At 45.6% G+C, this 57,364-nt stretch carries 63 protein-coding genes and 1 riboswitch (2 of these 64 only partly in view); of the genes, 59 read left to right on the plus strand and 4 right to left on the minus strand.

The features are described from left to right. The 8 genes from AC1DOV_RS17805 to AC1DOV_RS17840 all read left to right on the plus strand — a co-directional run. Positions 1 to 406, plus strand: the 3' portion of a protein-coding gene (locus tag AC1DOV_RS17805; RefSeq protein WP_339205432.1) for a metallophosphoesterase family protein. It extends 308 nt beyond the left edge of the window; the window shows 406 of its 714 coding nt (coding positions 309–714); its start codon lies beyond the left edge, outside the window; it ends in the stop codon at positions 404 to 406. 3 nt (positions 407 to 409) lie between these two features. Then, on the plus strand, positions 410 to 862 hold the full coding sequence (locus AC1DOV_RS17810; protein WP_430056814.1) for a VanZ family protein: 453 nt from the start codon (positions 410 to 412) through the stop codon (positions 860 to 862). A 74-nt stretch (positions 863 to 936) separates the two neighbouring features. Beyond that, positions 937 to 1,998, plus strand: a complete 1,062-nt coding sequence (gene hisC, locus AC1DOV_RS17815; RefSeq protein WP_477550640.1) for a histidinol-phosphate transaminase — start codon at positions 937 to 939, stop codon at positions 1,996 to 1,998. Then, the gene (locus AC1DOV_RS17820; protein ID WP_430056819.1) at positions 1,998 to 2,435 is read left to right on the plus strand and encodes a hypothetical protein; all 438 of its coding nucleotides are present in this window, start codon (positions 1,998 to 2,000) and stop codon (positions 2,433 to 2,435) included. Before hisC ends, AC1DOV_RS17820 begins: the two co-directional genes overlap by 1 nt. 158 nt (positions 2,436 to 2,593) lie before the next feature. Further along, positions 2,594 to 3,199 (plus strand): TetR/AcrR family transcriptional regulator, encoded by a 606-nt coding sequence (locus tag AC1DOV_RS17825; protein ID WP_477550641.1) that lies wholly within the window; start codon positions 2,594 to 2,596, stop codon positions 3,197 to 3,199. After that, positions 3,151 to 3,588, plus strand: coding sequence for a DMT family transporter (locus tag AC1DOV_RS17830; protein ID WP_477512682.1), 438 nt, complete (start codon positions 3,151 to 3,153; stop codon positions 3,586 to 3,588). The genes AC1DOV_RS17825 and AC1DOV_RS17830 overlap by 49 nt, the downstream gene beginning before the upstream one ends. 1 nt (position 3,589) lies before the next feature. Beyond that, positions 3,590 to 3,913 (plus strand): DMT family transporter, encoded by a 324-nt coding sequence (locus tag AC1DOV_RS17835; protein WP_076266284.1) that lies wholly within the window; start codon positions 3,590 to 3,592, stop codon positions 3,911 to 3,913. A 129-nt stretch (positions 3,914 to 4,042) separates the two neighbouring features. Further along, positions 4,043 to 4,720: a serine/threonine protein kinase gene (locus AC1DOV_RS17840; protein ID WP_477512681.1), complete on the plus strand. Its 678-nt coding sequence runs from the start codon at positions 4,043 to 4,045 to the stop codon at positions 4,718 to 4,720. 66 nt (positions 4,721 to 4,786) lie between these two features. Here the strand turns inward: AC1DOV_RS17840 and AC1DOV_RS17845 are convergent, their stop codons facing one another. Continuing rightward, complete coding sequence (locus AC1DOV_RS17845; RefSeq protein ID WP_441874673.1) at positions 4,787 to 4,996, minus strand: hypothetical protein; 210 nt, start codon at positions 4,994 to 4,996, stop codon at positions 4,787 to 4,789. Between the two features lie 303 nt (positions 4,997 to 5,299). Here AC1DOV_RS17845 and AC1DOV_RS17850 point away from each other — a divergent pair, with 303 nt between their 5' ends. The 7 genes from AC1DOV_RS17850 to AC1DOV_RS17880 all read left to right on the plus strand — a co-directional run bounded on the left by AC1DOV_RS17850 (position 5,300) and on the right by AC1DOV_RS17880 (position 11,730). Further along, complete coding sequence (locus AC1DOV_RS17850) at positions 5,300 to 5,719, plus strand: RrF2 family transcriptional regulator (RefSeq protein ID WP_076266281.1); 420 nt, start codon at positions 5,300 to 5,302, stop codon at positions 5,717 to 5,719. 73 nt (positions 5,720 to 5,792) lie between these two features. Continuing rightward, entirely contained in the window at positions 5,793 to 6,104 is a 312-nt protein-coding gene (trxA, locus tag AC1DOV_RS17855; RefSeq protein ID WP_054025488.1) for a thioredoxin, read from the plus strand. Between the two features lie 284 nt (positions 6,105 to 6,388). Beyond that, a complete protein-coding gene (locus tag AC1DOV_RS17860; RefSeq protein ID WP_339205426.1) occupies positions 6,389 to 7,171 on the plus strand; it encodes a glycosyltransferase family 2 protein in 783 nt (260 codons plus the stop codon). A gap of 51 nt (positions 7,172 to 7,222) precedes the next feature. Continuing rightward, on the plus strand, positions 7,223 to 7,567 hold the full coding sequence (locus tag AC1DOV_RS17865) for a DUF2304 domain-containing protein (RefSeq protein ID WP_054025487.1): 345 nt from the start codon (positions 7,223 to 7,225) through the stop codon (positions 7,565 to 7,567). After that, positions 7,567 to 7,911 (plus strand): EamA family transporter, encoded by a 345-nt coding sequence (locus AC1DOV_RS17870; protein ID WP_339205425.1) that lies wholly within the window; start codon positions 7,567 to 7,569, stop codon positions 7,909 to 7,911. Before AC1DOV_RS17865 ends, AC1DOV_RS17870 begins: the two co-directional genes overlap by 1 nt. Before the next feature lie 32 nt (positions 7,912 to 7,943). Continuing rightward, the gene (locus tag AC1DOV_RS17875; RefSeq protein WP_477550642.1) at positions 7,944 to 9,206 is read left to right on the plus strand and encodes a phospholipid carrier-dependent glycosyltransferase; all 1,263 of its coding nucleotides are present in this window, start codon (positions 7,944 to 7,946) and stop codon (positions 9,204 to 9,206) included. A 139-nt stretch (positions 9,207 to 9,345) separates the two neighbouring features. Continuing rightward, complete coding sequence (locus tag AC1DOV_RS17880) at positions 9,346 to 11,730, plus strand: S-layer homology domain-containing protein (protein ID WP_477550643.1); 2,385 nt, start codon at positions 9,346 to 9,348, stop codon at positions 11,728 to 11,730. Positions 11,731 to 11,823: 93 nt separating this feature from the next. Here the strand turns inward: AC1DOV_RS17880 and AC1DOV_RS17885 are convergent, their stop codons facing one another. Further along, complete coding sequence (locus AC1DOV_RS17885) at positions 11,824 to 11,967, minus strand: hypothetical protein (protein WP_477550644.1); 144 nt, start codon at positions 11,965 to 11,967, stop codon at positions 11,824 to 11,826. Between the two features lie 351 nt (positions 11,968 to 12,318). Between AC1DOV_RS17885 and ychF the strand changes: the two genes are divergently transcribed. From ychF to prmC, 3 genes are all read left to right on the plus strand, one after another. Beyond that, complete coding sequence (gene ychF, locus AC1DOV_RS17890) at positions 12,319 to 13,419, plus strand: redox-regulated ATPase YchF (RefSeq protein WP_076266277.1); 1,101 nt, start codon at positions 12,319 to 12,321, stop codon at positions 13,417 to 13,419. Positions 13,420 to 13,658: 239 nt separating this feature from the next. Beyond that, positions 13,659 to 14,729 (plus strand): peptide chain release factor 1, encoded by a 1,071-nt coding sequence (gene prfA / locus AC1DOV_RS17895; protein ID WP_076266276.1) that lies wholly within the window; start codon positions 13,659 to 13,661, stop codon positions 14,727 to 14,729. 239 nt (positions 14,730 to 14,968) lie between these two features. Continuing rightward, positions 14,969 to 15,919: a peptide chain release factor N(5)-glutamine methyltransferase gene (prmC, locus tag AC1DOV_RS17900; protein WP_477550645.1), complete on the plus strand. Its 951-nt coding sequence runs from the start codon at positions 14,969 to 14,971 to the stop codon at positions 15,917 to 15,919. Between the two features lie 261 nt (positions 15,920 to 16,180). Here prmC and AC1DOV_RS17905 read toward each other — a convergent pair whose 3' ends face one another. Then, the gene (locus tag AC1DOV_RS17905) at positions 16,181 to 16,618 is read right to left on the minus strand and encodes a carboxymuconolactone decarboxylase family protein (protein WP_339205421.1); all 438 of its coding nucleotides are present in this window, start codon (positions 16,616 to 16,618) and stop codon (positions 16,181 to 16,183) included. A gap of 167 nt (positions 16,619 to 16,785) precedes the next feature. Next, positions 16,786 to 17,658 (minus strand): RNA polymerase sigma-70 factor, encoded by an 873-nt coding sequence (locus AC1DOV_RS17910; protein ID WP_477550646.1) that lies wholly within the window; start codon positions 17,656 to 17,658, stop codon positions 16,786 to 16,788. Between the two features lie 184 nt (positions 17,659 to 17,842). Here AC1DOV_RS17910 and spoIIR point away from each other — a divergent pair, with 184 nt between their 5' ends. From spoIIR to AC1DOV_RS18115, 41 genes are all read left to right on the plus strand, one after another. Beyond that, positions 17,843 to 18,607, plus strand: a complete 765-nt coding sequence (gene spoIIR, locus AC1DOV_RS17915) for a stage II sporulation protein R (protein ID WP_441910158.1) — start codon at positions 17,843 to 17,845, stop codon at positions 18,605 to 18,607. A gap of 124 nt (positions 18,608 to 18,731) precedes the next feature. Then, positions 18,732 to 19,793: an L-threonylcarbamoyladenylate synthase gene (locus AC1DOV_RS17920; protein ID WP_477550647.1), complete on the plus strand. Its 1,062-nt coding sequence runs from the start codon at positions 18,732 to 18,734 to the stop codon at positions 19,791 to 19,793. A 123-nt stretch (positions 19,794 to 19,916) separates the two neighbouring features. Beyond that, the gene (locus tag AC1DOV_RS17925; protein ID WP_076266270.1) at positions 19,917 to 20,477 is read left to right on the plus strand and encodes a manganese efflux pump MntP; all 561 of its coding nucleotides are present in this window, start codon (positions 19,917 to 19,919) and stop codon (positions 20,475 to 20,477) included. Positions 20,478 to 20,619: 142 nt separating this feature from the next. After that, complete coding sequence (locus tag AC1DOV_RS17930; RefSeq protein ID WP_076266269.1) at positions 20,620 to 21,198, plus strand: low molecular weight protein arginine phosphatase; 579 nt, start codon at positions 20,620 to 20,622, stop codon at positions 21,196 to 21,198. An 83-nt stretch (positions 21,199 to 21,281) separates the two neighbouring features. Beyond that, positions 21,282 to 21,362: riboswitch (ZMP/ZTP riboswitch) on the plus strand. 98 nt (positions 21,363 to 21,460) lie between these two features. Then, positions 21,461 to 21,919 carry a ribose 5-phosphate isomerase B gene (gene rpiB, locus AC1DOV_RS17935; protein WP_076266268.1) on the plus strand — a complete coding sequence of 153 codons (459 nt, stop codon included), beginning with the start codon at positions 21,461 to 21,463 and terminating at the stop codon, positions 21,917 to 21,919. A gap of 16 nt (positions 21,920 to 21,935) precedes the next feature. Further along, on the plus strand, positions 21,936 to 22,541 hold the full coding sequence (locus tag AC1DOV_RS17940) for a TIGR01440 family protein (protein WP_477550648.1): 606 nt from the start codon (positions 21,936 to 21,938) through the stop codon (positions 22,539 to 22,541). A gap of 98 nt (positions 22,542 to 22,639) precedes the next feature. Continuing rightward, complete coding sequence (locus tag AC1DOV_RS17945; RefSeq protein ID WP_339205415.1) at positions 22,640 to 23,887, plus strand: serine hydroxymethyltransferase; 1,248 nt, start codon at positions 22,640 to 22,642, stop codon at positions 23,885 to 23,887. A 721-nt stretch (positions 23,888 to 24,608) separates the two neighbouring features. After that, positions 24,609 to 26,291, plus strand: a complete 1,683-nt coding sequence (locus AC1DOV_RS17950; RefSeq protein WP_076266266.1) for a peptide ABC transporter substrate-binding protein — start codon at positions 24,609 to 24,611, stop codon at positions 26,289 to 26,291. Positions 26,292 to 26,425: 134 nt separating this feature from the next. Beyond that, a complete protein-coding gene (locus AC1DOV_RS17955; RefSeq protein ID WP_076266265.1) occupies positions 26,426 to 27,361 on the plus strand; it encodes an ABC transporter permease in 936 nt (311 codons plus the stop codon). Further along, the gene (locus AC1DOV_RS17960) at positions 27,358 to 28,281 is read left to right on the plus strand and encodes an ABC transporter permease (protein WP_477550649.1); all 924 of its coding nucleotides are present in this window, start codon (positions 27,358 to 27,360) and stop codon (positions 28,279 to 28,281) included. The genes AC1DOV_RS17955 and AC1DOV_RS17960 overlap by 4 nt, the downstream gene beginning before the upstream one ends. A gap of 13 nt (positions 28,282 to 28,294) precedes the next feature. After that, on the plus strand, positions 28,295 to 29,293 hold the full coding sequence (locus AC1DOV_RS17965; protein ID WP_339209780.1) for an ABC transporter ATP-binding protein: 999 nt from the start codon (positions 28,295 to 28,297) through the stop codon (positions 29,291 to 29,293). Further along, complete coding sequence (locus AC1DOV_RS17970) at positions 29,290 to 30,252, plus strand: ABC transporter ATP-binding protein (RefSeq protein ID WP_076266262.1); 963 nt, start codon at positions 29,290 to 29,292, stop codon at positions 30,250 to 30,252. Before AC1DOV_RS17965 ends, AC1DOV_RS17970 begins: the two co-directional genes overlap by 4 nt. A 579-nt stretch (positions 30,253 to 30,831) precedes the next feature. Then, a complete protein-coding gene (locus AC1DOV_RS17975) occupies positions 30,832 to 31,929 on the plus strand; it encodes a glycine-rich domain-containing protein (RefSeq protein ID WP_477527456.1) in 1,098 nt (365 codons plus the stop codon). Positions 31,930 to 32,097: 168 nt separating this feature from the next. Beyond that, entirely contained in the window at positions 32,098 to 32,727 is a 630-nt protein-coding gene (gene upp, locus AC1DOV_RS17980; RefSeq protein ID WP_076266260.1) for a uracil phosphoribosyltransferase, read from the plus strand. A 38-nt stretch (positions 32,728 to 32,765) separates the two neighbouring features. Continuing rightward, positions 32,766 to 33,914 carry a non-hydrolyzing UDP-N-acetylglucosamine 2-epimerase gene (gene wecB, locus AC1DOV_RS17985; RefSeq protein WP_054025466.1) on the plus strand — a complete coding sequence of 383 codons (1,149 nt, stop codon included), beginning with the start codon at positions 32,766 to 32,768 and terminating at the stop codon, positions 33,912 to 33,914. Positions 33,915 to 34,104: 190 nt separating this feature from the next. Next, positions 34,105 to 34,338, plus strand: coding sequence for an AtpZ/AtpI family protein (locus tag AC1DOV_RS17990; RefSeq protein WP_076266259.1), 234 nt, complete (start codon positions 34,105 to 34,107; stop codon positions 34,336 to 34,338). Further along, complete coding sequence (locus AC1DOV_RS17995) at positions 34,331 to 34,711, plus strand: ATP synthase subunit I (protein WP_477550650.1); 381 nt, start codon at positions 34,331 to 34,333, stop codon at positions 34,709 to 34,711. Before AC1DOV_RS17990 ends, AC1DOV_RS17995 begins: the two co-directional genes overlap by 8 nt. Positions 34,712 to 34,720: 9 nt before the next feature. Continuing rightward, positions 34,721 to 35,476, plus strand: a complete 756-nt coding sequence (atpB, locus tag AC1DOV_RS18000; protein ID WP_477550651.1) for a F0F1 ATP synthase subunit A — start codon at positions 34,721 to 34,723, stop codon at positions 35,474 to 35,476. A 76-nt stretch (positions 35,477 to 35,552) separates the two neighbouring features. After that, positions 35,553 to 35,768, plus strand: a complete 216-nt coding sequence (atpE, locus tag AC1DOV_RS18005) for a F0F1 ATP synthase subunit C (protein WP_054025462.1) — start codon at positions 35,553 to 35,555, stop codon at positions 35,766 to 35,768. A gap of 85 nt (positions 35,769 to 35,853) precedes the next feature. Continuing rightward, positions 35,854 to 36,336: a F0F1 ATP synthase subunit B gene (atpF, locus tag AC1DOV_RS18010; protein WP_054025461.1), complete on the plus strand. Its 483-nt coding sequence runs from the start codon at positions 35,854 to 35,856 to the stop codon at positions 36,334 to 36,336. Further along, positions 36,333 to 36,872, plus strand: a complete 540-nt coding sequence (locus AC1DOV_RS18015) for a F0F1 ATP synthase subunit delta (RefSeq protein WP_477550652.1) — start codon at positions 36,333 to 36,335, stop codon at positions 36,870 to 36,872. The genes atpF and AC1DOV_RS18015 overlap by 4 nt, the downstream gene beginning before the upstream one ends. A 25-nt stretch (positions 36,873 to 36,897) precedes the next feature. Further along, a complete protein-coding gene (atpA, locus tag AC1DOV_RS18020; protein WP_076266254.1) occupies positions 36,898 to 38,412 on the plus strand; it encodes a F0F1 ATP synthase subunit alpha in 1,515 nt (504 codons plus the stop codon). A 143-nt stretch (positions 38,413 to 38,555) separates the two neighbouring features. Continuing rightward, positions 38,556 to 39,416, plus strand: coding sequence for an ATP synthase F1 subunit gamma (gene atpG, locus AC1DOV_RS18025; RefSeq protein WP_054025458.1), 861 nt, complete (start codon positions 38,556 to 38,558; stop codon positions 39,414 to 39,416). Between the two features lie 78 nt (positions 39,417 to 39,494). Next, positions 39,495 to 40,898 (plus strand): F0F1 ATP synthase subunit beta, encoded by a 1,404-nt coding sequence (atpD, locus tag AC1DOV_RS18030; RefSeq protein ID WP_076266252.1) that lies wholly within the window; start codon positions 39,495 to 39,497, stop codon positions 40,896 to 40,898. Positions 40,899 to 40,922: 24 nt separating this feature from the next. Continuing rightward, positions 40,923 to 41,321, plus strand: coding sequence for a F0F1 ATP synthase subunit epsilon (locus AC1DOV_RS18035; RefSeq protein WP_477550653.1), 399 nt, complete (start codon positions 40,923 to 40,925; stop codon positions 41,319 to 41,321). A gap of 303 nt (positions 41,322 to 41,624) precedes the next feature. Continuing rightward, positions 41,625 to 43,847 carry a methyl-accepting chemotaxis protein gene (locus tag AC1DOV_RS18040; RefSeq protein WP_477550654.1) on the plus strand — a complete coding sequence of 741 codons (2,223 nt, stop codon included), beginning with the start codon at positions 41,625 to 41,627 and terminating at the stop codon, positions 43,845 to 43,847. 158 nt (positions 43,848 to 44,005) lie between these two features. Beyond that, the gene (locus tag AC1DOV_RS18045) at positions 44,006 to 45,619 is read left to right on the plus strand and encodes a spore germination protein (RefSeq protein WP_477550655.1); all 1,614 of its coding nucleotides are present in this window, start codon (positions 44,006 to 44,008) and stop codon (positions 45,617 to 45,619) included. Continuing rightward, positions 45,616 to 46,872, plus strand: a complete 1,257-nt coding sequence (locus tag AC1DOV_RS18050; protein WP_441874690.1) for a Ger(x)C family spore germination protein — start codon at positions 45,616 to 45,618, stop codon at positions 46,870 to 46,872. The genes AC1DOV_RS18045 and AC1DOV_RS18050 overlap by 4 nt, the downstream gene beginning before the upstream one ends. A 9-nt stretch (positions 46,873 to 46,881) precedes the next feature. Beyond that, positions 46,882 to 47,124, plus strand: coding sequence for a hypothetical protein (locus tag AC1DOV_RS18055; protein WP_441874691.1), 243 nt, complete (start codon positions 46,882 to 46,884; stop codon positions 47,122 to 47,124). A gap of 5 nt (positions 47,125 to 47,129) precedes the next feature. Then, positions 47,130 to 48,365 (plus strand): GerAB/ArcD/ProY family transporter, encoded by a 1,236-nt coding sequence (locus AC1DOV_RS18060; protein WP_477550656.1) that lies wholly within the window; start codon positions 47,130 to 47,132, stop codon positions 48,363 to 48,365. A 136-nt stretch (positions 48,366 to 48,501) separates the two neighbouring features. Next, a complete protein-coding gene (locus AC1DOV_RS18065) occupies positions 48,502 to 48,816 on the plus strand; it encodes an NADH-quinone oxidoreductase subunit A (RefSeq protein ID WP_256710814.1) in 315 nt (104 codons plus the stop codon). After that, complete coding sequence (locus tag AC1DOV_RS18070; protein ID WP_076266244.1) at positions 48,801 to 49,319, plus strand: NuoB/complex I 20 kDa subunit family protein; 519 nt, start codon at positions 48,801 to 48,803, stop codon at positions 49,317 to 49,319. Before AC1DOV_RS18065 ends, AC1DOV_RS18070 begins: the two co-directional genes overlap by 16 nt. Continuing rightward, positions 49,316 to 49,957 carry an NADH-quinone oxidoreductase subunit C gene (locus tag AC1DOV_RS18075; RefSeq protein WP_477550657.1) on the plus strand — a complete coding sequence of 214 codons (642 nt, stop codon included), beginning with the start codon at positions 49,316 to 49,318 and terminating at the stop codon, positions 49,955 to 49,957. The genes AC1DOV_RS18070 and AC1DOV_RS18075 overlap by 4 nt, the downstream gene beginning before the upstream one ends. 7 nt (positions 49,958 to 49,964) lie before the next feature. Further along, the gene (locus AC1DOV_RS18080) at positions 49,965 to 51,065 is read left to right on the plus strand and encodes an NADH-quinone oxidoreductase subunit D (protein WP_076266242.1); all 1,101 of its coding nucleotides are present in this window, start codon (positions 49,965 to 49,967) and stop codon (positions 51,063 to 51,065) included. After that, positions 51,065 to 52,081, plus strand: coding sequence for an NADH-quinone oxidoreductase subunit NuoH (gene nuoH / locus AC1DOV_RS18085; protein WP_441874694.1), 1,017 nt, complete (start codon positions 51,065 to 51,067; stop codon positions 52,079 to 52,081). The genes AC1DOV_RS18080 and nuoH overlap by 1 nt, the downstream gene beginning before the upstream one ends. A 16-nt stretch (positions 52,082 to 52,097) precedes the next feature. Continuing rightward, positions 52,098 to 52,547, plus strand: a complete 450-nt coding sequence (gene nuoI / locus AC1DOV_RS18090) for an NADH-quinone oxidoreductase subunit NuoI (RefSeq protein ID WP_054025448.1) — start codon at positions 52,098 to 52,100, stop codon at positions 52,545 to 52,547. Then, a complete protein-coding gene (locus AC1DOV_RS18095; RefSeq protein WP_076266240.1) occupies positions 52,548 to 53,063 on the plus strand; it encodes an NADH-quinone oxidoreductase subunit J in 516 nt (171 codons plus the stop codon). Between the two features lie 4 nt (positions 53,064 to 53,067). Then, positions 53,068 to 53,370, plus strand: coding sequence for an NADH-quinone oxidoreductase subunit NuoK (gene nuoK, locus AC1DOV_RS18100; protein WP_339205398.1), 303 nt, complete (start codon positions 53,068 to 53,070; stop codon positions 53,368 to 53,370). A gap of 8 nt (positions 53,371 to 53,378) precedes the next feature. After that, positions 53,379 to 55,250 carry an NADH-quinone oxidoreductase subunit L gene (gene nuoL / locus AC1DOV_RS18105; protein WP_477550658.1) on the plus strand — a complete coding sequence of 624 codons (1,872 nt, stop codon included), beginning with the start codon at positions 53,379 to 53,381 and terminating at the stop codon, positions 55,248 to 55,250. Continuing rightward, positions 55,247 to 56,878 carry a complex I subunit 4 family protein gene (locus tag AC1DOV_RS18110; RefSeq protein ID WP_477550659.1) on the plus strand — a complete coding sequence of 544 codons (1,632 nt, stop codon included), beginning with the start codon at positions 55,247 to 55,249 and terminating at the stop codon, positions 56,876 to 56,878. Before nuoL ends, AC1DOV_RS18110 begins: the two co-directional genes overlap by 4 nt. Positions 56,879 to 56,881: 3 nt before the next feature. Further along, positions 56,882 to 57,364, plus strand: the 5' portion of a protein-coding gene (locus AC1DOV_RS18115; RefSeq protein ID WP_477550660.1) for an NADH-quinone oxidoreductase subunit N. 1,071 nt of this gene lie beyond the right edge of the window; 483 of the gene's 1,554 nt are visible here — the first part of the coding sequence; the start codon lies at positions 56,882 to 56,884; the stop codon falls past the right edge of the window.

The following is a 57,364-nucleotide window of genomic DNA, read 5'->3' on the forward strand; positions in this document are numbered from 1 at the left end:
TAAGCAAGGTCCGATTGAGTATGTTATCGATCAAGCCAAAATAGCTGTTCAGGAGCGTTACGCGCATCATATGACTTTTCTGGACAACCTGCCCTATTATCATGAGGATGAACACTTTATATATGTACATGCGGGTCTTAATCCGAATTACTTGAATTGGAAAGAGCAGCCTGCCAGAGATTTTCTTTACATAAAACAACCATTCCTTGAGAGGCCGACCAATGTAAACAAAACGGTTATTTTCGGCCATACAAAAACCATCGATATTCATGGAAAACCAGATGTTTGGTTTGGCGCAGGGAAGATTGGCGTTGACGGAGGATGTGCAACAGGACATCAGCTTAACGGACTAGCGATTACAGGAGCGGCAGAGTTTAACGTGTATTCTGTCCCTTGGAGATTGTAGGGAATGCGCGGGTATTCGAAAGCCATATTCAAAAGCTCTCTGCTGAATATGTTGATTACCGTAATTGCTTTGTTCTACACCTTGATCATGTGCTGGCTTTTATTTCATCGTGGCCGTTATTTTGGCGAGGGGTATAACTATAATCTGGTACCGCTTTATACGATAAAAAAATATATCATCCATTATGATCATTTCAATCCTGACATTTGGTTCAAAAACTTATTCGGAAACATTGTCTTATTCATACCGATTGGCATATTCCTGCCCTTATTAAATAAGAAGTACTTGAAAGTATTTAGACTGACAATGGTCACGATTATGTTGATTACAGCCGTTGAGCTTACTCAAATGTTGACGCGGGTGGGCAGCTTCGACATTGACGATATTATTCTTAATACGTTTGGCGCGCTGCTTGGACTGCTGATGACTAGGCTTGTCGTTCGTCGGACTCTGTAAGTAACAAATCCTTTAATGTTAAAATAATTGAAAAGAAGCGATAGAAATATCGATTACGAAAGGAAGAAACGTCATTGAGTAAATTTTGGAGTCCGCTCACTGCTTCACTGGTGCCGTATGTTCCAGGCGAGCAGCCTAAGGATAAGACGTATATTAAACTGAATACGAATGAGAATCCGTACCCGCCATCTCCGAAGGTAATTGATGCGATCAAAGGAGCAGCTAATGCTGATCTGCGGCTATATCCTGATCCTACTTGCGAGGGGCTCGTGAAAGCAGCTGCCTCCTATTACGGATTGCGAGCAGAGCAAGTGTTTGCGGGCAACGGTTCTGATGAAATTTTAGCTTTTGCTTTCGCAGCTTTTTTTGATCCGGCTAAGACGGTACTGTTCCCTGATATTACTTACAGCTTCTATAAGGTGTATGCGAAGTTATATGGCTTGCAAACAGAGCTTATCGCATTGGACGAGCAATTTAACGTTCAAGTCGAAGCTTTCCATTCGGACAATGGTGGTATCATCATACCAAACCCAAATGCGCCAACGGCTCAATTGCTTCCGCTCGATGATATTCGTACATTGCTTGCAAGCAATCCCGATCAGGTTGTTATCATCGACGAGGCTTACATTGACTTCGGCGGACAATCAGCAGTGGAGCTTATTCACGACTATCCGAATTTGCTTGTCGTTCAAACACTCTCGAAATCCCGTTCGCTCGCTGGCCTTCGCGTTGGTTTTGCTTTTGGCAGCGAGGAGTTGATTGATGGATTGAATCGAATCAAAAATTCATTTAATTCCTATACGATGGATCGGCTTGCTTTGGCAGGCGCCATTGCTGCTCTTGAGGATGACGCTTATTTCCGAGATACGACGGAGAAGGTCATTGCTACACGAGAACGTGTAACGGAGCAGGTGAAGGAGCTCGGCTTTGCTGCAACAGACTCGAAGGCAAACTTCGTCTTCATTTCGCATAAAACGATAGCAGCTAAGGACATTTTTGTGCAGCTGCGCGATAAGGGCGTGCTGGTCCGGTATTTCGATCAACCTCGGATTAATGAATATTTGCGGGTGAGCATCGGAACGGATGAAGAAATGGATGCCTTTATTCGGGCACTCCAAGAAATCGTAGGCGAGTAATGGAAGAGGTTACGAAGGAGCAATTGTTGTTTCGGCGGTCGATGCGGTTGGTACTAGTTTTAAGTGCCATCTATGCTGCAGTGAGCAATGTGTTTCTATATACAGCTTATTATTATAGTGGGATTGTGGAGCAGAGCTACATCATTTGCATGATTATGATTATTGCGTTCGCTTTGCCGATCGTAAAGTTTTTTCGAAATCAGCATTGGTACTTTCCGATCTTCATATTTTTGTTCTGGATCCCGTTTAGCGTGCTTCTCGCATTTATACTAAGCCAAGTGCTTCCTCTTTCGGACAATACGGTCGATTTTGGACTGCTGCTTGTTTACTGCCTTATTTTGAACGTTATCGTTACGCTGCTTGGCATTACACTCGGCATGATCTTTAATGGAGGATCTACCCTTTGGAAGAAATATAGCCAAGCCTCAAAGCAATAACAATAAAGCCATGTATGATCTCCAATGAAGGGGGAGCATGCATGGCTTTATTTGATGATAGTTATTTTCATCTTGACTAAATGATTATTTCACTTTAAAATTTGTGAAAAACTAACGTTCGTTAGGCAGGGGAACGAAAGCGGATCGGAGGGAATGACATGAGTGCTGAATTAACAACGTCGGAACGAATAAAGCTGGCGGCGCTGACGATGTTTGCAGAATCAGGCTATGAGGGGGCATCCTTGTCAGAAATTGCTAAGGCAGTGGGCATTAAGACGCCGTCCATATATGCACATTATAAATCGAAAGAACAACTGTTCTTGCAGCTCATTCAGGAAATGATTGTTGAAGAGCATAATCAGTTTATAGAGCTTCTTCAAGATATGGATCAGGCGCCGATTAAGGAGCAAGTACATCGACTGTTTACTTTTTTTACCGATCTCACTCATTTAACGACAGGTCAAGCTTTCTTGAAGAAAACGATGCTTGTACCGCCGCGCCATTTGCGCGATCAGCTCAATCAAGATTTATTGCGCTATGAGTATGAACTGAACAAGGGAATTATTAGCGTGCTGGAAAAGGGAGCGTCACAAGGGTTGTTTAACCTGGAAGAGACGGAACGGTTAATTGCTACCTTTTATGTATGTGTAGATGGCATCCTTGTTGAGAATCAAATATATGGAAAAGAGCTGCTTGAGAAAAGGAAGCAAATGGTGTGGCAATCATTATGGCAGATTTGGACGATGACAGCGAGAGAGGATTGAAAAAAATGCAATGGGTCTTTTTATTATTAGCGGGGTTTCTTGAGGTAGGCTGGACGTTTGGCCTCAAATATTCGGAGGGCTTTACAGTGCTTGTTCCAAGCATAATAACAGTGGTGCTGCTTGTCCTAAGCTTTATGCTGTTTGCCCGCGCAATGCGTACGATTGAGATTGGCGTTGCCTATGCTATGTTTACGGGAATTGGAACAGTAGGCACTGTTCTCGCAGGCATTATTATACTGAATGAGCCGGCTGATTTTTGGCGTTTGTTCTTTATCGCATTGCTTGTAGGGGGCATAGTTGGACTTAAGCTTGTGTCAAATGACAAGCCAGCTCCTGACAAAGCACCAAAGGCTGTAACCAACATAGAACAAGATAAGGTGGGTTCATAAAATGGCATGGGTATTTTTAATCATATCAGGCTTCGGTGAGGTCGCCGGCGTTACTTTCATGAAGCTCTCTGATGGCTTTAAACGCTGGAAGGGAACGGTAGGGGCGATTGGCGCTGGTTTCGTGAGCTTTTTCTTCTTATCTAAAGCGTTACAGACGATTCCAATTAGTACGGCATATGGGATATGGACCGGAATCGGCTCGATAGGCAGCGTAGTGCTGGGTATGGTCATTTTTGGAGAGTCGAGAAATTGGCGCAAGATGTTGTTTCTCTCTATGATTATCTCAGGCGTTATCGGACTGAAAGTAGTAAGTGGAGGCCATTAGGATCAAGTTTGAAGCGAGACCGTGCAAAAGGGCTGTAAAGCTTTTTGGTGCGGTCTTTATTTTTGCAGCTGCTGGTCTTACAATGAAAGGAAAGCATGTATGTAGATAGGGAGAAGAGGAGTACTTACTATGGAGGAGAAGCAGCTGAATACGTTTATTGCTCTTATGGAGCAGTCATTGCTCTCGGAGCTTGTGCTTGATAGCGTTGACCCCACAAATCCAATCCGGGTAGCGGAGACGCCGCGAGGTTGGAGACTGCTTGGGGCGGGCAATTACGCAGGCGTATTTACACATCAGGATTATTCGGATATAGCTGTGAAGGTTTATGCGCCAGGCCGCGACGGCTGGGAGAGTGAATGCGAGGTTTACCGGCGAATTGGCACGCATCCTGCCTTTTCAACTTGTTATCATGCCGGAGAACATAAAGGCCATTATTATTTGATTTTAAAGCGATTAAAGGGAAAGACCTTATATCAGTGCATCATTGATGGAGCAGCAATACCAAAAAAGGCGATAGAAGATATTGATCTAGCGCTGGAGTATGCAAGATCCCGTGGTTTGTTCCCGCATGATGTGCATGGAAAAAATGTAATGATTAAGGATGGAAGAGGCATCGTGCTTGATATTTCAGATTTTTTGAAGGAAGAGCCGTGCACGATGTGGGATGATTTGAAGAAAGCCTACAATCGTATTTACATGCCTTTTCTATCCAAAAAACCGATTCCGGTTCCCGAATGGGTGCTGAACGGCGTCCGTAAGGGCTATCGTTTTATGAGGAATTCATCCGTAGTGGGACGCTCGTCCTAGGGAAGCAGCACAAGCAGCGGCTGCCCTGCAAGGGTGCCGCTGCTTGGCAAAGCTTTGCCGCACATCTTAATGTTCCTCGTCAAACGCGTCCAGCAGCGTCTTGGCGAGATCGGCATCCTTTTTAAGCACATGAATCCGTTTCAAGGAATTGCCCTCAATGGTGATTTTGGTTTTCAAACCATTTGTTTTGAAATGAGCTTCCAATCGGTCTATGAGCTCCGATCTAGAACCCCCTTCCGTACGAATGACTATCCATCGATTCCAAAATAACGCCATTATGCGTCACCTCCTTAAAGTTTTACAATGTAAAACTAGTGTAGGAAGCCATGTGCCCATTGGATTTGAATGTCTTCTTATACGTTCAAATCAATTAAGGATGCACCTTTCATATTTATTCAGCAGAAGCCTTCAAACATGACAGAAAACCCAAAAAAACATTTGCCGTTAATCCAAAATCTGTTGGGGAATAACGTGATTGCTCCTGCCGTATCCTAAGAAAGCGAGATGGCGACCTGACCTATTGACAAACTTAACTGTAACGGATAAAATTACAGTATAAAGCAGGGAGGCCCTTAAACAGTGAACAGCGAATTTACGATTGCCGTACACAGTCTCGTTTACTTGGCTTATTTACCGGAAAGAATGGCTAGCAGTGATATGATCGCCGAGAATGTCGGCACACATTCTGCTCGTGTTCGCAAGGTAATGGGTGGTTTGCGCCGCAGTGGATATGTAGATACCCGTGAAGGCTCAGGAGGCGGCTATAGGCTGACGATTGACCCTAATGTGGTAACACTTGCCGATATCTATCGCGTGATGGCACAAGGCTCGCTAATTCCGAGCTGGTGCTCGGGCAACCCAGAGATGGATTGTGTTGTTGGGTCGAATATGAATCAAGTGATGTTCGGCATATTTTGTACAGCGGAGAAGCAGTTGGAAAGTCATTTTAGCGCGATTACGATTCAGGATGTGTTGAAGCAAATTCACGCATGCGGTTAGCAAATGATGTTTCATTTAACGGTGAGACGGGTATTCCCTTTATCATACACATTGTTTGGAGAGGATGATTGAAATGGCAGTAGCATTGACGAAAGAAAACTTTAACGAGTCCATTCAAAACGGCGTTTCTCTTGTAGATTTTTGGGCACCTTGGTGTGGACCTTGCAAAATGCAGCTACCAATCGTTGAGGAGCTTTCCGCTGAGCTGGAAGGCCAAGCAGTAATTGCTAAAATTAACGTTGATGAGCAGCCAGAACTTGCTTCACAATTCGGCGTTATGAGTATCCCAACATTGATTTTGTTCAAAGACGGTCAACCCGTTGACAAAATGGTTGGCGTACAATCCAAAGATGCTTTGAAAGCAAAAATTTCCGGCCAAATGTAAGCAACATTTTGTAATAAATAACCGTCTTAATATCGTCTGGTATCAGTGAGCAACTGGTGTCAGGCGATATTTTTTTTCTGGAAACTCTTATTTTCAGTAAGATAATATTGGTATAAAAGGTACTAAGTGTGAATGTAAAATTCGACCTAATTAAGCAAATGTTAAGGAAATAATAAGCGTTTATACCAACCTTATCTGTTGCTTTATACTAATTTAGTTAGTAGAATTAAAAATAATTGTACGCAGCAGCGTGCCCTAACTTTGATTTATGGAGTGGTGATGTAGTGAACGCAGTCAGTACGAAAAAGGACAAAACGGTTACCGGAGAGTCCCTGCGGCAAGGTATGACATCTTCAAAAATTTTGATCATTATTCCGGCTTATAATGAAGAGCATAGCATAAGCCATGTGATACATGATGTGAAGACACATTGCCCATCTGCTCATATTCTAGTCATTAATGATGGCTCCAAAGACCGTACACGTGAAGTAGCTGAAGCGAATGGTGCTTCTGTTATTACACTTCCGACCAATTTGGGCATCGGCGGAGCTATGCAGACGGGATATCGTTATGCCCACCGCTATGACTATGATGTTGCCGTTCAAGTGGATGGCGACGGTCAGCATAAGGCGGAGCAGCTTCATTTGATTTTGGACCCCGTGCTTAGCGGGAAAGCGGATTTGGCGATTGGTTCACGTTTTATTGAACAAACCGGCTTCTTGTCCTCTGCAACGCGCAGAGTCGGTATCAAGATTTTATCTACTATTGTTACTGCAATGACACGCAAGCGTGTGCTGGACGTTACCTCAGGGTTCCGCGCTGCAAATAAACGTGCGATTGCTGTATTCCAAAGCGATTATGCGACAGACTATCCAGAAGTGGATTCCATCGTGCTCATTCATCGCAGCGGATTGCGTACAAGCGAAGTAGCTGTCGTAATGGAAGCACGTACAGGCGGTACGTCATCAATAAATGCGATGCGTTCGGTTTATTATATGGTTAAGGTAACATTGTCGCTATTCATTCGCAGCTTGAAAGCAACGAAGCCAGTCGAGGTTCAATCTTAGAAAAATGCTTACGATGAGAGTTTGCTCTGCAAACTTTAAGGAGGATACACCATGCAAGCCTTGTGGATTATCACAAGTGTGGTTTTTTTGTTCGTGCTGATTATGTTGATTAACCGGAGATTGCTCCGTGAGCAGTATTCAATGCTCTGGCTGTTGTTTGGTGTAGTGATGCTGATATTGTCCGTACGCGTCCAGATTATTGATACGCTGGCCCACGCGATTGGTATCGCTTATGCGCCGGCATTGCTTTTTCTAGTCGGAATTTTATTTTGTATTATGCTTATTTTGCATCTTACAGTCATTGTATCCAAATTGTCGGAGAAGGTTATTCGTCTTACACAAGAGCTTGGAATTTTACATCACGAGCTGCATGAGCGCAAAAGGTCGGATTCATAATGGCATATATCATATTGTTTCTTAATATTTTGCTGCTTGTTTCTGGCCAGTTATTGTGGAAAACAGGAATGAACAAAATGGATACGGCGAAAGGCGACACATGGGTATCGTTATTGTGGTCGCCTCATATATGGTCAGGACTTGTTTTGTACGGAATTGCTACCGTTCTTTGGTTGTACGTACTCAAGAAGCTGCCGCTTAGCCTTGCCTATCCGCTGCAAAGCTTGGCTTATGTAATAGCGCTGGTTGCAGCTGTATTTATATTTAACGAATCGGTACCGCTGCAGCGCTGGATAGGCGCAGCTATTATTTTGGCGGGTGTAATTGTACTCGCTTGGAAATAAGCCGCTTTCAACATTGGGGAGGATCAATTTACGTGGTGGAATGGGTTAGGAAAAACAAAGCATGGACGATAGCGATCGTTCTTATTTTTATGCTTGCCTTGTGGCTGAGGGTTGATTTTCTTACATCGGTCAAACATAACATTTCACATGATTCGAAGTATTACGATGAGATGGTGCACCGGTTGCTTGATGAAGGCATTTACGCCTACAAGGAAGAGGTTCCAAATGCAAGGGTAACACCGGGTTATCCACTGTTCATGACGGGTATGTATCTGGTGGCTGATCAAATCGGCGTAGAGCCGTTCCCTCTTATTCGCTGGGTACAGGTGTTAATTAGCATGGCTACACTCATTATCATTTATATGATTGCGATGCAGGCAACAAGAAACAAATGGGTGGCAATTGTTGCGTTTTTTATTAGTGCAATTTATCATCCCTTCATTTGGGCAAATGGAGCAGTTCTCACAGAAACGCTCGCATTATTTCTCTTAATGGCCTATCTGTCTATGCAGTTATATGCCTTTCGTACCGAACGAAAGCGTGATGCTGCGTTTGCGGGTATCTTGTTAGGCCTGACAGTACTTGTTAGGGCGGAATTTTTACCGATTTTTGTTCCTTTGTACGGAGTGTTTTTGCTGCAGAAATGGTTCAAGAAGAAATCGGGTGTGCAGACCGAGGTTATATCCAAATGGGCTATTTTCAAAAAAGTTTTATTAATGGGTGTTATTACTGGACTATGCTTATCGGCTACGATGCTTCCTTGGTGGATAAGAAATGTCGTTTCATTAAATGAATTTGTATTGACTGCTTCTCAGTCCAATCCGTTCAAAGCGGGTACTTATCCGAATAAAGATTATACTGACAAGATTGTTGATCCAACGGGATTGACGCAGGATGAGGTTGCATGGGCGCGCATCAAGGCCGGCTTCACGCAGCAAACCTGGAAATATGTAAAATGGTATACGGTAGGAAAGCTTAAATATACTTATACGCATATGTTCTTCGGCTCAGGTCATTCTCCTATGTACCATGCCTATCCGAAGGTAGCATACTTACATGTACTGATTATATACAGCACGATTATTCCTCTGCTTGCGCTTATATGGAGATGGAGACATCCTGCAGCCATGCTGGCGGTGGTCATCTTCGTCATGACGATGATTAGGCTTGTGTTCGTACCGGAATATCGATATAACTTTACCGTTATGCCCCTGTTTATTATATTGTTCTCTTGGCTCGGTATTTATATTTTGCAAAAAATATGGGCATATATTGAACGTAGAAAAACGGCGTAGCAGTTTTAACTGTATATTGTAAAAGACTGCCTAAAGGACAAGCGCCTTGGGCAGTCTTTTTTCGCTTATTGTGCAACTTCCGCAATGTATGGCGCGTCTAATTTATGAATAAATTGGAAAAGCATTGGAGGGTGAAGCAGTGAGGATCAATCATCGAAAGAGGCTTGCGGTAGTGCTATCAACAGCGATGCTTATGAGTATGTTGCCAGCAACGGCATTTGCTGAAAGCTCAAACAAGCCAGCAGTGACGAATGCAGCAGCAAATGCCGTGCCATCGTCGGAAGGAGACATCATGAAAGAAGGATTTGCAGCTCCAGTTGATGTAGCAATAACGAAAGAGAAAGCGGAAGCGCTAGCGAGGCAGTATGTAAGCATTCCGAAGGAGTATGTCCTCCAAGGGGCTAGTCTTAATATGGAAGTGATGGCTAGCGGCAAACGCAATGCTTGGGGACTGGATTTCGTGAAAAAGGTGAACGGCAAGCACTTGGGAAGCATCTACGTTCGTATTCATGCGGATAAAGGTCAGCTTCTTGAGTTCAACTCTTATACCGATAACCCATCTGCCAAACCAACGTATCCGCTTAAGGTTGAACGTGATGCCGCTCAGCAGATTGCGCTCCAATTCATAGATAAAATCGCAGCTGATTATAAAGGACAAATTCAGTACAATCCTGACTATGGTGTTCAACTGCGTCCACCGCTAACGGGTGAGGTTGTGCATTCCATTCGTTATGATCGGTTGGTGAATGACATACCCTATGTAGATAACTACATAGAGCTTGAAGTGGATAGTGAGGGGCATGTCCGAAGATTTTCCTTGCAGTGGGATGATACAATTATTTTCCCGAAAGTAGATGCAAAGCTGTCTGCAGCAGAGGCAAATGAAAAGCTGCGAGCAGCAGCAGCTCCACTGTTAGCTTATATAGTGCCTTACAATATGCAGGGGAAAAGGAAACCTTTGCTTAGTTATGAGCTTCAGCCTATATCGATCGATGCGGTGACTGGCCAGCTAAAGGATCAGTCGAGAGACAGTTATTTTAGAGCGGGAACGATATCGGAAACACCTATATCCGAGAAACCTTTAGGCGAAAAGCCGAAGGCGGGGGCAGTTACCGAGAAGCAAGCGATAGATGCGGTAAAAGCTGCTTTTGCGCTGCCGGCAGGGGTGGAGCTGAATGGTTCCAACTACAGTGAAAATAGCAATGAGAGCACAGGTGAAACCGAAGCTTATTGGCAGCTGAATTGGATAGTGAAAAAGGATGGCAAGGAAGTGGGCTCAGCTTCAGCTTCCGTTAACGGTCGCACTGGAGAGGTTCGCCATTTCAATACGTATATGTATAACGAACAAAGTCAATCAGGCGGGACAGAGGTGACGCTAGAGCAAGCGACTACAGCAGCGGTAGAGGCAATTAAGAAACGTCTGCCATGGCTAACGGATGAACTATATCTGGTCAAACCTGATCCGAAGCAATATGAGGGGATTGTCGCAGGGCAGCCTAGTCAATACTATTTCAATTTTGTACACAAAATCTATGGCGCAGTGGTTGAATATGACAACATTAACTTGTCGATTCATTCAAGCACTGGGGAAGTTGTAAATTACGATGCTAATTTGTCGAACTTTGAATATCCAGCTGAGGCTCCTGCTTTGATTAAGAAGGAGCAGGCAGTTGACAACTGGCTGAATTATTACCGAACACAGCTTACGTATCGGCTTGTGCAAAGCTTCACATGGAACGGGCAGCCTATTCCAATTGAAAAATATAAGTTAATGATTGCTTCTGGAGAAATGAGAGGCGACGAAGTGGATAGAAAGACAGAGGCAGAACTAGTATACCAATTAGTGCCTAAGCTTATGGATGAGTCGGTGTTCCTTGATGCAGTAACGGGAGGTTGGCGAAATCGGGAAACAGGTGATGTCACACAGCTCGAGAAGCCGAAGGCTAAGGATATTGATGGACACTTTGCACAGCGTCAGCTTGAACTAATGGTTGCATACAAAGCGCTTGATGTGAAAGATGGTCTTGTGCGTCCTAATGAGGCGGTTACACGCGGAGAGCTGATTAAAATGCTGGTATTAGCGCGCAGCAGCGGAGTATCGCCGCTCTCGATGTCCTTCAGTAATCAGCTTGGTGGTAAAGCCTCATTTAATGATGTAGCTGCGGATTCCAGCTATTTCGTTTATGTTGAAAGTGCATTGGAACAAAATTTGATAGATGTTGGGGATGGCTCCTTTAACCCTAGCGGTAAAGTATCCCGTGATGAGATGGCGGAGCTGATCGTGCGAGCACTTGGTTATAACGCGCTTGCGAATTATGATCATATTTTTAAAGCCTCGTTTAAAGACTCTGATCAGATCCAGAATAAGGGGCAGGCAGCCATTGTTGTAGGTCTCAAAATTATGAGCTTATCGGATGGCAAGTTTTTGCCTAAGAAACAAGTGACGCGAGGCGAAGCATCGGTAGCGTTTTTCCGTTACCTTCAATCGCGCGCAGAGCTGCAAGAAGCGCCGCTTCGGATGTAATGTATTCTTAATACAAGAAACCTGGATTCTACAAGTGGATGATACGCTTGCAGAACCCAGGTTTTTTATAGATAAGGGCTTGGAAGTTATCCTTTAATCCGTTTTCTTCTTTTTCGAGGTAAAATTTGTTACTGATTTCGCATCCTCAATGGTATCGTTTACGAATGCCATATCTTGATTTTTGGCTTTCATATTCGTCGTTCCTTTGTAATTGCCCTTATGAGTCTGATTTTCCATAAGCTTGCCTCCTCAAATTTTAGGTGCTTGTGCGCACAGCTTAAGCCAGCGCCAACATAGTATTTCCGCAGCGCGGCTTATCATTCTCAGAAGTGACTATCTTGCGGCGAGGCACAAATACAATACCGTTTAGGGGTATAAAACGGGTTAAAAACAAACGGCTGTTCAAATGCAGGGTTTTATAGGTTTTCACAACTTACAATGCTTTTATCGTTCAGAAAACCGTCTTCATTTGCCAAGGAAGCCATCAAATGCCGTTTAGGCTTGACGGATGGCACTTTCAAAGTAGGTGACGCTGGGGTATAATAGCTGGAGTTGTTTACTTTCGGGAAAATAGGGGTGTCTTATAGCATGGCATTGAAAGCAGGAATAGTAGGTTTGCCCAACGTCGGCAAATCAACATTGTTTAACGCAATTACACAAGCAGGAGCAGAATCTGCCAATTATCCTTTTTGTACAATAGATCCTAACGTTGGTGTTGTTGAAGTACCGGATGAGCGTTTGGACAAGCTGGTTGAGCTTGTTGTTCCTAAGAGCATCGTGCCTACAGCGTTTGAGTTTGTAGATATTGCCGGATTGGTTGCTGGTGCAAGCAAAGGCGAAGGCTTGGGAAATAAATTTTTGGCGCATATCCGTGAGGTAGACGCCATTGTTCATGTGGTTCGCTGCTTCCAAGATGACAACATTACGCATGTATCTGGCAAGGTAGATCCAATTAGCGATATTCAAACGATTAATTTGGAGCTTATTTTGGCGGATATTGATTCGGTTGATAAAAAGATTGAACGCTCCCGTAAAAACCTTAAGGGCGGAGACAAAAAAGTTGCTCAGGAAATCGAAGTGCTTGAACGCATCAAGGAAGCATTGTACAACGATAAGCCTGCTCGCAGCCTAGAGCTGAGCGATGATGAGAAGCTGCTTGTTCGTGATTTGCATTTGCTGACAATGAAGACGGTTTTGTATGCCGCTAACGTGAGTGAAGACGAAGTTTCAAATTCAGACGGCAATGAGTACGTACAAAAAGTACGCGAATTTGCAGCTGCTGAAGGTGCTGAAGTTGTGCCAATCAGCGCGAAGGTTGAAGCTGAGATTGCTGAGCTTGAAGGCGAAGACAAAGAAATGTTCCTTGAGGAGCTTGGCATGTCGGAGTCGGGCTTGAACCGTTTGATCAGCGCAGCTTACAAACTGCTTGGCCTATACACTTACTTCACAGCAGGTGTACAAGAGGTTCGCGCATGGACGATTCGCAGTGGAACAAAAGCGCCGCAGGCGGCTGGCGTTATTCATACCGATTTCGAACGTGGATTCATTCGTGCTGAGGTTGTTTCCTTTACAGATCTTGCGGCTGCGGGTTCGATGGTAGCGGCTCGTGAGAAGGGGCAAGTTCGTCTTGAGGGCAAAGAATATGTCGTTCGTGACGGCGATGTTATCCATTTCCGTTTTAACGTGTAAATATTAGGGGAACAATAGAGCCCTGTAAGTGCAGCTTTGCGCTTACAGGGTTTTGTTGCAATCAGGATTCATGCTGGATGCTCAGTAACCAATGGCGGTTGCCTGGCATATGAAGATTGAAGCGGTTCGTAAAAATGGGCATGATTAGCTGGCTGTAAATCGAAACCAGCAGTCGATAGAAACTCGATGATATGGTATAATGAACATTATCCTAATGGAATAAACAGAGGTGAATGATCGTGTTTGACCGTTTACAAGCACTCGCAGACCGGTATGAGAAGCTGAGTGAGCTATTGTGTGATCCAGATGTATCCAGTGATCCCAAGCGGCTTAGAGAGCTTTCCAAGGAGCAGTCGGATTTACAAGAGGCATATGATGCCTTTACGGAATATAAACAAGTTACCGAGCAGCTGGACGACGCTAAGCTGATGCAAGCTGAGAAACTCGATGACGAAATGCGTGAAATGGTTAAAATGGAAATCGACGAATTGAGCAAACGTCAAGCTGAGCTTGATGAGCAAATTCGTATCGTTCTATTGCCGAAGGACCCTAATGATGACAAGAACGTTATTGTCGAAATTCGTGGTGCGGCTGGCGGAGACGAAGCAGCATTGTTCGCATATGAGTTATATCGTATGTATACAAAGTTTGCTGATGCACAAGGCTGGCGTGTAGAGCTAATGGATTTCAGCGAGAACGACGTTGGCGGATTTAAAGAGGTAATCTTTATGATTACGGGCAAAGGCGCGTACAGCAAGATGAAATTCGAAAGCGGCGCTCATCGCGTACAAAGGATTCCAGTAACGGAATCAGGCGGCCGTATTCATACATCAACATCTACGGTAGCTGTTATGCCTGAGGTTGAGGATGTGGAGATTGAAATTTTCGACAAGGATATTCGCGTGGATACTTTCTGCTCCAGTGGAGCGGGCGGTCAATCCGTTAATACGACGAAATCCGCGGTACGTGTATTGCACGTTCCAACCGGCATTATGGCGACTTGCCAAGATGGCAAATCACAGAATGAGAACAAAGCGAAGGCACTTGCCGTGCTTCGTGCACGTATCTCTGATGTTCGCCGTCAAGAGGAAGAAGCAAAGTATGCGGGCGAGCGTAAGAGCAAGGTTGGAACGGGAGATCGCAGCGAACGTATTCGCACATACAATTTCCCGCAAAGCCGTGTAACGGATCACCGTATCGGATTAACGCTTCATAAGCTGGATTCAGTGATGAACGGCGATTTGACAGAGGTTATTTCCTCCCTGACGATTGCAGAGCAAGCTGATCTTATGGAACGTGAAATGGCTTAACAAATTTGCGCTGGGTCGCTGGTTGCTTACAATAAGCAATCAGCGGTCTGGCGTTTTGTTCGGTTTGGGGTAGCGAAGGCAAAGCATGTGGTCGTGTGGAGCACATAAATAGATCGGGCATGGCAGTGAATTATAGTCGAATGTGCTGCTAGCTGTGAGGCAGTAATGGCAAAAGATTGGCTATAGTTGCTGCATGAAGGAGAAGGAAGTTACTTTAAAGTGGGAAGGGCGATGCAGGTATGAGCAAGCATTCGGAGGAGCAATGGTTTGTTGCGCCATTAACATTGCGGCAAGCTTGCATGCAAGCGACAGCGATTTTGCAATCGGAAGCGGTGGAAGAGCCGCGCAACAATGCAGAGCTTCTGCTCATGCATTTGCTGAATATGGATCGAGCAGCATTGCTGCGTGATGGCAGTGAGTTATTTCCTGCAGAGCGGTTAGCAGAATGGGAAGGCCTCATACGTCGTAAGGCTGCTGGGGAGCCTGTTCAATATATTATAGGTGAGCAATGGTTTTATGGGCGGCCATTTACAGTCTCGCCTGCCGTGCTCATTCCGCGTCCGGAAACAGAGCTGCTCGTTGAGGCTGTGCTTGAAGCAGCTGATCTTATTTGGCCCCCTGCGCTGATTGCAGGGGATATGCAGCCGCCGACGATTGTCGACGTCGGCACAGGCAGCGGCGCCATTGCCGTGACGCTAGCTTCGCAGCGTCACGCATGGCGCGTATGCGCGTCCGATCTATCGCTGGACGCGCTGGCAGTCGCCCGCACGAACGCGATCCGCCATGAAGCGGCGGATCGGTTGACATTCGTGCAGGGCGACCTGCTCATGCCATTTGTACATGGGCATGAGCAGGGTGAACTGCAGCACGGCGAGCTTCGCATCGACGTGCTTGTATCCAATCCGCCGTATATACCGGCGGCGGATATGTTAGAGCTGCAGCGCGAAGTTCGCGACTATGAGCCGCATCTCGCGCTGGAAGGCGGGCCGGACGGGTTGATCCCGTACCGGCGCATGCTGGAGCAGCTTCCGCTGCTCGCGCAGATGCCTCGCATCGTCGCATTCGAGCTCGGCATGGGCCAGCCTCGCATCGTTGCCGACATGATGCGCGAAATGTCCCAATGGGACGACATTCGAATCATCAGTGACTACGCTGGAATCGAGCGCCATGTCATTGCAACGAGGAGTTAACTTCGCTTGCAGCAAAAGAGGCTTCCCCAAAAGTAGATTTATCTACTTCGGGAAAGCCTCTATTTCATTTAAAGCAGCCATTTTCAAGCAGCAGCCTGACTGGGCTCAGCAAAATAAATCTATTTTCTGGATTTATTTTCGCTCGAACACATCATTTACCGCTTTTTTGTAGCTCATGAGCAAACATAAGCCTACATTCTAGATCCATTTCCGCTGTAACCCATCACTTAGCGCTTTTCCCTCAATGTTATCAGCTCACACTTATTCCGGCATCATACCGGTGCTTATCGCAAGACGGTTCCACCCGTTGATCGTAATAATAGCCATAATAATCTCGCCGACTTGTTTGCTCTCGAAATACCGGGCAACTTCTTCATATACCGCATCGGGCACATGCTCCTTCGTAATGACTGTGACAGCCTCTGTCAAAGCGAGTACCGCTCGCTCCTCCTTCGTAAAGTAAGGCGTATCGCGCCAAGCGCTCAATGCGTAAATTCGCTGCTCAGTCTCGCCCAAGCTTCTTGCGTCTTTCGTGTGCATATTAATGCAGAAAGCACAGCCATTTATTTGCGATGCGCGAATTTTAATCAATTCTAGCAGCTGCTTGTCGATGCTCGTAGTGCCTAGGTATTTCTCCAATCCGCTCATTGCCTGATATGCAGCAGGTATTTCTTTAGCTATTTGGACTCTTTCTGTCATGTTCCTCATTCTCCTCTATGTTCTAATTATTTGCTTTCATCCTCTAAGACAAAACACAGTTATCGGTTGTGACAGAAGGTTAAAAAAATTTTTATTTAGTCGTCTTTGTTTAGTCATACTTTAGTCATGCTGTGTTCGAAATTGGCGGTTCGTAAATTTTCAAATGGTCATTCGATCCGAACATGCTTCAGCTTATCAGGGTTCAACAGGACATAAATCCGCTCAACCTTCTGCCCTTCCTCATCGAGCCGAAAGCTGATCACACTTCTTGGCATACCGGCTTGGTTAACGATGACACCAGCTTGTCCGTTCACGTCAGCGAATTGATGGCCATCTCCCAAGAAGGTCTTGGGAATGACACCCTTCAAAAAGGCGATGACTCTTTCTCTGCTAATAATAGCGAAAATAGCTGCACGTACCTTGCCTCCTCCATCGGAAACAAGAATCGCTTCTTCGGATAAAAGAGAAATCAGTTTCTCGAAATTTCCGGAGGAAGCTGCTTCCATGAAGGCAACAGCGAGGGTCTCGGCTTTATCCGTGTTCATGGGAAGCATCGATCTATCTTCCTGAAGCTTCTCTTTGGCTCGGCTGTATATTTTACGACAGTTTGCTGTCGTTTTATGTAAGCATGAACCAATATCCTCATAATCGTACTGAAGCGATTCTCTTAAAATAAACACAGCCCGTTCAACGGCTGTAAGCTGCTCAAGCATGACAAGCAGCGCGTAGGAAATCTCTTCATGCTCCGCATAAATTTCAGCAGGGTCTTGTTTTACGGTGCTGACGTCTGGTTCGGGCAGCCACTGTCCAACATATACTTCTTTTCTTTTGCGAGCGGATTGGCTGAGATTGATCGAGCGGTTAGTGAGCATTCGAACGAGATAGGCCTTCTCATTTTTAATTTCACTAGGGTCCAAAAGGCTGTAGTCTGCAAACACATCCTGGACCAAATCCTCGGCCTCGCTGAATGTGCCAAGCATCCGATAAGCAATGGAATGGAGCAGCGGTCGATACGCTGCATAAGTATTTTGGAAATCCATTCTTCATCCATCCTTCTCATTTATTGAAAATAGTATAACTTGCTAGAAGAGCGTCTGCGATAAGATAAATAATAGATAGATTGATAGGTTTATATATTAAGCATAACGGACATAATGACGGATAGATACGTTCCGGAACGCAAGCAGACGCACTGACGGGTGCGACGAGAGGAGCTTGTGTTATATGTCCAGCCATTATTCTATTCATTCCTATTCCAATATTTCTAAATCCGCTCATTCTAATTCGGGTAAGGCTAATAAATTTGTTTATCGCAAATCATATGGTTTTATTATTTTTGCACTTATCATTTTAATTATGAGCTGGGAAGCTCAGCAAATGGATGCTGCGGTTGCAGGCGGAGAAATTCCGCAGGAAGCCATTCGCCTTCGTATTTTAGCCAATTCCGATAATCCTGCTGATCAAGTCGTGAAACGTCTTGTCCGGGATGAAATCGTTAAAGCGATGAATAGCTGGGTGACGGGACCTCAGACGATTGAGGAAGCACGTCAGACGATTCTCGCCAATATGCCTGAAATTGAACGCATTACAGCAGAAGTGCTAAAGAGCCGCGGCTTTGAATATGGCTCATCCGCAGAGCTTGGAATGGTACCGTTCCCGACAAAAATGTACGGCAATCAAGTTTACCCTGCTGGCGACTATGAAGCCCTTCGTATTACACTTGGTGAAGGCGGCGGACAAAATTGGTGGTGTGTATTGTTCCCGCCGTTATGTTTTATCGATGCTGTAAGCGGTGAAGCATCAGCAGCAGCTGGAACAGAGACAGAGCAAGCATCAGTTGTGAAATCGAATAGTGCAGCGGCTAAGACAGCTTCCTTAGCAGCAGCTCCAGCAGATACTCCTTCCCAAGGCGAAGCGCCGGAAGCAAAATTTTTTATTTGGGAAATGATCGAATCTTTTATCAATTGGATTAAATCATTGTTTTCATAAGAAACGACAGCTGCACCTTTGAATGTAAAGGTGCAGTTGTCGTTTCTGCTTGTTTGCGGGTGCTTATGCTATAATAACGAATGAATGAACAATTTCAATTAAGAGCAAGGATTGAAGGATAGAGATGACTAAAACAAATGTATGGCGCGTAAAGCAGGCTCATGATTCTCAGCTGCGCGAACAATTATCGGAAGCTGCCAGCCAATTAAGAGAAGGCGGTATTATTGCTTTCCCTACGGAGACGGTTTATGGGCTTGGATCGGATGCTCGCAGCTCGGCGGCGGTTGAGCGGATATTCACCGCAAAGGGACGTCCATCGGACAACCCTCTCATTGTGCATATTGCGGGTCGCAAGCAGTTAGATGAGCTGGTGCTGCCGTATTCGGAGCTGGCTTCATCGTTGATGGAACAGTTTTGGCCAGGGCCACTTACCATTGTACTGCCCGTTCGTGAGGATGCGTTATCGCCGCTCGTAACGGCTGGACTGTCTACCGTTGGTATTCGAATACCGGATCATAGAACAGCGCTTGCGCTGCTTGAGATCGCAGATTGTCCAATTGCTGCACCAAGCGCCAATCGTTCTGGAAGGCCAAGCCCAACACTTGCTGAGCATGTGCTGGAGGATCTGGATGGGCGGATCGATGGTCTTGTTGATGACGGTGCAACAGGCGTCGGCCTGGAATCTACTGTAATTGAGCTTGCTGGCGAGCATGGCATTCGTATTTTGCGGCCAGGCGGCATTACGCGCGAAGCGCTTCAAGAAGCGGCACCCCATGCGTTGATTGATAGTGCCTCGATAGAAGAACCGGAGTCGGCTCCGCGATCACCAGGCATGAAATATACTCATTATGCGCCACAAGGGGAGCTTGAGCTTGTGCAAGGACATTTTGAAGCTGTCGCAGCTTACATTCAAGATCAAGTAGAAGCTGCAAAGATGCGCGGCGAGGTAACTGGCGTACTTGCTTTCGAAGAGAGATTGAATCGCTACGATGCAGATCATGTTTTCTCATTAGGCAGCGAGGCGGAGCTTGGCACAGCAGCGCATCAGCTTTATGCCGCATTGCGTGATTTTGACGGGGCAGGCGCTCAGCGTATTTGGGCAGAGGGCTGCACGGAGCATGGGATCGGCGCAGCGCTTATGAATCGGTTGGCCAAAGCGGCTGGAAACCGAATTATTCGTGTATAGAAAGTGTTCTAAGGGGAACGATCATTTTTGAAACTGAATTAGCTTGAAACCGCACTAGTATGTTTGTCCTCATGTCCGCATATGTTTGGTAAAGACTACAAGCGGACATGGGGGAGATAGGCTGTGATTGAAGCACAATTACAAGCTGGACAGTTTTTGACGCTGCTTATTATTGCGGTGGCACTCAGTCTAGACGCATTTTCTCTTGGGCTCGGCATAGGGCTCAAAGGCATAAGGCTGCGAGATATTTTGAAGCTGGGCATTGTAACTGCGTTGTTTCATATGATCATGCCGCTGGCAGGTATTTTTACAGGTCAATACGTGGGCTCCTTGCTTGGAGATGTAGCCACGACTGCGGCAGGCATTTTGCTAGTGCTGCTCGGCGGACATATGATTTATAGCTCGCTGCGCGGCGAGGCGGTTCAATCTTTTGACCATAAATCTTTTTGGGGCTTGCTCGTGCTTTCGCTTAGCGTCAGTATCGACTCGTTCTCAGTAGGCATTACGCTTGGGATGTTCGCTGCAAACATGTTGATGACGGTTTTACTTATCGGTCTGCTCGGCGGGCTGATGTCGATATGTGGTTTAATGCTGGGGCGTAAAGTCAGCGGTCAGCTTGGCGAATATGGCGAGGCCATAGGCGGAGGAATTTTGTTCGTGTTCGGCATCTTGTTTATCTTTTAGAATATAAGTAAGAAAGCAGAACAATATTGCAGTCTTATTTTAAATTTCAAGTCAAAGCTGCTTTAGCATCTAAGGAACGCTGCAGGTGTTTTCGCTTAATCGTTGAACAGCTTGGAATAACGTGCAAAAAGGAGTTGGCAGTGTGAAACGTATTTTATTTGTATGTACAGGCAATACATGCCGCTCACCGATGGCAGAGGCTATGCTTCGCCGAATGGCTGCTCTGAGAGGGATCACCGTAGCCGTTCGCTCCGCAGGCATATCTACTATTGATGGACTGCCTGTGTCAGCTCATGCTGTGGAGACTCTTAGGCAGCGGGACATCGAGCATAAGAGCACGTCGCTGGCGCTGACGAGCGAGGCGGTTGGTTGGGCTGATATTATTTTGACAATGACGGTCAATCATAAGCGCGGTTTGCTGCAATGGCATCCCGAAGCGGTCGACAAAATCTATACGTTAAAGGAATATGCAAATCAAGACGCTCAAGTGCTCGCGGATATTGAGGAGCTGGAGCAGCTCTATACAGAGCTTCATATGAAGCAGGCGCTTGGCCAACAGCTGACGACTGGCGAGAGAAGACGATTGCTTGAGCTGGAGCGTCGCATACCGAGCTTTGACATCGTTGATCCTTTTGGAGGCTCGCTTGCTATATACAGCAGCAGTGCTAATGAAATAGAGGACGCGCTCGTCAAGCTGCTGGACAAGCTTGCCAAAAGATAAGTATTTAGGGTTGCAGAAGCCATTTTTGCTTCCATTCGATTGATTTTTGCAGCTGTATAAGATATAATAAAATGACAATATACGGTTTCCGATGTAACTGGCGACGGAAGTGGGTAACCACGGTGGAGCATCGGAATATACGGCCGGTCGCCTGGGCAAAGAGCAGCATGCTAATAAGCATGTCTTGCTCTTTTTTCGTCTTTTTGGGCAAAAATAGGTATACTAGCACTGTGATGTTTCATTTCTAAGGAGGTCTTTTGCGTTGAAAATTGCTATTGGTGCTGACCATGCAGGTTATCGTTTGAAGGATGAAGTTGTACCGTTTCTTCAATCGCTTGGTCATGAAATTGAAGATCTTGGTTGCAACTGTGACCAATCCGTCGATTATCCGGACTATGCATTGCCCGTATGCGACCTTGTTACGAGCGGCAAAGCAGAGCGCGGTATACTCATTTGTGGAACAGGTATCGGCATGTCGATTGCGGCTAATAAAGTACGCGGCATCCGCTGTGCGCTTGTGAATGATATGTTCTCAGCCAAAGCCACTCGGGAGCATAATGATACTAATGTTTTGGCGCTTGGGGAACGAGTGATCGGTCCTGGAGTGGCACTCGAAATTATTCGCATATGGCTTGAAACGCCGTTCTCAAATGGAGAACGTCATGTCGGTCGTGTTAGTAAAGTGAAACAAATTGAAGAACAGTACAGCAGCCAGTCCTAATTAGGGGGCATTCGCAATGAACGTAGACGAAAACGTACAGCTAGGAAGCATTGCAGAACAGGTTGAGCAAATTGTTCGGGAACTGGCAGCGGCAGGCAAGCTTGGTATGAGTCAGCTGCTAGTAATCGGTGTAAGTACTAGTGAGGTGCTTGGTCATCGCATCGGGACTTCGGGCACCATTGAAACGGCTGCACAAATTTACGCAGGCGTTGAAACGGTTCGCAGCGAAGTTGGCTTTATTCCCGTTTATCAATGCTGTGAGCATCTGAATCGCGCGCTTGTCATTGATCAAGCTTCCGCAGAACGATTGGGGCTTGATATTGTAGGTGCAGTGCCAGTGCCTAAAGCGGGCGGTTCCATGGCAGCCTATGCCTATCGTCAGCTGAAGGAGCCTTGTTTGGTGGAAACGGTGCAGGCGCATGCGGGCATCGATATTGGTGATACGTTTATCGGTATGCATTTGAAGCGGGTGGCTGTTCCCGTTCGTCCGACGATTCGTGAAATTGGCGGAGCGCATGTCACGATGGCTATCACAAGGCCAAAGTTAATAGGCGGCTCCCGAGCAGTATACGAGCTTAGCGAGAATCTAACGGTAGAGCAATCTGCTGGAACTTGCGAATAGTTGATTTATAGCCATAATTTTTTGATTTTCAGCGTCTAAAGGACACCGAAGACGTTTTTGCTTGATAAAGGGTATCTAATTTGAGGAGGAATTTAATCATGGAAAATTTGCGCAAACAAGACCCAGAAGTATTGAAAGCTCTAGGACTAGAACTTACTCGTCAACGTGACAATATCGAGCTTATCGCATCCGAGAACATCGTTAGCGAAGCGGTATTGGAAGCTATGGGAAGCGTTTTGACGAACAAATATGCAGAAGGTTACCCAAGCAAACGTTTCTATGGCGGTTGTGAGCATGTTGACATCGTTGAGGATATTGCCCGCAACCGTGCAAAAGAGCTTTTTGGCGCTGAGCACGCGAACGTGCAACCACACTCCGGCGCACAAGCGAACATGGCTGTTTACCTTGCAGCTTTGCAGCCTGGCGACACTGTGCTTGGTATGAATCTAGCACATGGCGGACATTTGACACACGGCAGCCCTGTTAATGCATCTGGATTGCTTTATAACTTTGTTGCATATGGTGTACAAGAAGATTCCTTCACTATTGATTATGAAGAAGTTCGCAAGCTTGCTTTCAAGCACCGTCCTCGTTTGATCGTTGCAGGCGCTAGTGCATATCCGCGCACAATCGATTTCGAGAAGCTTGGCAAAATTGCTAATGATGTAGGCGCATTGTTTATGGTTGATATGGCTCACATCGCTGGTTTGGTTGCTGCAGGCCTTCACCCGAGCCCAGTGCCTCATGCGCATTTTGTAACAACTACAACGCACAAAACCCTTCGCGGACCTCGCGGCGGTATGATCCTTTGTCGCCAACCTTGGGCTGCTGCGATTGATAAAGCAGTTTTCCCAGGCTCGCAAGGCGGTCCTTTGATGCACATTATCGCTGCTAAAGCAGTAGCTTTCGGCGAGGCGCTTCAACCTGAATTCAAGCAATACGCAACCCAAGTTGTTAAGAACGCTAAAGTTCTTTCGGAAGAGCTTGTTGCAAAAGGCTTTAATATCGTATCTGGCGGAACAGACAATCACTTGATGCTGCTCGACACACGCAATCTGAACATTACAGGAAAAGTAGCAGAACATGTGCTTGATGAAGTAGGCATTACGGTTAACAAAAATGCCATTCCGTTTGATCCAACAAGCCCGTTTGTAACATCCGGTATTCGTATTGGTACACCTGCAGCGACAGCTCGCGGCATGGAAGAGAACGCAATGAAGGTTATTGCTGAGGTTATTGCACTTGTGCTTAACAGCCCTCAAGATCAAGAGGTGCTCTCCAAAGCGCGCGGCATGGTTCGTGATCTTACGGCACAATATCCACTTTACCCTGGTATGACTTACTAATCATAAATATATTATTAATAAAAAAAGACCTATTTGTGCATATGCATGAATAGGTCTTTTTTTGATTATATGCCGTACATAAATAATATATCTAAAAAAAATAATACAGTTAGAAGCTGAGTGGAATAAATGAGCAAACGTCAATGTTGAAATGAAAAAACGTTCATTTTGCACGATCGAAAAATAATAATTAAATATAATGGTCGTTATTATTTATGTTATAGTATAAATACCGAAAAAACACGTTATATATTTGTGGAATATATATGTAATTTAAAATAAAATGGAAATATAAAGGATTTTCAATTTAATCTGTATTTTTAAGTATTAGTGCTATTTTTGTAAATTAATGACTGTAAAAATATTAAACTGAAATATTATTAAAATAATTAACTGAATAAACGCTGTACAGCATTAACGCAACAGAATAATTAATTGAATAAACGCGTTAATGTGTTAAAGAACAGTGTATAAAAGTAATTATAAACAAAAATTTACAGCTTACATATTCTTGATAAATAATTAACATGGTTGTATAGTGAAATTTATTATTATATTTAAACTCATTGTTTAAATGGGGAAAATGTTTAGCATTGCTCAAGAGGATACGTATATTTGCATTGGACAAGCTAGAAGAAGATGCAAACGTTTGTGTACAAAGCGAGTAAGTTGGACGATTTTGCCTTGTTGAACTGAGCAGAAAAAAAACGGGAGGATTACAATGAGAACAAGAAAGTCTGCTTTATCATTTATTGCTGCTTTACTCATTCTTGCTATTGTCGCTGTTGGTTGTACGCCTAAAGAAGAAACAGGCAACAACGGTGCTACGAACGGCGCAACAAACGGCGCTACAAATGGAGGAGCATCCGAAGCGAAAGTTTTCAGAATGAACATTCACTCTGAGCCTTCGACACTTGACCCGGCACTTATGGAAGACAACGTATCAGGTACACTTGCAACTGGTATCTACGAGGGTCTAACTCGTAAAAACGAGAATGGTGAATCCATTCCTGCAACAGCTGAAAGCTGGGTAAAATCAGAAGACGGCAAAACCTACACATTTAAAATCCGCAAAGACGCAAAATGGAGTAACGGCGACCCTGTTACTGCAAATGACTACGAATTCTCTTGGAAGCGCGCGCTTGATCCAGCTGTAGGTTCAACTTACGCGTACCAATTCTACTACATCGTTGGCGCACAAGATTATAACGAAGGCAAAACGACAAACACAGACGCTGTGGGTATCAAAGCTCTTGATGCTCAAACGCTTGAAGTTAAACTCGTTTCACCTACACCATACTTCTTGAGCCTTACATCATTCTATGTTTACAACCCTGTTCATCCTTCTGTGAAGGACAACGAGGCTTGGGCTGCTGATGCTAAAACAATCATCGGTAACGGTCCTTTCAAAATGAGCGAATGGCAGCACAATACTTCCATTAAGCTTGTTCCTAACGAAAACTACTACGATAAAGCACAAGTGAAATTTGCAGGCGTTGACTTCACAATGATCGCTGAATCTGCAACTGAACTTGCTAACTACGAAACAGGCAAACTTGATTACACTGGTAAACCAACTGGTGAAATCCCAGCTGAGCAAATTCCGGTTCTAAAAGAATCTAAAAAAGACGAGATCGTTACTAAAGGTATCGCAAGCTCGTACTACTACCAATTCAACACAGAAGAAGTTCCTTTCAACAACGTAAAAGTACGTAAAGCACTTGCAATGGCGATTGATCGTCAAGCAATCGTTGAGAGCGTAACAATGGCCGGCGAAGTTCCTTCGTTTGGTTTTGTACCACCAGGCATCATCGGTTTGAAAGAAGATTACCGTAACGAAGTGAAAGATGATTTCTTCACTGAAAATGTTGACGAAGCAAAAACATTGCTTGCTGAAGGTCTAGCTGAGCTTAAGCTTGCTAAGTTCCCTAAAGTAACATTGACGTTCAACACAAGCGACGGCCATAAGAAAATTGCTGAAGCAATCGTTGAAATGTGGCGTCAAAACCTTGGTATCGAAGTTGGTATCGAGAACCAAGAGTTTGCTGTTCTATTGAAAAACCGTACTGCAATGAACTATCAAATCGCTCGCGCGGGTTGGGGAGCTGACTACAACGATCCAATGACTTACTTGGATATGTTCGTAACTGGCGGCGGTCAAAATAATACAGGTTTTGCTTCACCTGAATACGACGCTTTGATCAAAAAAGCGAATGCAAGTGGAGATCAAGCTGAACGTATTGCGGCTATGACTGAGGCAGAAAAAATTCTTATGGAATACATGCCGATCATGCCAATTTACTACTACAGCAACGTTTACATGCTTAAACCTGGATTCAAGAACATCTTCTTGGACTACAAAGGGGACATCGACTACACAAGAGGTTTCTACGAAGCGAAATAGTCGTCCTTCCAGCACCTGAAGCTAGGGATATATGCGGGGTGTCCGCATATATCCCTTTCTTGTTGACAGATTCAGGCTTTATCACTTTTTAGCATTACTTCTTGTTTATATTCTGTAAGGAGGTGTCCATTGCGTTGATAAAATATGTATCCAAGAAGTTTCTGTCCATGTTTGTCTCGTTGTTTGTTCTTGCGTCCGCTACGTTCTTTCTTATGAAAATTATCCCGGGCGATCCCTTCATTAGGGAGAAGGCTATTCCCGAGAAAATAAGGGAGCACCTCTTGCAAATGTACGGCCTTGATCAGCCGGTATGGAAACAATACTTGATGTATTTGAACAATTTGCTTCATGGCGACTTAGGGATGTCAATGAAGCAGCAATATATGTCCGTTACTCGTATTATTAAAGAAAGCTTTATTTACTCTGCGCAAATCGGCCTTTTTGCTGTTATTGTGTCGCTAGCATTAGGTTTGATTCTGGGCATCGTTGCAGCTCTTAATCATCGTAAATTTTTGGATAGCTTCACGATTGTTATTGCAGTGCTTGGGGTATCGATTCCCAACTTTTTGGCAGCATCAATTTTACAATTCGTCCTAGGCAGCAAGCTGCGTTGGCTCAATGTATCGGGACTTAACGATCCTACAGATTTTATTATGCCTGTTCTTGCGCTTTCGTTTCTTCCAGCTGCATTTATCGCGCGTCTGACGCGCTCAACGATGCTAGAAGTACTATCCGCTGATTACATTAAGACCGCTCGTGCTAAAGGTCTCAGCGGCCGCATTATTTTGGTTCGTCATGCTCTACGCAATGCTATTTTACCAGTAGTAACTTATATCGGACCGATGACCGCTAACATTATTACCGGTTCTGTTGTTGTCGAACAAATTTTTGGTATAGGTGGAATTGGGAAATATTTTGTACAAAGTATTACTAACCGCGACTATACGCTCATAATGGGGCTTACTTTATTTTATGGAATTATCCTGATGGTTGCGCGTTTCTTGACTGACGTTGCTTATGGCTTTGTCGATCCGCGTATCAAGCTAACAAGAGGAGGCGGAAAAGGATGAAGGATAAGACCTTTACGCCGGATCAATTCGCGAAGCTGAACAAAGATGAGAAGCACACGGAAGTAGTTGTTCGTGAGAGCATCTCGGCATGGAAAGATGCTTGGCTGCGTCTGCGTTCCAACAAAATAGCGATGTTCAGTTTAATTGTGCTGCTTATCGTCTCCCTTATGGCGATTTTTGGCCCGATCATATCAGAGCAGGATTTTCAAACGAATCACTTGAAGGAAAAGAACCTGAATCCTAACGCTACCTATTGGTTTGGTACAGACGATCTCGGGCGGGATCTCTTCACCCGTACTTGGATGGGGGCAGGGATATCTCTGCAGGTTGGTATATATGCTGCACTCGCAGACTTGGTTCTTGGTGTAATTATCGGTGGAATTATGGGTTACTTCGGCGGTCGTGTCGATGAGATATTGAACCGTTTTTGTGAAGTTCTATACTCCATTCCAAGCATGCTTATTATCATTCTTTTGATTGTCATATTAGAGCCGAGCATGTTCACGATCGTGCTTGCGCTTAGTATAACCGGTTGGATCAGTATGGCTTGGATTGTGCGCGGCCAGATCATGCAGCTCAAAAATCAAGAATACGTTATGGCTGCTCAAGCGCTCGGCGCAAGCACTCCACGTATTCTATTCAGACATCTTATTCCTAACGCAATGGGTCCGATTATCGTAACGTTGACGCTTACTGTTCCAAGTGCGATCTTCGCAGAGGCATTCCTCAGCTTCTTGGGACTAGGTGTTCAATCCCCTGCTGCGTCTTTGGGTACGATGATAAATGATGCAATTAAAGCATGGACACTGTATCCGTGGAGAATGATTTTCCCAGCAGCAGTTATAAGCGTTACGATGCTTTGCTTTAATATTTTTGGCGATGGTCTGAGAGATGCGCTTGATCCGAAAATGAAGAAGTAGGAGGTGGTCAATGATGGAGAAATTACTTGAAGTAAAAGACCTTCGTGTTAATTTCAAAGTTCGAGGCGGTATCGTTAAAGCGGTTCGCGGTGTGAATTTTCACGTCAACAAAGGCGAGGCAGTAGCCATCGTTGGGGAGTCCGGTTGCGGCAAAAGTGTAACTGCACAATCGCTCATGCGTTTGATTCCATCGCCTCCGGCCGATACTAAAGGATCGATTATGTTTAAAGGCCAAGAAATTTTGAAAATGTCCAATAATCAAATGGAGGACATTCGTGGTAAAGAGATGGGGATGATCTTTCAGGATCCAATGACCTCTCTTAACCCTACGCTAACGATTGGCCGTCAAATTACAGAGGGACTAATCAAGCATCAAGGAATAAGCGGTGCAAAAGCGACTGCACGCGCGATTGAGATGCTTGATCTTGTAGGTATTCCGAACCCTGCTTCACGAGTTAATCAGTATCCGCATCAGTTCTCTGGGGGCATGCGTCAACGGGCGATGATTGCTATCGCGCTTGCATGCAATCCATCGCTTCTTATTGCGGATGAGCCAACAACGGCGCTAGACGTTACAATTCAAGCGCAAATTATGCGAGTCATGAAGGACTTGCAGCAAAAGCTTGGCACTTCTATTATTCTTATTACGCATGATTTAGGCGTTGTAGCAGATATGTGTGATCGCGTTATCGTTATGTATGCAGGCAAGGTTGTGGAAACCGGTACGAAATGGGAGATTTTCAAAAACCCTAAGCATCCTTATACAAGAGGCTTGCTGCGCTCCCTTCCTCGTCTTGACCAGAAGAAGGAAGAGCCGTTGGTACCGATTTACGGTATGCCGCCGGATTTGATTAAGCCGCCGACGGGCTGCAGCTTCTGTGCTCGCTGTGATGAAGCCATGCGGGTTTGCGTGGACAATGACCCTGAATTGCTCCCAGTGGATGGCAATGAGAATCATGAGTCGGCTTGCTGGCTAGCACATCCTTATGCAAATCGGGAGGTGTCAGTATGAGTGCGCCATTAATTGAAATTAATAATTTGCGTAAATCGTTTAATTTAGGCGGAGGAGCGACGCTCCACGCTGTTAATGATATATCTTTCTCCATCAAAAAAGGAGAAACGGTCGGCGTAGTTGGTGAGTCCGGCTGCGGAAAATCAACAGCTGGTCGTACTATTATGCGGCTGTATGAACCAACTAGCGGCGGTGTTAACTTCGACGGGCAAGATATTTATAAGTTGAAGGGCCCTAAGCTAAAAGAGCTTCGCCGTGATATGCAAATGATATTCCAAGATCCTTACGCATCATTAAACCCGCGTATGACGGTTATGGACATCATCGGAGAAGCGCTTGATATTCACAAGCTTGTTGCAAGCAAGAAAGAACGCAAGCACAGAGTTGAGAACCTGCTTGATGTCGTAGGTCTTAATCCAGACCACGCTACAAGGTATCCGCATGAATTCTCTGGCGGTCAAAGACAGCGTATTGGTATTGCGCGCGCGCTTGCCGTTGATCCGCGCTTCATCATTGCAGATGAGCCGATCTCAGCGCTCGACGTATCTATCCAAGCGCAAGTTGTTAACTTGATGATGGATCTACAGCGCAAGATGGGTTTAACTTACTTGTTTATCGCGCATGATTTGTCCATGGTTAAGCATATAAGCGATCGTGTAGCCGTTATGTATCTTGGTAAAATCGTTGAGCTCGCAGAGAGCAGCGAGTTGTACGCGAGTCCTGCTCACCCTTATACAAGGGCTCTGCTTTCGGCTATTCCGATTCCAGACCCGGAGATTGAAGCGACTCGTGAGCGTATTGTATTGACTGGCGATTTGCCTAGCCCAATCAATCCGCCTACAGGCTGCCAGTTCCATACGCGTTGTCCGATTGCGACAAACAAATGCAAGGTGGATGAGCCAGCTCTGCTTGAAGTGAGAAAAGGGCATTTTGCTGCTTGTCACTACGCGTCAGTTTAATCATTATCAATTATCTAGCATAAAGCTAGTTGTGAATAAGTTTTTGAAAAAAGATGGAGCAAGGATGATTCCTGCTTCATCTTTTTTTGTTTTTAGTAGGTTGTGCACAAAAATGTTGATAACATGTGGACAATTGTGGATAACTCATGCCAAAAATGTGGATAGTTTATCATTTAAACGTTTTTTCAATAAATAATTTATTATTTTTATACTGATTGTGGATAGAAGTTTACATGGTGACTTCAAGGCCCACTATATAAGCTTGAGGAGAGCGGCTTCGCCGTGTGTAAGTGCAAGGAGCAGGATCGTAGAGCGGTTGTACTGGACACTACGGGGTTAACTGAGGGAAACCCTTCCGTATAATGAAGTAGGCATACAGGGCAATACAGCGCTGTTTAAAGGCTTCTATTCAGAAGAGAGCCTCGATTTTATGTGTGACCTTCATTATTCTCTTGTTTACCATGCAAATGTTCATAACCGCTTGGCGGTTTTTTTTATTCTGTAGGGAAACAGCGATGACCCGTGCGATTAGGAGATGTGTTAATATATGGGTAAGACGAACCGACGTGGGAGGAAGAGATGGGGAGTTTAGTGATTATTCCAATTATATTTGTGATAGTACTGATTATCATTGTCGTATTTGCAATTTCGAGAACCTCAAAATTTATCGAACAATCAGGCGGCAGAGGCCGAGAATATGCTGGCCGTACCAATGCGTTTACACCTTGGCCAAATGCCGAGCTGCCGACTGCACTTGGCGTGCCGTACGGGCACCCTGCGAGAACCGCGGCGGAACGCTTGGAGTCCGCGCTAGGTATCGATTTTGAGAGCCGAGTGAAGGACAGGGTATTAAAGGAATTCCCAAAAATATCAGATAAAGAATGGAATTGGACCTGGTTTGAGCTGAAGCGATATTTTCTTATGTGCGGCATCATGCGCAGTGTTCCTATGTATAGCAAGCAGGTTGATGCGGTATGGCATGAAATGCTTATGTTCACGAGGGAGTATGAACAGTTTTGCATGAAATTCTCCGGCGCAATGATTCATCATGCACCTCATGCGCCAGGTGCGCAGCCGCTCCCGGGAGAAAGAGCGATGTTCGACTGGGCTTATGGCGAGCTGTTTGGGCAGGCTCCGGTTAGCGGCAGAATATGGGGAGCCTTTTACCGAACGCAAATGTCGGAGCAACGGCTGGAGGAGCTTGCTGGCTGGAGTACAGAAGAGCTGCGCAAGCAATGGTTTAACGTGAGTACGACAGAGAGACACTCTGATTTGAAAGCGACAGCTAACTATATGATAGATAGGGCCAAATCTCAGCTTTTGGCTGCTGGAAAGGGCAAAGCGCCTTACGGGAAAGAGCCTAGCTCCGCGAGCAGCTATGGGTATGATCCTGTTTTAGGAGCAACCGGCCTATTATCAGGTCTTCTCATTTACAATTCTATATCGCACCCGAATGATTTTGCCCAGCAGATGGATCAAGCTCAAAATGAAGAGGAACGTAAAGCGAATGGAAGCGGTGATACCACTTATGCTTGCAGCGGCTCATCCGACGATGGAAGAGATGACCATTCGTGTGGAAGTGACGGCGGTGATAGCGGATCAGGCGGGGATTCCTCCTGCGGAAGCGGTGGAGACGGCGGCGGATCATCCTGCGGCGGCGGAGGCTGCAGCAGTTAAAAGGAATATACTTACAGCGGCCTGTGACTCCTAATTTTGGAATCACTGGCCTTTATTTGCGAAAACATAAAACTCAAGATGCAAGGGCTTGTTTACAATGCTATAATATACGGGATTGTGTGAAGACTACTATACAATAACAACAACAAACGGGAGGAATACGGCTCCATGAGCAAAGTAATTATTTGCGACCATCCGTTAATTCAGCATAAGCTGACTTTTATTCGGAATAAAGAAACGAATACAAAAGATTTTCGGGAATTGGTTGATGAAGTTGCAACATTGATGTCTTACGAAATTACGAGAGAAATACCGCTTGATACGATTAAGGTGCAGACGCCTGTAGCCGAGACGGATTCGAAGGTTGTATCCGGAAGAATGCTTGGGCTTGTGCCTATTTTGCGCGCTGGTCTTGGGATGGTTGACGGTATATTGAAGCTGATTCCATCGGCAAAGGTAGGGCATATCGGTCTAGCGAGAGATCATGAAACGCTCCAGCCTAAAGAGTATTACATTAATTTGCCTACAGATGCACCGAATCGTCTGCTTATTGTTATCGATCCGATGCTTGCTACGGGCGGCTCTGCTATCGCAGCGATCAATTCACTGAAAAATCATAATTGCGATCAAATTAAATTAATGTGTCTTATTGCTGCTCCGGAGGGTGTGAAGGCTGTTCAAGAAGCGCATCCTGATGTCGATATTTATATCGCCGCACTCGATGAGCGTCTGGATGAAAGAGGCTACATCATCCCTGGTCTAGGCGATGCTGGAGACCGCATGTTCGGAACAAATTAGCACAGTGTCGTATGAAATGATAATAGGAGTGGAATCTTTTGTCTAAACTGAAGGTAATGACTATTTTTGGAACACGTCCGGAGGCAGTCAAGATGGCGCCGCTCGTACTCGAGCTCCAGAAGCGAGAGGATGAAATCGAATCGATCGTTTGTGTAACTGCGCAGCATCGCCAGATGCTTGATCAGGTACTCGATTTTTTTGAAATTCATCCAAATTACGATTTGAATGTGATGAAGGATCGTCAAACGTTAACGGAGACGACTGTTCGCGTGCTAGAAGGGCTTGATCCTGTTCTAACGCAAGCGAAGCCTGATATCGTGCTAGTACATGGCGATACACAGACAACGTTTCTAGCAAGTTATGCAGCGTTTCTTAAGCAAATAAAAGTTGGCCACGTTGAGGCGGGGCTTCGTACTTGGAATAAGCTTTCTCCGTATCCGGAAGAAATGAATCGGCAGCTTGCCGGCGTGCTCTCAGATGTGCATTTTGCTCCGACAGAATGGTCGGCGAACAATTTACGCAAAGAGAACAAGTCGGATGCTGCCATTTATGTGACTGGGAACACCGCGACTGATGTATTCCAATATACGGTAGATGAGTCTTTCTCGCATCCGGTCATCGACTGGGCTAAAGGGAAACGGATGATTCTCATGACAGCACATCGTCGTGAAGCGTTAGGAGAACCGCATCGCAATATTTTCAGAGCGGTGAAACGAATCGCCGACGAGCACGAAGATGTGGTAGTCGTGTATGCAGTCCACCCGAATCCTGCGGTCAGAGAGCCTGCGAATGAAATTTTGGGCGATCATCCACGTATTCGCTTGATTGATCCGCTGGATGTGTTCGAGTTCCATAACTTCTATCCACATGCTTTTATGATTATGACGGATTCCGGCGGTTTGCAAGAAGAGGCTCCATCGTTTGGCGTGCCGACTCTTGTGCTTCGCGATACGACAGAGCGTCCAGAGGGCATCGAAGCAGGAACGCTAGAGTTGGTAGGTACAAATGAGGAGCTGGTGTACAGCAGAGCTCATGCACTGCTAACCGATTCTCAGCTGTATTCTCGCATGAGTCAAGCTGCTAACCCTTATGGGGATGGCACCGCTTCCGAGCGTATTGTAGATGCGATCTTGCATCATTTTGGCAGACTAAAGGATCGTCCTGTTTCGTTCACAGAACGTTCATAGATTACACAGGAGTGATGAGCTGAGAGGCGAATGTACAGCATACAGTAGTACTGTACGGTTTCCGGGACGCACAACACCTTATGTATCAAGGGTTTTGGTCGATCAATTCACCAAAAGTTTGCAGTGATTTCAATTGACAAACGTGTTGTGGCTTGGATAAAATAAATGAGGATTGACAGGGGTATGAACCATGAATAAAAAGGACAGAAGGGACAATCCACTGCTCGCAGCCGGACTAGTCGGCGCACTCGGATTGCAAGTCGCTGTATGTATCTTTTTAGGCTATTGGATCGGCTCTTCTCTCGGGAACCGTTTTGGGGACGCGAAGGGATGGACGCTCGGTGGCATACTGGTCGGTCTGGCTGTCGGACTACTCTCAGCCATTCTGCTTGTTAAGAAGGTTATGGAGGACGCCGATGGATAAAATAATGAAGACAGCATTACGTACGCTTATTTATGCAATGGCGGTATGCCTAATTGTATGGGCTTTCTTGCCGGACTGGCGTACGGTGTCTCTCGGTCTTCTTGTGGGATTGGCAGCAAGTTCCATGAATGCGTTTTTACTAAGACGCAGAGTAGAAATGGTCACCCTAGGAGCAGCGGGGGTTGGACCACGCAAGAGAGGTCTTGGTCTAGGAAACCGCATCGCAACAGTGTTGCTGGTTGCCATGATCGCCTATCGTTTTCCGGAGGATCTCAGCATGCCGGCCGCGTTAGCTGGCTGTATGGTCATGCCGTTTATTCTTTTGGTAGCAGCATATATTCACAATAAAAACAATCTTAGCGGAAAGGGGTGAAAATTTTAGATGCATGTATTTCCGGTGATACCACTCGGGCCGTTTAATATTGATCTCTCGACCTTGATAGCACTTGTGGTGTCAGTCATTGTGACGTTCTTGATCGCTAAGCTGGCTGTTCGCAACCTTTCGGTGGACAACCCGTCGAAGATGCAGAACTTCATGGAATGGGTAGTGGAGTTTGTACACAGCTTTATTGCTAGTACAATGCCGCTCAACCGTGTAAAGCCATTCTTGTCTCTAGGTCTAACGCTTATTATGTTCATATTTATCTCCAACGTGCTAGGCTTGCCATTCGGTATCGTTACTGAACCGCATCATGCGATGCCTTCGATAGGATTTACTGAAGAGATGTTAAAAGAGCATAAAGAAGTAGCATGGTGGAAATCACCAACGGCTGACATTTCAGTAACTGCTGGGCTTGCGCTTATCGTATTCGTGATCATCCATTTCCTTGGTTTGAAGCAGAATAGAAAGCACTACTTGAAGCATTACTTGCATCCGTTTCCGGTTTTCCTTCCAGTTAACTTGCTAGAAACAATCGCTAAGCCAGTAACACTTGCGCTTCGGTTGTTCGCTAACATCTTCGCAGGTGAAGTACTGATTGCAACAATCCTGATGCTGGGCTGGATTGGTACGCCGTTCCTGGTTGCATGGCAGGGCTTCAGTCTTTTTGTAGGCGGCATACAGGCTTTCTTGTTCACGATTCTGACGATGGTTTATATTTCACAATCAGCCATTCACGATGAAGAGGAAGCACATTAATTTTCGCTTTATGTCTTAATTCAACATTGAGGTTGGTTATACAAAAAAACAACAATTTTCGAGGAGGATTTTAAAAATGGAATTATTAGCAGCAGCTTTGGCAGTAGGTTTGGGTGCGATTGGCGCGGGCGTAGGTAACGGTATGATCGTTAGTAAAACAGTAGAAGGTATCGCTCGTCAGCCAGAACTTCAAGGTAAATTGCAAACAACAATGTTTATCGGTGTAGGTATCGTCGAAGTTGTGCCTATCATCGGCGTAGTTATCGGTTTCTTGGCTTTCTTCCAAGCATAATATTTGAAACTGGCGGGGAAGGCCTTAGCCCTCTTCGCCTTCGTTATGATTAAGACAATATTGTGGTGAGAAAGGAGTGGCATCAATGGCATGGATTTGGGAATCGACAGTAATCGCAATGGTCGCGTTTGGCGTATTGTACTGGTTACTTAATAAGTATGCGTTCGGTCCGTTATTCGATGTAATGGAGAAGCGCAGGCAGCTAGTTTTAGAGCAAATGAATACAGCTGAAAACAGCCGCAAAGCAGCCGATCAGCAAATGGAAGAGCAGAAGTTGGCACTCCAACAAGCTCGCAAAGAAGCTTATGAAATTATTGAGCAATCCAGAACGACGAGCTCGAAGCAAGCAGACGAGATCGTTCAAACAGCAAAAACAGAAGCATCCCGTCTGAAAGACGATGCTCTCAAAGATATCGAAAGCGAGAAAAACAAAGCAATTGCTGCGCTTCGTACTGAAGTTGGCGGCATTTCCGTAAAAATCGCATCGAAAATTATTGAGAAGCAAGTGGATGAGAAATCACAAGAACAGCTTGTTGGTCAATATTTGAAAGAAGTTGGAAATAAATGAGCCGCGATGCAGTCGTAGCGAAGCGCTACGCTAAAGCACTGTTCGAGGTTGCACAGCAGCAAAAGGTTGTTTCAGAGGTTCAGGAGCAGCTTAAGCTGATCGTGCAAGCTCTTGAGCAGGACGCTGACATTGAAAAGTTCCTGTCTGTTCCAAGTATTGCTCCAGAACAAAAGATTGCTGTTCTTAAAGCAGCATTCGGTGATCGAGTATCTACACTGGTATTCAACACTGTACAGATTCTTATTACTCGCAGACGCCAAGATATTATTGCTGAGGTTTATGCAGCATATACGAAGGTTGCGGGAGATTCGCTCGGTCAAGCACATGCTACGGTTTATTCCGCACAAGCTTTGTCTGATGCTGAGCTTGCTAACGTAGCGGCGCAGTTCGGACAATTGACTGGCAAAGCTATTATTGCTGAGCAAATAGTAGAACCTTCATTGCTAGGTGGCGTACAAGTACGCATCGGCGACCGTCTTTATGATGGAAGCTTGTCCGGCAAGTTGGAACGTTTACAAAAATCGTTTAAAAACTAATGCACTGTAGATAGGGGTGAACGAATTGAGTATCAGACCTGATGAAATCAGCACGCTGATTAAACAACAGATCGAAAATTTTAAATCCGAAATTCAAGTCGTAGACGTCGGCACCGTAATCAATGTCGGTGACGGTATCGCCCGCGTACACGGTTTGGAAAATGCGATGCAGGGTGAATTGCTCGAATTCTCAAACGGTGTAGTCGGTATGGCTTTGAACCTCGAAGAAAGCAACGTCGGTGTCGTTATCCTTGGACCATACACGGATATTCGCGAAGGCGATCAAGTTAAACGTACAGGCCGTATCATGGAAGTACCTGTCGGCGAAGAGCTTCTTGGCCGCGTAGTAAATCCACTTGGACAGCCACTTGATGGTAAAGGACCAATCAACACGACTCAATTCCGTGCGATTGAATCTCCAGCACCAGGCGTAATTGACCGTAAATCGGTTCATGAGCCTATGCAAACAGGTATGAAAGCTATCGACGCAATGGTACCAGTAGGCCGTGGACAACGTGAGCTTATCATCGGTGACCGTCAAACGGGTAAAACATCCATTGCAATCGATGCAATCATCAACCAAAAAGGCAACGGCGTAAAATGTATTTACGTAGCTGTTGGTCAAAAACAATCCACTGTTGCAAACGTAGTGGAAACACTTCGTCGCCACGGTGCTCTTGAATACACGATCGTAGTAACTGCTGGTGCATCTGAGCCGGCTCCATTGCTCTTCCTAGCTCCTTATGCTGGTTGTACAATGGGCGAGTACTTCATGTACAAAGGCGAGCACGTTCTTGTTATCTACGATGATCTATCGAAACAAGCTGCTGCTTACCGTGAGCTTTCCCTATTGCTTCGTCGTCCACCGGGTCGTGAGGCATACCCAGGTGATGTATTCTACCTTCACTCCCGTTTGCTAGAGCGTGCGGCTAAACTAAGCGACGCTAGAGGCGGTGGTTCAATGACGGCATTGCCATTCATTGAGACACAAGCATCAGACGTATCGGCATACATTCCTACGAATGTTATCTCGATTACAGACGGTCAAATTTTCCTAGAAGCAGATCTGTTCTACTCCGGTCAGCGTCCAGCGGTTAACGTTGGTATCTCTGTATCCCGTGTAGGTGGTTCCGCTCAAATAAAAGCAATGAAAAAGGTTGCTGGTACGCTTCGTCTGGATCTTGCGGCTTACCGTGAGCTTCAAGCGTTCTCGCAGTTCGGTTCCGACCTTGACAAATCGACGCTAGCTCGCCTTAACCGCGGTGCGCGCACGATGGAAATTCTTAAACAAGACGTTAACAAGCCGATGCCTGTTGAGAAGCAAGTTATCTCAATCTTCTCTGCTGTTAAAGGTCATTTGGATGAGATTCCAGTTGGCGATATCCTTCGCTTTGAGGAAGAGTTCCACGCGTACCTCGATTCGAACAGCCCTGAAATTGGCCAATCGATCCGCGATACTAAGGATCTTGTTGCTGACAACGAGAAAGCTCTCGTTGAAGCTATCAATAAATTTAAGAAAAGCTTCTCTGTATCGGCATAATTAAGCATATACGGGTGAAACTTATACCTTCTTATAATCCAATATAAATCGAAGCCCGTTCTTAATGTTCGGGCCTAGATAACTTTCTCCACCAACACCAGGCTTTGGAGCAGGTCCAAAGCAACAAAGGCGGGTGAAACCAAATGGCAAAAGGTATGCGCGATATTAAACGCGAAATCAAGAGTAAACAAAATACGAAGCAGATTACGAAAGCAATGGAGATGGTTGCCGCTTCCCGCCTAAGAAAGGCACAAGAAGCAGCGCAAGCATCACGCCCATATGCTGAGAAGCTGAAGGAAGTTGTAGCAAGCATCGCAGCTGGCACTAAAGATGTGAAGCATCCGATGCTAGAGAAGCGTCCAGTGAAAAAAACGGGTTATCTCGTTATTACATCGGACCGTGGACTAGCGGGCGGCTACAATGCGAATATTCTTCGTAAAGTAACGCAAACGATTCGAGAGAATCATAAGTCGACGGATGAATATGTATTGTTCGTTATCGGACGGAAAGGTCGCGACTATTTCCGCCGCCGCAATATGACAATCGTCGAGGAAGTTATCGGCTTGCCGGATGCTCCTACATTCGCAGACATTAAATCGGTTGCTTATTCAGCCGTTAATATGTTCTCAGAAGGCGCTTATGATGAGTTGTACTTGTACTATAACGAATTCGTTAATGCGATTACTCAAGTGCCGACAGACGTACGTTTACTGCCTCTTGCAGAAGTAGGCGGGAACACGGCTGTCACATCGTATGAATACGAGCCATCACCGGAGGGCGTGCTTGAAGTGCTGCTGCCTAAATATGCGGAAACGCTCATTTACAGCGCAGTTCTAGACGGAAAAGCAAGTGAGTTCGGGGCACGTATGACTGCCATGGGAAGCGCCACGAAAAACGCGACGAAAATCATCAACCAATTGACGCTCACTTACAATAGGGCGCGTCAAGCAGCGATTACACAAGAAATTTCCGAGATCGTTGCTGGGGCAAATGCTCAATCTTAATATATACACTGCAAGGGCCAGGCGCTTGCGATAAGCTGACCGGCGTGCAGTTACAAGAAGGAACCAGGAGGGAAAACCATGAAAAAAGGACATGTTGTATCCGTCATGGGTCCGGTCGTAGACTTAGAGTTCGAACGCGGCAATTTGCCGGAAATTTTGAACGCTGTCAAAATCGAGCAAAAGGGCGAAGCAGGCGGCATTGATATTAACTTGACGCTTGAAGTAGCCGTTCACCTCGGTGACAATAAGGTACGTGCCGTAGCTATGAGTACGACAGACGGTCTTGTACGCGGTATGATTGCCGTAGATACAGGCGCACCTATTACTATTCCGGTTGGTGCTTCTACGCTTGGTCGCGTATTTAACGTGCTAGGCCAACCGATTGACGAAGCTGGCGATGCTTCATCGGTAGTTAACCTTCCGATTCACCGCGCAGCACCTGCTTTCGACGAATTGTCCACGCAAGCGGAAATTCTTGAAACAGGAATTAAAGTAATCGATCTTCTCGCTCCATACGCAAAAGGCGGTAAAATCGGCCTCTTCGGCGGCGCGGGCGTAGGTAAAACGGTTACGATTCAAGAGCTTATCAACAACATCGCACAAGAGCACGGCGGTATCTCCGTATTCGCGGGTGTTGGTGAGCGTACTCGTGAAGGTAATGACCTTTACCACGAGATGAAAGATTCCGGCGTACTAAGCAAAACAGCGATGGTATTCGGACAAATGAATGAGCCGCCAGGCGCACGTCAACGCGTTGCTTTGACTGGTCTGACAATGGCTGAGTATTTCCGTGACGAAGAAGGAAAAGACGTACTATTGTTCGTCGATAACATCTTCCGTTTCACACAAGCAGGCTCCGAGGTTTCGGCCCTTCTAGGCCGTATGCCTTCCGCGGTAGGTTACCAGCCAACATTGGCAACTGAAATGGGTCAATTGCAAGAGCGTATTACGTCTACGAAAAAAGGTTCGGTTACTTCGATCCAAGCGATCTATGTACCTGCCGATGACTATACGGATCCAGCTCCAGCAACGACATTTGCCCACTTGGATGCTACAACGAACTTGGAGCGTAAAATTTCCGAGATGGGTATCTTCCCAGCGGTTGATCCACTCGCGTCATCTTCACGTATCCTAAGCCCATCTGTTTTGGGTGCAGAACACTATAACGTAGCTCAAGGCGTTAAGAAAATTCTTCAGCGCTACAAAGAGCTTCAAGATATTATCGCAATCCTTGGTATGGATGAGCTAAGTGAAGAAGATAAATTGACCGTGTCTCGCGCACGTAAAATTCAACTATTCCTTTCTCAACCGTTCCACGTTGCTGAGCCGTTCACAGGAACTAAAGGTAAATATGTACCTGTAAAAGAATCGGTTCGCAGCTTTAAAGAAATTCTCGAGGGCAAACATGACGACCTTCCGGAAGAAGCTTTCCGATATGTTGGTGTGATTGAAGAAGCCGTGGAGAAAGCCAAAACGCTTTAATAGCGAAAGGCGGGAGGAATCCACATGAGTTCTTTTTTAGTAGAGATTGTAACACCTGAGCGTAAAGTATACGTAGAGACTGCTAATATGGTTAGTGTAACAGGCGTTGAAGGTGAGCTTGGCATATTGCCAAATCACATTCCACTTGTCACACCGCTTCGTATTGCACCTGTCGTTATCAAACGCGGTAATCAAGTAGATGTAGTAGCAGTTAATGGAGGCTTCATCGAAGTACGCAAGGATAAGATCGTTATCCTTGCTGAGAGCGCTGAGCTTGCAACTGATATTAACGTTGAACGTGCAGAAGCCGCTAAACAGCGTGCTCAGCAGCGTCTTGCTGCGAAGCAAGACCAAGTTGATTTCCGCCGTGCAGAGCTTGCTTTGCAGCGTGCGATGAATCGTCTGCATATTAAACACAAATAAGCAACAACCACCAAAGCACTGTCAGCGCCTTTAAGGCGTTGGCGGTGCTTTTTTTATAGGAGTGAGAGGTTGAGTGTGAAGGCAGCAGCTCATATGTAACATCTCATAATGAAAGTGAATTTGAATGGTAGTTTTCAATGTCAGGTTGATTCGAATATTCGTGTTTCACCCCCTATTCGGTGTTATGTATTCTGAAATATGCGTATTTTCGACAAAAAAACTAATTATTTGTATATAATTCTCCCTAATATATGTTAATATAGTTAACATCATAGACGATGAAAATAGCGGGGGGAGAATCATATGTTTGACTGGCTAGGTATGAAAGTAGGGTTTCCGCTCTGGGTTTCATGGCAATTGAATAAAGATATGAAAACAGATGTCGAGCAAAGCTTTGAGGGGATTGCGGAGACACGTAAGGAATTGCTAACTGCATGGGCAATGGAGTATTGGAATTACATCGATCAATTGGGTGGCCAACTGACGGAACTCCTCGCTCAAAATAAAGATTTTACTACTTCTACTGAACAGTCGCAAATAGAACGATTATTTGAAAGAACATATGCTCGAGCGATCGATATAACCGAGCTGTTTTTACTCGATGTGAAGCAAACCGTTATCAGCTCCACACACAGTCCGCATATTGGGACAATCTATCAAGAAGATAGCAGCTTGCAGCTTGGACTGAGCTACACTAGGCAGTTGAGCAGCCCTCGTCGATGCTTATTTGGGCCTTATAGTGACTCTCTCACCTTAAAGCTAGGAGCGCGTTCTTCCTCTTTTCATGACAAAATGACTCTATTATTTATGCTTCCAATTACGGTAAATGGCAGCTTTGCAGGGACGTTATGCGCGCGTGTGCCGAATGATGTACTAGGAGATTTAATTCAGCGTGAATCGGGCCACGTCTATCCAGATTCGGGTGATAATTATATCTTTATGGCGAAGGCAGGCCTGAATACTCATATAGCGCCAGGGACGGCTTTATCTCGAAGCAGGTTCGAGGATCGAACTTTCACACATGGCGAAAATCTCAAGGATGGCGTAACAACCGATTGGGGCAAAGTTTCGATCAAGGAGCATACAGAGCTTGAAATTGTCTTTAATGATCCGGCAACTGGGCAGCTTCATCCTGGGGTTGCGAATACCATTGCAAACGACAGCAATCTATTCGTTGAATATCCAGGTTATTCAGATTATAGGCATATATCGGTTATTGGTAAGGGAGTGACCTTTCAGCTGCCGCATTGTCCGGACAAATGGGGGATGATGTGCGAGGGAGATTTGGAGGAAGTATACCGCATTCGCAGTATAGGATGGAGACAACGCAAGCTGCAGCTTATATCGATTGCGAGTGTTAGTATTTTGTCGGCATTGCTTATGTTATTTATTGCCGTTCATGCTCCGATCTGGGTGACTGCAACAGCGGCAGGTTTATTCAATCTTGTATTTGGGTTATTATTCAGTTTTGCCTTTCAAAATAAGGAGTCGAAGCGTGTCGTATCGCACCTGCGCCAAATTAATCGTTTTATTCGCATAAATGCAGAAGGAAAGGGCGATCTGACACAGCGCTTGCAGCTTAGTCGTTTTGATAATGATGAATCGAAAGAATTAGCAAAATGGATTAACAATATGATAGATTCCTTGGAAGGCATTATGCTGCAAGTTAAACTTGCCTCCTCTGATGTTCTATCCAGTCAGTTTGTTCTGAACGAATCAGCGGCTGTTACTTCAGCTTCAACGGAACGAGTTAGCGGAAAAGTATCCGATATGATTGGAAGCATCAGATTGCAATTGAAGGATATTGATATGGCGAAGGATGCTGCAGGTGATATGCAGGCAACGCTGAAACAGATCGAAGAGCAGGCAGCTGGGCAGATTGAGGTAGCCAAAGCCGAGGTGGATCGCATCGGGGACAAGATGCTTCACATTTCTGCCAAGGTAGGAGAAACCAACGGTACAATCCATAAATTTATGGATACGGTACAAGAAATACAAGGGGTCTTACATGTTATTGAAGAAATATCTGCACAAACGAATTTATTAGCGCTTAATGCATCGATCGAAGCGGCGAGGGTTGGCGAGCAAGGCAGAGGTTTTGCGGTTGTGGCGTCGGAAATTCGCAAGCTTGCCGATATGACCAAAAAATCGACCGAGGAAGTGCATGAAATTACTCGACACATTTATGATGAAGCGAAACAAGCGTACGTCTCTATGGATGAAGGTACTCGAGTGGTTGAGGAGGGCAATCAACTTGTAGCAGCCGCTGCCAGTACGCTTGCTTCCGCACATGCCGAGGATCATCGCAAGACGCAGGTAGTTGATGAGGTCGTGCAGCTAATGGAGAAAATCGCGCTGGTAAGCAGAGAAAATCGAAAGATTTCTTCCGATGTAGAGAGTAAAGTGCAAGAGCTCATTGGCGAAATGACGAATGTGAGACAAACGTCTCAGAGTGTGGAGTCTATAACGACGCTGCTTCAACAGCTTGTTGGACAGTTTAAGCTGACTGAGTCACGAAAAAGATAAGTGAACGAGATAGGGTTGCAGAAGTCCGTATAAAACGGAGCTGCGGCTCTTTTTTTATGCTTGTACTCTTTAATCATCTAAGTCTCAATACATAATTTTGCCATGGAAGAGTTATCCTAAGCATCAATCCGATTGTGCAACAGAAAGGAGATGGGTAAATGTTCCGAACCTATAAGCAGGGCAATGGCAGCGCTGGCAAAAACGCTGATAAGCGTATAACCAAAGCAGAGATGCATGAAAAGGAGCAGCTTCAGCCTTTTGCGGAGAAGTCCCTTTTCACTTCTCTGGAGCAAAATATGGAGACCATGAAGCGTGAGCTGGGTGAGAGTCAGGATATTATTTATCGTGAACTGACGTTAACGGATAGAGGCCACACGAAGGCGCTAATTGTTTATGTACAAGGGATGATTGACGATGAACGTCTTGACCATTTTGTCATTCAACCGATGCATGGAGGCAAATACCCGGAGGAGGCTAATTTAGAGCCTGCTGAGCTGCTTACATTTATGAAAAACAATTTGCTCTCAACTGGTATTATTAATGATTTATGCGATTGGAAGCTATTGTTTCAAAAATTGTTTATGGGCTATTGCGTCATCATGATAGAGGGTGCAACTCAGGCAATAGGAACCAATGTAGTAGGGGGAGCAAGAAGAAGTGTAGAAGAACCGAAAACCGAGATGGCCATACGTGGTCCTAGAGAAGGGTTTACGGAGTCGATTAGAACAAATACATCGCTGATTCGCAGGAAGATACGAAGCCCGAAGCTGTGGATGGAGCAATGGACGATCGGAGAAATTTCACAAACTCCCGTATGCATCATGTATGTCAAAGATTTGGCGGATGAGAATGTGCTTACGGATTTAAGAGAACGTCTGGAAGAAATACAAATTGACGGCATACTTGAATCCGGTTATATCGAGGAATTAATTACGGATCAGAAGTGGTCGCCGTTTCCTACCATCATGAGTGTAGAGCGGCCGGATGCTGTAGCAGGCAATTTGCTTGAAGGCCGAATAGCGATTTTTGTTGATGGGACGCCATTTGTTCTGATCGTACCCACGATTTTAAATATGTTTTTTCAGGCTTCAGAAGATTATTATCAGCGGTTTGATATCGCAACGTTTCTGCGGCTGCTTCGTTTTGTATCCTTTTTAATTGCGCTGCTTATGCCGTCGATTTATGTCGCAATCGTTGGATATCATCAGGAAATGATACCGACTCAGCTGCTGCTAAAGCTTGCGGCACAGCGGGAGGGCGTGCCTTTTCCCGCCTATTTGGAAGCTTTTATTATGGAATTTGTATTTGAAATATTACGGGAAGCCGTTGTACGAATGCCTAGTGCTGCGGGTAACACAATATCGATCGTTGGAGGTCTTGTTATCGGACAGTCGGTCGTAGAGGCAGGAATCGTCTCGCCAGCCGTCGTTATCGTCGTTTCCTTCACAGCGATTGCCAGCTTCGTATCTCCTAACTATAGTCTTGGAATTGCAGCTAGGCTGCTGCGCTTTCTGCTGCTTCTAGCAGCGTCGACACTCGGATTTTATGGAATTGGATTAGTTGTGCTGCTGCTTCTGCTGCATTTGAGCAATTTAAGATCGTTTGGCATGCCCTATATCAAACCATTCGCCCCGATGTATTTAAAGGATATGAAGGATACGCTGGTTAGGGCGCCACTTTGGATGATGCGGGAACGGCCAGAGAAGCTTGCTTCGAGTAATAGAGTTAGACAAGACATTGAAACGGAGCATAGGAAGGAGCCGCAGCAATGAGCGATGGCAGCGTCAATGCAAGGAAACGGATATTTTCATTCAGGAAAATAGGACGGAAGCTCATTCTTGTATGGACAGTATGTATGCTGGCGCTATTAAACGGCTGTTGGGATTTACGTTATTTGGACAAGCTTGGCGTCGTATACGCCATAGGAGTTGACGATGACCCAACAGGAAAAAACAAGCTACAGTTGACGGTACAGGTCGTATTGCCCCAAAACGTTGCAGCGGAAACCAAAGGGGCCATTGGCGGCACTGCAGTGACGACGTTTACGGAAAAAGGGGATACATTGTTTGAGGCGATTCGAAAAATGTCGACTAAAACATCTAGACGGCTTTTTTTCTCCCACACACAAATGCTGATCGTCAGTGAAAGTATGGCTAGAAAAGGCATCTATCCCTTAGTTGATTTAATTGAGAGAAATCCAGATATACGCACTGATATTTCAGTGCTTATTACACGAGGCATGAGAGCGGAGAATTTGCTTCGATTAACGACGCAAACAGAATCTATTCCTGTTAATCAGCTTCGGGAAATAGTTGAAGTCAATCAGTCTGCGTATGCGTCGAGTTATGTCGTATTAGTCAAAGATTTAACGAGACTATTGGGAAGAGGGAAGCAGCAAGCTGTATTGCCTTCTATTCTGATAGAGGGAAATGAGGAGGTGGGACATTCAAATGACAATTTAAACAGCATTCCTGCAAAAGCGATTCCAGTGCTGTCGACTATGGCTGTTTTTCGCGATGGCAAGCTTGTTGGTTATTTGAAGTCCAAGGATTCAAGAGGTCTATCTTGGCTTCAAAATAAAGTGGAGAGCACTGTCGTAAAGCTTGGATGCCCGGAGTCAGAAGGGGAACTCATTGTTGAGGTGCAGGATACGGCGACCGTGTATAAGGTTAAACAAGATCCGAATGGTCATCCAATTATACAGGTCCATATTAGTGTAGTGGGTGGAATTCAAGAAATCATGTGCCACGGCGTCAACATCACGGAGGAAAGTGTACTGATCAAGGTCGGCAAAATGACAGATAAAGCGATTGAGGAAGAGGTAGCGGGCACGATCAATAGCGTACAGAAGAAATTCCACACGGATGTATTAGGGTGGGGAAAAGAGGTTTATTTTCAAGAACCTAATATTTGGAGGAAAATCGAAGCGGACTGGGAAGATATTTTCCCTCAAGTGAAAAGCGAAGTCATCTGTACAACTCAAATAACAGGCTCAGGTGTACGGGGCGAATCTATATCGAAGTGAGTGATTAGCATGATGGCTCTCATTGTCCTCCTCTTATCTTCCGTTATGGTTGGAACGGCAATATGGAGAAGGAATAGCAAAAATAATCGTCAGCGTGAAGGTGGCTGGGCTTTGGTCATTTTAATCATAGGGGTTGGAATTATGGCAGCAAAGCATATGCATCTACCGATACCCAATCCGGCAGATTGGATTACAGCTATATTCTCACCTGTATATAAACCTATATTAAAGTGGATTGAAAAGGGGGCATAACATAGTTGAGCAAATTTGCGGGAATTAACAATGCCGAGATTACATCGGGGCAATGCGCCAAAATATTGTTTTTATTTGCACTAGGAAGTGCAGCGCTCATATTGCCAACAATGGTGACGTCGATTGCCAAGCAGGATGGATGGATTTCAATGGTGCTCGCAGGACCGTTTAATTATTTCATACTGCTCATTTATCTAGCGCTTGCTGATCGTTTTCCTAAGTTGACTTTGGCGCAATACTCAGAAAAACTGCTGGGGGTTTGGCTCGGTAAGGTAGTAACTTTACTGTATATTTTTTATTTTTTGTTGTTAAGCGCATTGGTACTGCGCAATATATCCGATTTTTTGAATTTATCCGTATTGCCAGAGACACCAGAGTGGTTCATTAACCTCACCTTTATGATTGTTGTTGTATATGGCGTTCTCTTAGGCATTGAGACGATTTCGAGAACGGGTGAGATTTTATTTGGATGGGCGGCCTTAGTTATTGGTATTGTTCTCCTTGCTTTGTTCAATCAATTTAATTTTCAAAACTTTGAGCCTTTCTTGTACGACGGCTGGATAAGGCCGATTAAGGGGATCTATCCGATTCTCGGGTTCCCTATTGCGGAATTCGTGTTTATAACGACGATTTTCCCGCTTGTGCGTCAGGAGGATCGTAAAAAATTAAGAAAAAAACTGAAGCTCTCTGTTTTTGCCATTGCCTTTGTAAGTACGCTGATTACGATTTTTCTGGTTGCTGTTATGGGTGTGCAAGAAGCGAGCAGAAGTCCGTTTGCGGTCTATGATATGGCTAAAAATATTAATATCGAAGAGATATTGGTGCGTGTTGAAATATTAGTTGCGATGGTTTGGATTGGGACGGTCTTTATGAAGCTTGCGCTTTGCGTTTATGTACTGACGGTCTTAACGGCTCAAATGCTTAAGCTTTCTACCTATCGTCCATTGGTCATTCCTTATGCTTTTGTCATTGTGCCTATCTCGCTCATGGTATATCGAAATGCGGCTCATGCGCATGAATTTGGCATAGGAGTATGGACGGTTTACAGCTTGCTGCATGGTTGTGTTGTACCATTATTGCTGCTCGTGGTTGCTGTTATTAGGGGGAAAAAAGATACGAGCGACGGTCGGTTTCAAGATGAGCAGAAGTCCAGCAGCCGCAGGCAAAAAGGGAATGAAGCAGCAGAAGGGAATTCCGATATAACGAACAAGGAACCTGCCTTGGGCACAACTCCATCATAGACGGCAGTGGAAGCATTTGTTATAATTGTGAGGAAAATTGACCAAGCGGCTACCTACTCAAATTTACGGAGGCGATCGTGTGGAACACTACTCCAATAATTATGTCGTCGTGGCTATTTTTATCGTGCTTGGCATTATGCTTCCCGTCGTTGCATTAACTGTAGGAAGACTGCTAAGGCCGAATAAGCCAAGTGAGCTCAAACAAACCACCTATGAAAGCGGAAATGAGCCGGTAGGTGAGGGACAGGTCCGTTTTAACATCCGCTATTACTTGTTTGCACTAATGTTTGTCATCTTTGATGTAGAAACCGTTTTCTTATATCCTTGGGCCGTCGCATATAATAAGCTCGGCTTATTTGTGCTAGTCGAAATGTTGATTTTTGCGGGAATGCTGCTTATTGGTCTTCTATATGCCTGGAAAAAGAAGGTGCTGAAATGGAATTCAGTTTAGAATCAATTTCGTTAGAGGAACGCAAAGAGCTGGAACGCAACGTATTTATGGGCACCTTGGAGCAATTGAAGGCTTGGGCAAGAAGCAACTCGTTATGGCCGCTCACATTCGGCCTTGCTTGCTGTGCGATTGAAATGATGGGAACGGGCGCATCGCATTATGATCTGGATCGTTTTGGAGTGATGTTCCGAACCTCGCCGCGACAGTCTGATGTGATGATTGTGGCCGGTACAGTGACGAAGAAGATGGGTCCCCTTTTACGCAGGCTTTATGATCAAATGCCAGAGCCGAAGTGGGTTATCGCAATGGGATCCTGCGCAACGGCTGGCGGACCTTATATTAAGTCCTATTCAGTCATCAAAGGCGTTGATCAGATCGTGCCTGTTGATGTGTATATTCCGGGCTGTCCGCCTAATCCGGCCGCGCTGATCTATGGCATCAATAAACTGCAGGAGAAAATTCGCTATGAAGCGAAGACTGGGAAGCGGGTGACCAGTCGATGAGTGAAGAGGATAAACCGGTCGCAGACACGCCTCCCGTAGACCCGGAGAAGGAAGCCAAGCTGAAGGCAGCTGCGGAAGCACGCGCAGCGAGAGCGGCAGCAAAAGCAAAGGCCGAAGCAGAAGCGAGTGAAGCAGAGCCGGAGCAGCCGAAAGTGCCTTCGCCAAGGCAGCCTGAGCTTGATGCCATAGTCGCGCTTCTGAAGCAGGAAGTCGCAGAGGCATCGGTTGAGGATGCCTATGTAAATGAACTGAATGGCGATATGCCGATGATTATCTTACGCAATGAACACTGGCGTGAAGCTGCAAAGATGCTTAAGGAGCACGAGCAGCTTCAATTTAATTATTTGCGTAATGTGTCAGGTGTCGATTACGAGACCCACATAGAAGTGGTATATCATATGATCTCGCTTGGAACCAAAAGAGAGGTCGGAATTAAGATAAAGACGGAGCGGGAAGCGTCAGCCGTCTATTCGGCAACACCAGTCTGGGCAACAGCGAATTGGAACGAACGTGAAATTTACGATTTACTGGGAGTTGATTTTCCTGGACACCCCGATATGCGGCGGATCATGATGCCTGATGACTGGGTGGGCCATCCGCTGCGCAAAGATTATGAGTCGATAGATTCGGAGGTGTAGGCAGCCCTTGATTCGTACAGAAGAACTGCTACTAAATGTAGGTCCTCAGCATCCAAGCACGCATGGCGTATTCCGGATTATCGTTAAGCTCGATGGTGAAGTCATAACCGAAGCGACACCTGTCATGGGTTATTTGCACCGAGGCACCGAGAAGATCGCGGAAAACTTAAATTTCACGCAAATCATCCCCTACACCGATCGAATGGATTACGTCTCTGCAATGACTAATAATTATGTTCTCGTACATGCAGTGGAAACGATGATGGGGCTTGAAGTACCGCAGCGGGCGGAGTATCTCAGGCTTCTCGTTATGGAACTGCAGCGTATAGCTAGCCATCTAGTATGGTGGGGAACTTATCTACTTGATATTGGGGCAATGAGTCCGTTTCTTTACGCATTCCGTGACCGGGAAATCATTATCGATTTATTTAATGAGCTGTGCGGCGCAAGATTAACTTACAATTACATGCGAGTTGGCGGAGTGAAGTGGGATGCGCCTCCGGGCTGGCTGGACAAAGTGCGCGACTTTATTCCTTATATGGAGAATAAGCTGCAAGAGTATGATAAGCTCGTCAGCGGCAACGAAATTTTCCTTGCCCGCATTAAAGGGATAGGAAAATATGATGCGGCAACAGCGATTGATTATGGCTTATCTGGAGCCAACTTGCGTTGTACAGGTGTAGACTTTGATATTCGCAAGGCGGAGCCCTACAGCTTGTACAGCCAATTTGAATTTGATGTGCCGCTTGGAAAAGTGGGAGATTGTTATGATCGCTATCGGATTCGGCTGGAAGAAATCCGCCAAAGCTTGCGTATTTTGAAGCAGGCGCTGGAGCAATTTCCTTCTGGCGGGGAGACAATGGGGAAGGTTCCGCGCGCAATAAGGCCCCCTGCTGGCGAGGTGTATGTGCGGATCGAATCGCCGCGCGGCGAAATTGGCTGCCATATCGTATCCAAAGGCAAAGCAGAACCCTATAGGCTCAAATTCAGAAGACCGTCATTCGTTAATTTGCAAATACTGCCGAAGCTGCTTGTAGGCGAAACGATGACAAACCTCATTACGATACTAGGCGGCATTGATATTGTCGTCGGGGAGGTCGATTGCTAATGCAGTCATGGCTTAACCAATCGCTAACTTGGGGAAATGCACTTGTGCTGTTCCTTTGGGCTGTCGTATTTCTATTCATTGTGCTTGGTTTCGTCACGTACGCCATTTATTTCGAGCGTAAAGTAATCGGGTGGATGCAGCTTCGCATCGGTCCCAATCGCGTAGGGCCCTTTGGCTTGCTGCAGACGGTAGCGGATATTTTTAAGCTGCTCATTAAAGAGGACACGATTCCGCGCAAGGCAGATCGGGCATTGTTCATTCTTGCGCCTGCCCTAGCATACATACCGGCATTCTCCGTACTCGCTGTACTTCCCTATACACAAAACTTATATTTCGCAGATCTGAATGTTGGTTTGCTCTATTATGTAGCCCTGTCAGGCATCTCGACGCTTGCCATCGTGCTTGGCGGCTGGGCTTCCAATAATAAGTATGCGCTCCTTGGGGGTATGCGCTCGGCGGCACAAATGATAAGCTATGAGGTACCGCTTGTTATTTCGGTAGTAGGCGTTATTTTACTTAGTGGAAGCTTGAATCTGCGTGATATTGTAGCGGCGCAGGATGGCGGCTGGTTTTGGAATTGGAACTTTATTCCTCAAATTATCGGTTTCATTGTCTTTATTATTGCAGCTGTATCCGAGCTCAATCGTACGCCCTTCGATTTGCCGGAGGCGGAATCTGAGCTTGTTGCAGGTTATCACGTTGAATATAGCGGCTTTCGGTTTGCATTTTTTATGCTCTCGGAATACGTATACGTTTATGCCATTGCTGCATTAACAACAGTATTGTTTCTGGGCGGCTGGCACGCACCGGCGCCATTTCTTGATTTTGTACCGGGCATTATATGGTTTTTGCTCAAGTTTGCGTTTATTGTGTTTTTCTTATTTTGGATTCGTGCTACACTGCCGCGCATACGAGTAGATCAGCTTATGGGTCTTGGCTGGAAGGTGCTGCTGCCGGTGTCGCTGCTTAATGTGTTTCTAACGGCTGTATATTTAGAGCTGTTTATCAAGAACTAGCAAAGGGGAGAAGGAAATGAAAGGAATGCTGCAAGGACTGGGTGTAACGCTCAAATCAATGACGGCTCCAAAAGTGACCACCTCCTATCCTGATGTGCCCTTTGTCATGCCGGATCGCTTCCGTGGTATTCAGCACTTTATCCCGGATTTATGTATCGTTTGCAACCAATGCGCACGCATTTGTCCAACCGACTGCATTACGCTGACCGGCAAACCGAACCCGGACCCTGATAAAAAGGGCAAGGTAATTGATACTTTTGATATTAATTTTGAAATATGCATCTTATGTGATCTGTGCACCGAGGTTTGTCCGACCGAAGCGATCGTTATGTCCAATCATTTCGAGCTGGCAACCTTCAGCCGCGATGATTTGTTCAAGGATGCAGAATGGCTGACAGACAATAATACACTTACTCGGCAGGACAATAACAATATCGGAGCGCCGGCCAAAGGGGGCGCAAAATAGTTGTTCAATATTGATTTTACAGGCGAATTTGTCGCTTTTTTTATCTTCTCAGCCATCATGATATGCGGCGCTGTCCTAATGATCAGCTTAGAGAAGGTCGTACATATGGTCATCTCTATGGCTGCTGTATTTCTAGGCTTAGCCGGAATGTTCGTGCTTCTGGAAGCTGAGTTTGTCGCATTTGTTCAGGTGCTTATCTATGCTGGAGCAGTCTCGATTCTGATGATATTCGGTATTATGATGACGAAACATCAGCCAGGAGAGCGTGAGCCGGTGAAGCCGCTCCATGAAACGCTTGCCGCTGTAGGCGCGCTCAGCTTGTTTGGCCTATTGTTTTATGCGATCCGTTCAACAACTTTTCCAGAGCCGCAGTCTTTTCAAGCTGGAGAGGACAATACGATGGCAATTGGCGAGCTCTTATACACAGGGTATGTGATACCGTTTGAGCTGCTCTCGGTGCTGCTGACGGTAGCATTTATTGGAGCAATCGTACTTGCCAAAAAGGAGGAGGAATAATTACATGCTTCCTTCCTATTTAACGATGGCGGCTATTCTGTTTTGCATTGGGCTATATGGCGCATTAGTGAAAAGAAATGCAGTCGTCGTACTGCTCTCGCTTGAGCTAATGCTGAATGCGGTCAACTTGAATCTTATTGCCTTCTCCAAATATGGTGTTGTTCCGTCATTGACGGGGCAAATTTTTTCATTATTTACAATTACAGTCGCAGCGGCAGAAGCAGCGATTGGGGTAGCTATATTAATAGCATTGTTCAGATTGCGCGGGACAGTTAATGTCGATGAGTTTGACAAAATGAGGAGGTAGCGCGGCGTATGAATATGTACTCACAGACGGCTTGGTTAATTCCGCTGTTTCCGCTGGCAGCATTCCTCGTTTTGACGGCGCTCGGTCGCAGCTATCGACGAGCGGGCGTTATAATCGGTTCGCTTGGATCATTTGGCGCCTTCGTTCTATCTTTGCTTATTATGATTGATCGACTTGGTACCAATGAAGTGGATTATAATTATTCCTTTGATTGGATTGCTATCGGAGATTATACGTTGAAGATTGGTTTCGAAGTGACCAACCTGACAGCGCTTATGCTGGTGGTCGTGACACTCGTCAGCTTTCTCGTGAATGTATACTCGGCCGGTTATATGAAAAATGATGAGCGAATAACCGTGTTTTTTGGTTATGTTGCCTTGTTCACATTCTCTATGCTGGGACTTGTATTATCCGATAATTTATTATCGCTTTATATTTTCTGGGAACTAGTTGGCGTATGCTCGTTCTTGCTCATTGGCTTCTGGTTTACACTGCCTAAAGCGCGAGCGGCGGCCAAGAAGGCATTTATTGTGACAAGAATCGGCGATGTTGGCTTGCTGATCGCTATTATGCTCCTTTTCTGGTATATGCCGGATCATGCCCTTGATTTCACTACGATTCAAAGCGTATTTGATGGGCAATCGGGTGCGATTACGAACGGGATTACGACGTTGATTGCTTTGCTTATTTTTGTAGGCGCGATCGGCAAATCAGGCCAGTTTCCGCTTCATGTGTGGCTTCCAGATGCAATGGAGGGCCCGACACCGATCAGTGCACTGATTCATGCTGCTACTATGGTTGCGGCAGGGGTATTCCTTATTGCACGAACGTATGATATTTTTCAGGATTCTGCAGCTGCTATGGAGACCATCGCATATGTAGGCGGTTTTACAGCTATATTCGCTGCGACGATTGCACTCGTACAAAAGGATATTAAACGGATATTAGCCTATTCTACGGTCAGCCAGTTGGGTTATATGATGATGGCGCTTGGTCTGGGTTCCTTAACAGGCGGCATCTTCCACCTGTTCACGCACGCTTTCTTCAAAGCGCTGCTCTTCCTTGGTGCTGGCAGCATCATTCATGCGGTACATACACAGAACATTCATGAGATGGGCGGACTTGCCTCGAAAATGAAAGTAACGACATGGACGTTCGCAATCGGCGCTTTAGCGCTCGCTGGCATTCCGCCATTATCCGGCTTTTGGTCGAAGGATTTAATTTTGACGGTTGCTTGGGAGACGAATCCATTATTATTTATTGTAGGTTTGGCAGCCGCTTTCTGTACGGCGCTTTATATGTCTCGATTGTTCTTCCTTGTATTTATGGGAAAACCAAACGAGGCCTCTTCTCATGCGAAAGAATCACCAGTTTCGATGACGCTGCCGATGATCGTGCTGGCTGCTCTCGCCATTATTGTTGGGTTTATTGAGACGCCATGGAACGGCGCATTTGGCTCATGGATCACCGATGGGGGAGAGTCGCCTCATAAAAGCGGCATCGCCATTGTTGCATCCATTGCGGTTGGCCTGCTAGGTATCTATATTGGCTGGCTCATCTATGGGAAAAACAGTGTGAACAAAGATGTACTGCAAGAAAAAATGCCTAAGCTAGTCAAGCTGCTGGAAAATAGTTATTACATCGATGAGCTTTATGCCGTTATCATAGTGAAGCCGCTGAAGCTGATTGGCTCTGCGCTTATGGCGTTTGATTCTTATGTCATAGGTGGAATCGTGAGGATGACAGGCACGGCTGTAACCTCGGCTGGGAGAGTGGCTGCCCGTCTGCAGAACGGTCAAGTACAAACCTACGGTTTGGCAGCTGTTATCGGGTTCGTCATTCTTGTGGCTGCTATCGTTGGAAGGAGGTTCCTGCCATGAGCATCCTGAGTGACATTCCGATATTATCACTTATATTACTGGCACCGCTGCTTGGTATCATCGTTCTGCTGCTGCTTCCGAAGCAGCGCAGCAGCTGGATGAAAACAACGGTTGTCATAACCACATTAGTTCCTTTGCTGCTCTCCTTGTGGCTTTATGCTGATTATAATAAACAGCAGGGCGGGGCGGCATATGACGAGCAATATAGCTGGGTGGAAGTGCCGTTAAATAAAGAGGTGCCATCGGGCGTATCTGAATTTAAGTTTACGTTTCAATATGAGCTCGGCATAGACGGCCTGTCGCTTCCGCTTCTGCTTCTCGCAACGCTCGTATCAGCAATGGCTGCACTTGCAGCAGTTCATATCAAGAAAAGATGGAAATCTTTTTTCATATGGTTTCTGCTGCTGGAGCTCGGAATGCTTGGCGTGTTTCTATCGCGTGATTTATTTTTGTTTTTTGTATTTTTCGAGATTACGCTTGTTGCGATGTATTTCTTAATCGGAATTTGGGGTTACTTCAATCGTGAGCGAGCAGCTAATCAGTTTTTAATCTATAACGGAATTGGTTCAGCCATTATGCTGATTGCGTTCGTTATACTCGTGAATACAGCGGGCTTCCGCGTGGATCAAATAGGCGAACAAGTTAGCTTTATTTACAGCGGCAGCTACACTGACATCTTCCGCAACATGGCGGACGCATCCGCTTGGGTTAACCTGACTAGTGAGCAGCTTGGTTCAATTAATCCATTCCAGTTGTCGGATACGATGCAATGGGTGCTGTTTATTATGCTGCTGGTTGCTTTCGGCATCAAGCTTCCGATATTTCCATTCCATACTTGGATGCTTAAGGTGCACACGGAAGCTCCGACCTCGATTGTCATGATTCACTCTGGGATATTACTGAAAATGGGCGCTTACGGATTACTGCGATTTGGGATTATGCTCTTCCCTGATCAAGCGCGACAATTTGCGACAGTGCTCGCTGTGCTTGGCGTCATAAATATATTGTATGGAGCGCTGCTAGCCTTCAGGCAGCGTGAGTTTAAACTAGTGCTTGCTTATTCCTCCATCAGCCATATGGGTATCGTATTGCTAGGGATAGCAGCAATAAATGAGATTGGCTTGCAGGGAGCTGTATACCAGCTCGTATCGCACGGACTCATATCTGCCTTGTTATTTCTGATCGTTGGCAGCATCAATGAACGAACGGGAACGACCGAGCTGCAAGAGCTGGGTGGGTTAGCGCGCTCTATGCCATTTATAAGCGGCGTACTGCTGACTGCGGGGCTCGCTTCACTCGGTTTGCCGGGCTTATCCGGTTTTATTGGGGAGTTTCTATCGCTGCTCGGCCTATTCGAGTCGCATCGCTGGTTGACTGCGGCTGCGGCGCTTGGCATTATTTTGACCGCTGTCTATATGCTTCGCGCTGTACTTAAGATTACATTTGGTCCACAGCGTGAGGCGTTTGGAGCATTTAAGGACGCAAGGCTAATTGAGGCGGCTCCCATGATTGTGCTGCTTGCATTCATTGTGCTTCTCGGCTGTTTTCCTTCCGTCCTTACGGATACTGTGCAGCATGGCATGGATCAGCTGTTCGGACAATTACTTGCATCAAGGGCGGGGGGATAAACCATGTACGAAGGCGTTTCATTTATACCACTGACATGGACGGATATGCTCTACCTTGCCCCTGAGTTTATGCTGGCCGCCATGTTTTTGTTTCTTGTTGTATTGGATTTGTTCTTGCCGAAGCGCGTGAACCGAAAATTCACAGGGTGGCTGACGTTAGCGGGCATTCTTGCATCACTGCTGCTAGTCGTGCTCCGAATGTTGGATATGAATCAGGGCGGAGCATCTGCTGACTCTATCCATCTGTTAAGCAACAGCTACCGCATTGATGATTTCGCCAGCCTGCTGAAAATTGTATTTTTAACGGGTACTGCGCTTATCATCCTGCTCGCAATTGGATCGGATCGGGATGAAGAGGAGATAACAGACAAATCAGAGTATTTCTATTTGGTGCTTCCCGCGCTTATGGGCGCGATGATGATGGCTTCATCAGGAAACCTGGTTACGTTGTATATCGGATTAGAGCTTCTTAGTATTACAAGTTAT

Source organism: Paenibacillus sp. 01T47 (assembly GCF_056398245.1).

Coding starts and splice junctions, on each gene's coding strand:
- AC1DOV_RS17825 (WP_477550641.1), top strand. CDS start 2,594: ATGAGTGCTGAATTAACAACGTCGGAACGAATAAAGCTGGCGGCGCTG.
- AC1DOV_RS17835 (WP_076266284.1), top strand. CDS start 3,590: ATGGCATGGGTATTTTTAATCATATCAGGCTTCGGTGAGGTCGCCGGC.
- spoIIR (WP_441910158.1), top strand. CDS start 17,843: ATGTCCAGCCATTATTCTATTCATTCCTATTCCAATATTTCTAAATCC.
- AC1DOV_RS18110 (WP_477550659.1), top strand. CDS start 55,247: ATGAGCATCCTGAGTGACATTCCGATATTATCACTTATATTACTGGCA.
- AC1DOV_RS17975 (WP_477527456.1), top strand. CDS start 30,832: ATGGGGAGTTTAGTGATTATTCCAATTATATTTGTGATAGTACTGATT.
- AC1DOV_RS17920 (WP_477550647.1), top strand. CDS start 18,732: ATGACTAAAACAAATGTATGGCGCGTAAAGCAGGCTCATGATTCTCAG.
- AC1DOV_RS17885 (WP_477550644.1), bottom strand. CDS start 11,967: ATGGAAAATCAGACTCATAAGGGCAATTACAAAGGAACGACGAATATG.
- ychF (WP_076266277.1), top strand. CDS start 12,319: ATGGCATTGAAAGCAGGAATAGTAGGTTTGCCCAACGTCGGCAAATCA.
- AC1DOV_RS18050 (WP_441874690.1), top strand. CDS start 45,616: ATGAGCGATGGCAGCGTCAATGCAAGGAAACGGATATTTTCATTCAGG.
- AC1DOV_RS18045 (WP_477550655.1), top strand. CDS start 44,006: ATGTTCCGAACCTATAAGCAGGGCAATGGCAGCGCTGGCAAAAACGCT.
- nuoK (WP_339205398.1), top strand. CDS start 53,068: ATGCTTCCTTCCTATTTAACGATGGCGGCTATTCTGTTTTGCATTGGG.
- AC1DOV_RS17910 (WP_477550646.1), bottom strand. CDS start 17,658: ATGGATTTCCAAAATACTTATGCAGCGTATCGACCGCTGCTCCATTCC.
- AC1DOV_RS18055 (WP_441874691.1), top strand. CDS start 46,882: ATGATGGCTCTCATTGTCCTCCTCTTATCTTCCGTTATGGTTGGAACG.
- upp (WP_076266260.1), top strand. CDS start 32,098: ATGAGCAAAGTAATTATTTGCGACCATCCGTTAATTCAGCATAAGCTG.
- AC1DOV_RS18065 (WP_256710814.1), top strand. CDS start 48,502: ATGCTTCCCGTCGTTGCATTAACTGTAGGAAGACTGCTAAGGCCGAAT.
- atpF (WP_054025461.1), top strand. CDS start 35,854: ATGGCATGGATTTGGGAATCGACAGTAATCGCAATGGTCGCGTTTGGC.
- atpG (WP_054025458.1), top strand. CDS start 38,556: ATGGCAAAAGGTATGCGCGATATTAAACGCGAAATCAAGAGTAAACAA.
- atpD (WP_076266252.1), top strand. CDS start 39,495: ATGAAAAAAGGACATGTTGTATCCGTCATGGGTCCGGTCGTAGACTTA.
- AC1DOV_RS17845 (WP_441874673.1), bottom strand. CDS start 4,996: ATGGCGTTATTTTGGAATCGATGGATAGTCATTCGTACGGAAGGGGGT.
- AC1DOV_RS18075 (WP_477550657.1), top strand. CDS start 49,316: ATGAGTGAAGAGGATAAACCGGTCGCAGACACGCCTCCCGTAGACCCG.
- AC1DOV_RS17995 (WP_477550650.1), top strand. CDS start 34,331: ATGGATAAAATAATGAAGACAGCATTACGTACGCTTATTTATGCAATG.
- AC1DOV_RS17940 (WP_477550648.1), top strand. CDS start 21,936: ATGAACGTAGACGAAAACGTACAGCTAGGAAGCATTGCAGAACAGGTT.
- atpE (WP_054025462.1), top strand. CDS start 35,553: ATGGAATTATTAGCAGCAGCTTTGGCAGTAGGTTTGGGTGCGATTGGC.
- nuoI (WP_054025448.1), top strand. CDS start 52,098: ATGAAAGGAATGCTGCAAGGACTGGGTGTAACGCTCAAATCAATGACG.
- AC1DOV_RS17965 (WP_339209780.1), top strand. CDS start 28,295: ATGGAGAAATTACTTGAAGTAAAAGACCTTCGTGTTAATTTCAAAGTT.
- AC1DOV_RS18035 (WP_477550653.1), top strand. CDS start 40,923: ATGAGTTCTTTTTTAGTAGAGATTGTAACACCTGAGCGTAAAGTATAC.
- AC1DOV_RS18070 (WP_076266244.1), top strand. CDS start 48,801: ATGGAATTCAGTTTAGAATCAATTTCGTTAGAGGAACGCAAAGAGCTG.
- nuoL (WP_477550658.1), top strand. CDS start 53,379: ATGAATATGTACTCACAGACGGCTTGGTTAATTCCGCTGTTTCCGCTG.
- AC1DOV_RS17960 (WP_477550649.1), top strand. CDS start 27,358: ATGAAGGATAAGACCTTTACGCCGGATCAATTCGCGAAGCTGAACAAA.
- AC1DOV_RS17865 (WP_054025487.1), top strand. CDS start 7,223: ATGCAAGCCTTGTGGATTATCACAAGTGTGGTTTTTTTGTTCGTGCTG.
- nuoH (WP_441874694.1), top strand. CDS start 51,065: ATGCAGTCATGGCTTAACCAATCGCTAACTTGGGGAAATGCACTTGTG.
- AC1DOV_RS17870 (WP_339205425.1), top strand. CDS start 7,567: ATGGCATATATCATATTGTTTCTTAATATTTTGCTGCTTGTTTCTGGC.
- AC1DOV_RS18015 (WP_477550652.1), top strand. CDS start 36,333: ATGAGCCGCGATGCAGTCGTAGCGAAGCGCTACGCTAAAGCACTGTTC.
- AC1DOV_RS17970 (WP_076266262.1), top strand. CDS start 29,290: ATGAGTGCGCCATTAATTGAAATTAATAATTTGCGTAAATCGTTTAAT.
- AC1DOV_RS18040 (WP_477550654.1), top strand. CDS start 41,625: ATGTTTGACTGGCTAGGTATGAAAGTAGGGTTTCCGCTCTGGGTTTCA.
- prmC (WP_477550645.1), top strand. CDS start 14,969: ATGAGCAAGCATTCGGAGGAGCAATGGTTTGTTGCGCCATTAACATTG.
- AC1DOV_RS17905 (WP_339205421.1), bottom strand. CDS start 16,618: ATGACAGAAAGAGTCCAAATAGCTAAAGAAATACCTGCTGCATATCAG.
- trxA (WP_054025488.1), top strand. CDS start 5,793: ATGGCAGTAGCATTGACGAAAGAAAACTTTAACGAGTCCATTCAAAAC.
- AC1DOV_RS17840 (WP_477512681.1), top strand. CDS start 4,043: ATGGAGGAGAAGCAGCTGAATACGTTTATTGCTCTTATGGAGCAGTCA.
- AC1DOV_RS17810 (WP_430056814.1), top strand. CDS start 410: ATGCGCGGGTATTCGAAAGCCATATTCAAAAGCTCTCTGCTGAATATG.
- AC1DOV_RS17990 (WP_076266259.1), top strand. CDS start 34,105: ATGAATAAAAAGGACAGAAGGGACAATCCACTGCTCGCAGCCGGACTA.
- AC1DOV_RS17950 (WP_076266266.1), top strand. CDS start 24,609: ATGAGAACAAGAAAGTCTGCTTTATCATTTATTGCTGCTTTACTCATT.
- atpB (WP_477550651.1), top strand. CDS start 34,721: ATGCATGTATTTCCGGTGATACCACTCGGGCCGTTTAATATTGATCTC.
- AC1DOV_RS17945 (WP_339205415.1), top strand. CDS start 22,640: ATGGAAAATTTGCGCAAACAAGACCCAGAAGTATTGAAAGCTCTAGGA.
- AC1DOV_RS17820 (WP_430056819.1), top strand. CDS start 1,998: ATGGAAGAGGTTACGAAGGAGCAATTGTTGTTTCGGCGGTCGATGCGG.